Raw genomic sequence first — 55071 nt, forward strand, 5'->3', positions numbered from 1 at the left:
CGCATCCTCGCCGACAAGGGCTACCGAGGTCACAATGCGCCACCCGATTACAAGTTCAGGGTGTTCATCTCAGGCCAGAAGCGGCGCGTGACGCCCAGGATCAAACGCGAGCTGCGCCGGCGCTCGGCCGTCGAGCCGGTCATCGGCCATCTCAAATCCGAGCATCGCATGGGGCGCAACTACTTCTGGTACCGCAAGGGCGACGCCGCCAACGCCGTCCTCGCCGCCGCCGGATACAACTTCCGCCGTCTCATCCGCTGGCTGGAGCTTTTGTTGCACCAAATCCTGGTCAGGCTCATCCTCCGATTTCAGCTCGTCCCAAGCTGAAATCAGACTTCTTCACGGGCGACAAAGTACGGACCTGAACCGAGCGCCGCCTCGACGCGGGCGAATTTGGCGGTGACCGCCTGGCACTTGGCCTCCAGGGTCGCGGCATCCTTGGCAGTCTCGAGGCCCCAGAGATCGCTTAAGATCGCCGAGCCGAATTCCATCCAGGCGCGATGTTCGGCACGCGCCAGCGGATCCTGCGGATGCAGCTTGGCGCCTGATTGCGTCTCCTCGATATATTCGCAGATCACATTGCTCTCGAACAGCGCCACCTCGCCGTTATCGGTCGCAACGGTCAGCACCGGCACCTTGCCGAGCGGCGAGATCTTCAGGAACCAGTCCGGCTTGTTGGCGAGATCGATATCGATCCGTTCGAAGGGGACGCCCTTCTCGGCGAGCGCGATCACCGCGCGCTGCACATAGGGACAGAGCTTGTGGCTGATCAGTTTCAACGCGGCGGCCATGGCGCACTCCTCGCTGGTTTCATGCAGGCGCATTGATTTAAATGCATTTGCATGAAACCGTCAAGAAGGATGCAATTGCATCCACCCTTAGAGCTTCGGTTCTGATGGGATCAGAACCGAAGCTCTAGATTCTAGTTTTGACGTGTTTTCTTCACGCGAACCGGTGTCCACTTTGCTCAAAAACGCTCTTAAGGCCGCGCGATGACACCTCCGGTCATCGGGATCGGCACCCCGGTCGTGGCGGGATAGCTGAGCGGCAGGCCCTTCATCCCACGGACGGCGAGAAAACCGAAGGCCTGCGCCTCGATCGCGTCCGGCGACCAGCCGAGCGCATCGGCTGCTTCGACGGTCGCGGGCGCAACCCGCTCGCGCAGCATCCGCAGCATGGTCAGGTTGCGCGCGCCGCCGCCGGCGACGATCCAGCTCTTAGGCACCTTCGGCAGTAGCGGCACCACGCGGGCGATCGCGGCCGCAGTGAAGGCAGTCAGCGTCGCCGCGCCGTCGGCGGGCGCGACGTCACCGAGCTTCAATGCGGCGAAATCGTTACGATCAAGCGATTTCGGCGGCGGCAGCGCGAAGAACGGCAATTCCAGCGCGCGCGCAATCCAAGCTTCGTTAGCCCTGCCCTGGGCGGCGAACCGGCCGTCGGCGTCGAACGGCTGGCGCATGACGCGGAACATGTAGTCGTCGAGCAGTGCATTCCCGGGACCCGTGTCGCAGGCGATCAGCGTATCGGTGCCGTCGATATAGGTGATGTTGGAGACGCCGCCGACATTGACCACCACGGTCGGCCCTTCGCGCTGCACGGATTGCACCAGCGCCCGGTGATAGACCGGCACGAAAGGCGCGCCCTGCCCGCCAGCCTCGACATCGGCGGCGCGAAAATCATACATCACGGGAATGTGGATCACTTTCGCGAGCGCCGCGGCGTCGCCGATCTGCACCGTCAATCGGCGCTCCGGCCGGTGCAGCACGGTCTGACCGTGGAAGCCGACAATATCGATTTCCTCCGGCGTGATGCGATTCTGCGCGATGAAGGCAGCGACCGCCTCGGCATGCGCCAGCGTCACGGCGCGTTCGGCCTCGGCCAGGATCCCGGGACGGGCGTCGCGGTGCGATAGCTGGACGGCCTCGGTAAGCGCCTGGCGCAGCAGGCTGCGCTCGGCATTGGTGTAGGGCCGGTAGCCGGACGGCCCGAACGACTTGACCTGCTTTCCATCGGTTTCGATCAGTGCGACGTCGACCCCGTCGAGTGAGGTCCCGCTCATCAGACCGAGTGCGGTCAACATCATTCCTGTGCCTTCGACGCCCCTTTTGCCCTGCCCTGACGCCCAGCTTGTATCAAACAAGCACATCTTATAATGCCACAGCGTCCCCTGCGGCGGCAGCCCGTTCGGTCATAGTTCCGCAACCGGCTGCAATTACCGTAAAACAAGAATGATCAGAGTCGCCGACAAATGACTACATTTAAATCGGATTTTATGAATGAGCTGCAGTGGCGCGGCTTCGTTCATCAGGTGTCGGACGCTGCCGGCATCGACGCGCTCGCTGCCAAGGGGGAGGTCGTGGCCTATGTCGGCTACGACTGCACGGCGCCATCCCTGCATATCGGCCATCTGTTGTCGGCCATGATGCTGCACTGGCTGCAGGAAAGCGCAGGCGGCAAACCGATCACCTTGATGGGCGGCGGCACCACGCGCGTCGGCGATCCCTCCGGCAAGGACGAAACGCGCCAAATCCTCTCCATCGAACAAATCGACGCCAACAAGGAATCCATCAAGCACGTCTTCAAACGCTTCCTGAAGTTCGGGGATGGCAGGACCGATGCCGTGATGGCCGACAACGCCGAGTGGCTGACCAAGCTCAATTACATCGAAATGTTGCGGGATATCGGTCGGCATTTCTCCGTGAACCGCATGCTTTCCATGGACTCGGTCAAGCTCCGCCTCGACCGCGACCAGGAGATGAGCTTTATCGAATTCAACTACATGATCCTGCAGTCCTACGACTTTGTCGAACTGGCACGTCGGTACAGCTGCAATCTGCAGATGGGCGGTTCCGATCAATGGGGGAACATCGTCACCGGTGTGGACCTCGGCCGCCGCATGGGCACCCATCAGCTCTACGCGTTGACGACACCGCTGTTGACCACGGCGTCCGGCGCCAAGATGGGCAAGACCGCGGCCGGCGCGGTCTGGCTGAACGCCGACCAGTTCAGCCCCTACGATTACTGGCAATACTGGCGCAACACGGAAGACGCCGACGTCGGGCGATTCCTGAAACTGTTCACGACGCTTTCGATGAGCGAGATCGGGAAGCTGGAGGCGCTGCAGGGCTCCGAGATCAACGAGGCCAAGAAGGTGCTGGCGACGGAAGCGACCGCCCTGCTCCATGGCCGCGATGCCGCCATTGAGGCCGCCGAAACCGCGCGGCGCACCTTCGAGGAAGGCGCGCTGGCGGAGACCCTGCCCACGATCGAAATTCCGCGCGGCGAACTGGATGCCGGCATCGGCGTGCTGGCAGCCTATGTGAAGGCCGGCCTCGTCGCCTCCAATGGCGAGGCGCGGCGGCAGATCAAGGGCGGCGGATTGCGCGTCAACGACGTCGCCGTCACCGACGAGAAGATGGTGCTGACGCCGTCCGACCTCACCGCGGAAGGCGTGATCAAGCTGTCGCTCGGCAAGAAGCGGCACGTCCTGTTGAAGGCTGCATAGGCGCATTCGCTTTTTGCGTCTTGTGGGGAGCTGCGGAAACGCGCTCCCTCCTCTCATGGACAAGAGCACGCCCCGGGAGGAAATTGCCGCGAAACCGCCGACGCGCATCGCGCTCAACGTCCTCGCGCTGTGCTTTATGCTCGCGCTGATCGGCCGCGGTCTCGGCGAAAGTTTCACCGTCTTCCTGAAACCGATCTCGGAAAGCTTCGGCTGGGATCGCGCGCAGATTGTCTCGGTCTATTCGCTGACCTGGCTTGCCGGCGGCCTCACCGCGCCATTGATCGGGCGGCTGTTCGACCATTCGGGGCCGCGAGCCGTCTATTCGCTCGGACTGCTCCTGCTCGGCGGCTCATTCCTGGTCGCGGCGCATGCGCAATATCTCTGGCAATTGCAGTTCAGCATCGGCCTCTGCGTCGGCATCGGGATCGCCTTCATCGGCAATGTGCCGAACTCGATCCTGCTCGGCCGCTGGTTCGGCCCGCGCCTGCCGACCGCGATGGCGGTGGTCTATTCCGCGACCGGCGCCGGCGTGCTCGTGCTGCTGCCGGCCTCGCAGCTCTTGATCGATCGCGTCGGCTGGCGCGGCGCCTACCAGATCTTCGGCATTACTGCGCTGTGCCTGCTGGTGCCGCTATTGCTGCTGCCGTGGCGGCGGTTCTCGCGCGGTTCGCCGCATGTGGTGAAGAAGACCGGTCCCGATTTCGTCGACGAAGGCTGGACGCTGCTCGGCGCGATACGCCACCACGCCTTCTGGGCGCTGTTTGCCACCTTCTTCTTCACCGCGATCGGCATGTACGCGATTTCGGCGCAGATCGTGGCCTATCTGATCGACGCCGGCTTTCCGCCGCTGCAGGCCGCGACCGCCTGGGGCTTCAGCGGCGTCGTGCTGCTGTTCGGCATGCTCGGCGTTTCCGAACTCGACAGCATCATCGGACGCCGGCCCTCGGTTCTGCTCAGCTACGCAATTTCGATCCTCGGCATCATCCTGCTCTGGCTGCTGCAGTGGTATCCGAACTTCTGGGTCCTGACCGGCTTCGTTGTCACCTTCGGCAGCATGATCGGCTCGCGCGGGCCGCTGCTCACGGCCACCGCGATGAAGATCTTCCACGGCAAGCGGGTCGGCACGATCTACGGCACGATCTCGATCGGCAGCGGCCTCGGCTCCGCGTTCGGTTCCTGGGCCGGCGGCCTGATCCACGACTTCACCCACAGCTACAACCCGGTGATCGCATTCGCGCTGGTCAGCGTGATCCTGGGACTGATTCCGTTCCTGGTCGTGCCGGCGCTGCGCCGCTGATCGACGGCGTCTCAGAGGTATCCCCTTGATGGCATGCCCTATTCACCATTGGTAAGATAGTTCCTGCTATGCCTCGGGGAACGACTCCCGCAGAGGCCGCAATGAACCTTCTCAGCCGACTGACGATCCGCACCAAACTCGCCTGCATGGTGGCTCTCGCGGCCCTGACCGTTTTCGCGATCGTCGCGGGAGCGGCCTGGATCAACCGAAACCGTATGCTGGACGACCGCGTCGCACAGATGCGGACAGCGGTCGATCTGCTCTACGGCGTGACGCAATCGCTGCAGGAGGACGTTGCCGCCGGGAAGATGACGGTCGCCGAGGCGAAGGAGCTGTTTCGCCAGCGCGGCCGGAAGATGACGTTCAACAACGGCCAGGGATACCCGAACGCCTACAATGTCGCCGATACGTCGCTGCTGCTGAACAGCGCCAATCCCAAGCTCGAAGGCAAGATCAACGGCACCAAGGATGCCAACGGCGTCCTGATCGCCGATGCCCAGATCGCCGCCAGCCGCCAGAGCCCGGAAGGCGGCACCACATCCTACCTTTATCCCCGCCCCGGACAGACTGTGCCGGCGCGGAAAATGACCTATGTTCGCGCCTTCGAGCCGTGGAACATCGTCATGAGCTACGGACTCTATGTCGATGATATCGACGCCGACGTGAATGCAGTGCTGCTGCAGCTCGGCGCGATAGGCGGCGGTCTCATGCTGCTGATGGGACTGTTGTCGTGGCTCATTGCCCGCGACGTCGTGGGCGCACTCGAGCGTCAGAAGAACCGGATGCAGCGCATCGCCGAAGGCTCGCTCGACGAAGCGGTCGAGGAGACCGGCCGCCGTGACGAGATCGGTCGCATGGCGGAAACGCTGGAGGTCCTGCGGCAGACCGCAATCAGTGCCCGGGCGCTGGAAGCCGAACAGGATGCGACCAAGCAGCGGAGTGAGAAGGAAAAGCGCGACGCCCTGATCGCGCTTGCCGATCGCTTTGATGCATCGGTCGGCCAGCTTGTCGGTCTGATGGCGTCGGGCTCGAGCGAACTGGAAACCACTGCAAAATCGATGTCCGCAACCGCCGAGGGTACCAATCACCGCGCCTCGGTGGTTGGCTCGGCGGCAACGGAAGCGAGCTCCCGGGTCCAGACCGTGGCCTCGGCTGCCGAGGAATTGTCCTCCTCGATCTCCGAGATCAGCCGCCAGGTCGCCCAGTCCGCCACCATCACCGGCCGCGCCGTCGAAAGCGCGCGCCGCACCGACACCATCGTGCGGGCGCTCGCCGATGGCGCCCAGCAGATCGAGCACGTCGCCGAGCTGATCTCCAGCATTGCCGAGCAGACCAATCTGCTCGCGCTCAACGCCACCATTGAAGCCGCGCGTGCCGGTGAAGCCGGCCGTGGCTTTGCCGTGGTCGCCTCCGAGGTCAAGAGCCTGGCAAGCCAGACTGCTGAGGCCACCAAGGAGATCGGCACCCGCATCGCGCAGATCCAGGGCGCGACCAAGGAAGCCGTCGAGGCGATCGACGGCATCACCGCCACGATCGAGGAAGTCAGCACGATCGCGACATCGATTGGCTCCGCGATCGAGCAACAGGGCGCGGCAACGGCCGAGATCGCACGCAGCGTGTCACAGACGGCGGAAGCGACCAGGGAGGTCACGGCCAATATCGGCGGAGTCAGCGCTGCTGCAAACGAGACCGGCAACGCCGCAGGCCTCGTTCTCGCCGCAGCCAGCGACCTGTCCAAGCAGGCCGAACAGCTCTCCGGCGAAGTCTCGACCTTCCTCGCCGGCGTCCGCGCCGCGTGAGCCGGCGCCTTGCCGTCTGACGGCCCAAAGGAAGCTGCGCTGCACGTGTCAGCCTCGCTGACACGTCTCAGCGAAAAAACTCCTGGCGCTTGAGATGCCAGGGTGAAATGCGTGGCCGTCAAAAAGAAATCGCTCTAGTCTTCCTGACGCGCGGGTAAAAGCCCCGCGCAAGAGTGGTGAAGACGCGCCAATCGCTTCTGCTGTTGTGGCCACGGTCGGCTTTCGTTCGCGCAACCGTCACTGGGGCAATCGGACTGCAGCCCGATCTTGATACGTTGCAACGGTTGACATCGTTCCGTGAAGACCGACAGCGGCCTGTCGAGAAGAGACAGGATCGAAAATACAAAACGGGAGGAACGGCAATGCGTGATGACTTGAAAGCCGCATGTGACGGCATTCTGCAGAAAGTTGTGACTGGCAAGAGCCGCGTTCCGGGCGTGGTGGCGATGGTCACCGACCGCGCGGCCAACATCTACGAAGGCGCCGCCGGCGAACGCAGCATTGGCGGCAGTCAGGCAATGACGACGGACAGCGTCTTTGCGATTTTTTCGACCACGAAGGCAATCACAGGGACGGCGATCCTGCAATGTGTCGAGGACGGCAAGCTGGACCTGGACGCCCCGGCCAAGACCTATGTTCCCGAGATCGGCAAGCTCCAGGTGCTGGAAGGCTTCGACGCGCAAGGAAAGCCCACGCTGCGGGCGCCAAAGCGCGATGTCACCACCCGCATGCTGATGCTGCACACGGCCGGCTTCGGCTACGACTTCTTCAACGCCAATTACTTTCGTCTGGCGCAGGAACACGGCCAGCCAAGCGTGATCACCTGCTCCAGGGCATCACTGATGACGCCGCTTCTGTTCGATCCCGGCGACAAATGGGAGTACGGCAGCAACCTCGATTGGTGCGGCCAGGTGGTCGAACGCATTCGCGGCAAGCGCCTCGGAGAGGTGTTCAAGGAGCGCATTTTTGCGCCGCTCGGGATGGATGACAGCGCTTTTTCGCTGACGCCCGCGATGCGCGAGCGCCTTGCCGTCATCCACCAGCGCGAAGCAGATGGCGCACTGACCCCGCTTCCCGATCTGCAATTACCGCCCGAGCCGGAGGTCGACATGGGCGGTCACGGACTTTACGCCTCGATCGGCGATTACATGAAGTTCATCCGCATGTGGCTGAACGACGGCGCGGGGCCGCAGGGTCGTGTGCTGAAGCAAGAGACCGTGGAGACGGCCGTACGTAACGGCCTTAAGGCACACCAGACCGTGGTGATGCTCCCCGGCGTGATTGCAAGCCTATCGAACGATGCGGAGTTCTTCCCCGGACTGAAGAAATCCTGGTCCTACACCTTTATGGTCAACGACGAGGACGCGCCGACCGGCCGACCGGCGGGTTCGATCGGCTGGGCTGGGCTCGCCAACCTGTTCTATTGGATCGATCGAAAGAATGGGTTCGGAGGATATTGGGCGACGCAGATCCTTCCGTTCGGAGATCCGACATCGTTCGGCGGCTACCTGGATTTCGAGACGGCCGCTTACGCAACTGGCGAGGCACGCGCAGCAGCGTAGTGCCAAAGAAGCGAAGCGGCCTTCCTCGCGCCACCTCGCTTCCCGGATTCTGAATCTGCGTGGGGTACGACGTTTACGGCCCAAGCCGCATGCAGTCGGCCAGTCTGTTGTTCAGCAGGCTGGCCCCTGCCATACCGATTCCAAATGATGCAAGCGATCCATCGGCCGTGCGCTGAGGGCATTGCGATAACGACGAAGAAAATTTCGCCGAACTTCAGGGGGATTGCTCACAGGAGGAGAATTGTCATGACGAACGTGCAAGGCGACTCTCGCAGCGCTGGCGCGAAAGCAGACTACGATGCGATCATTATCGGTGCCGGCTTCTCCGGCATGTACATGTTGCATTCGTTGCGCGACAAGCTCGACATGAATGCCACCGTGTTCGAGGCCGGCGATGGCGTCGGCGGCACCTGGTACTGGAACCGCTATCCCGGCGCGCGCTGCGACTCGGACAGCTACATTTACTGCTACACGTTCGACAAGAACCTGCTGCAGGAATGGAACTGGTCCGAGCGCTATCCGGAGCAGGACGAGATACTGCGCTACCTCGAGCACTGCGCGGAGCGCTTCGACCTCAAGCCCGACATCCAGTTCGGCAAGCGCGTCATCGAGGTCGTCCTCGACGACGCCACCGGGCTCTGGACGGTGCGCACCGACAAAGGCGACGTCGCCACGGCGCGTTTCGTCATCACCGCGGTCGGCGCATTGTCGACAGCCAACATGCCGCCGTTCAAGGGGCTGGGCTCCTTCCAGGGCAAGTGCTACCACACCAGCCAGTGGCCGCACGACGGCGTCGACTTTACCGCAAAACGTGTAGGCGTCATCGGCACCGGCGCCACCGCGGTGCAGGCGATCCCGGAGATCGCGCAACAGGCCAAGCACCTGACCGTGTTCCAGCGCACGCCGGCCTTCTGCGTGCCGGCGCGCAACGGCAGTGTCGATCCCGAGGTCACCAGGGCGCGCAAGGCCGATTACGACGGGATCCGCAGGCGCATCAAGGACTCGTTCTTCGGCTTCGAGTTGAATTTCATCGAGAAGCCGGTGCTCGAAGCGACCCCTGAGGAGCGCGAGCGAGAGTTCGACAGGATGTGGGATGCAGGAGGCTTTGCCTTCTGGCTGGCCAACTATCAAGACATGTTCTTCTCCAAGGAGGCGAACGATATCATTGCCGACTACCTCAAGCGCAAGATCCGTTCCACCGTCAACGATCCAATCATTGCCGAGAAGCTGACACCCCAGACCTATCCTTACGGCACCAAGCGCCAGCCGCTTGACACCAACTACTTTGAGACCTTCAACAAGAAAAATGTAACTTTGGTGGATGCAAACACGGACGGCCCGATCGAGGAGATCACGCCGAATGGCGTTCGTGCCGGCGGCAAAGAATACCCGCTTGACATCATTGTTGTCGCCACTGGCTTCGATGCCCTGACCGGCCCGCTGAAGAGCCTCGGCATCAAGGGGCGTAGCGGCAGGGTGCTGGCGCAGGAGTGGGAGGACGGCCCGCTGACCTACCTTGGCCTCGCCATCGCCGGTTACCCAAACCTGTTCACGATCACCGGCCCGCAGAGCCCCTCGGTGCTTTCGAACATGCCGGTATCGATCGAGCAGCATGTCGAGTGGATCACCGAATGCATCGCCCACATGCGACGCAGCAAGCTTGCGACCATCGAGGCGAGCCCGCAGGCGCAAGAAGCGTGGGGCACACATGTCGCGGACGTGGTCAACTCCACACTGATGACCACCGCCAATTCGTGGTACATGGGAGCCAACATCGCCGGCAAGGCTCACCGCTTCCTGCCCTATCTCGGCCCCGAAGGCGTCGGCGGCTACCGCAGGAAGTGCGCTGAGGTCGCCGATAAGGGCTACGAAGGCTTCATGTTCACGAGCGAAGGCCAGGGTGGAACGGTGCATCCAATTGCGGCCGAATGAACCCAACAATCGTTGACCGGGAGCAGCGTTCGATGTCGCTACTCCCGGCGCAATAGTCGCGAAAGCCCGTGAGGCGGCGCCTTCCTGCGACCGCTCCCGCGCTGGTGAATTCCTGGGTGGATATTGCGGCCACCACCGGAAGAGCCCTGCACCGACAGGAGGCAACCATGGCCGACCCCGATCGCAACGGGATGTCCGCGCGGTTGTGGAGGATCCCCCGGCAGTTGCTGCTGGCGCTGATCAATGCGATGGCGATCCTGGTGATCGTCGCCGCGATTCTTGCGCTCGTCGCGATGGCGCGCATCAACCATTTTGCCGAACACGTCGCCGCAACGATGACTGACGCCGTGCTGGCGAAAGTCGATCTGCCGCCGAAAGCCGCGCTGGCGAATCTCCAAAACCTGACGGCGGAGGTCCGCACGCTTGGAAGCACCCTTCGTCAGATCAAGTCAGGAGAACACCCGGCGCTTCAATCGGACATCGAGCAACTGAAGGAGGCGCTGACCGCCCTGAATATCAGCGTCGACCGGCTCGGAAACGCGAGATCGCTCCTCACCGACGAGGCGATCGAGCAGTTGGGCCGGACGGTTACCGACGCGCTGATGAGGCTGAGGGATTGCTCTCCCAATGCTCGCCAGGCGACGGCCCGCGGTACAGCCGGAAACAAGACGGTCGGCGCATCGGAGGAACAAGCGCCAGTGAAATCTGGTCTATATCAACGCCGATCCGGATTCTTTTCGGCGGTCCATCTGGAATGATGTGACCTAGCCCGCTCGCTCGACAAGATGCGCACGCGAGGGCGAAGGGTCAAATCGATCGGCGAAATATTGCGTTTCGTGAGCCACCAGCCCTTCGCGGAATTCCATGATGCTCACCGCGTAAGACGGTATGCCGTCATAGCTGAGTACGAATTCAGTGACCCAGAGATCGTCGCCGCCGACAATTCGACGGACCGTAAAACGCTTCTTGTTTGGCTGGAGGAATCGGCTCTCTTGAATGTTGCGCCGACCGCGGATCCGCTCGCCCGATTGCGGATAATCAAGCACAGCATCCTCGCGATAGATGTCATGCTCGACCTCGAAATCGCCCGCGTCTGAAGCATCCCAATGGCGCTGCAGCGCAGCCCGCACGGTTCGATCATCCATCTCAATCTCCCACCTGCGAGAAGCACGTCTATTTGATCCCGGCACAACTGGCTTAAGACCTCACTCCATAGTACGCTCTCGCTGCGTGCGATCAACGCAGCATTTCTTTCCAGCTTTGCGGTCTACGTTCCTTGTCCAACAATAAGGAGTCGACCATGAAACTCACAACAATAGCATTGGCTTTGGCGTTCGCGGTCTCCGCCACTTCCGCATTTGCACAAGGTGGCAATCCCAACGGCAGTCCGGGCGGTCCCTCTTCATTGAGCGGCACAGGACCTTCCACGAGCGGAGGCGATACACCCGGAGCAGTTGGCAGTGGCCCCGCGGCAGGCGGCTCCGTGAGTGGCGCCACCACCGGAAGCGCTGCCGGCAACCAGCCCTGTGACAATCCGAACGGCTGTCCGGGCGGCCCCACGTCACTTAGCGGAACTGGCTCATCCCAGTATGGCGGTTCGTCGCCCGGTACTTCCGGCAGAAACTAACAGAACATCAAGCGAAGATCCCGTCTGTTTCGCGGGCTCTCATAAGGGCGGCCCCAGTTGCCCTCCGGCGCGCGCCGCACCGATACCATGGTGCATGGCGCTCGCCGATGGCGCCCAGCAGATCCAATGGACGTTGGAGCTCCGTCGGATTTGAGTTGGACTAATTGCCCGTCAGCAAAGTGAAGCGACGCCGTTCAATCCGCTCTCGCGCCATTAGTCCTGACGCCCTGCAAAAATCCGGCGCCTAGAGCTGGCACCGCCGCTCCCGCTTCTCGATGGCCCTGTCGATGCCATTCCGGGCGGAGCGGCAATCCGTCCCGTAAAGACCTGCTTTTCCATTCTCTCGTGACGATCGTGATCTCGTCGGATGAGAGTACCGCGCTTGGACCATTCGACGTCATTCCGTTATCCGTGTACGCGTTTCGGCGTTGAGCCCTAGCCCAAACCGGAACGTCGACGTTCGGCCAGTATGAGACCGGAGATGGTGTTGTACTGCAAGTTGTCTAACTCTCGAGCTTCCTTGCCAGTGGACGCACCATGCGAGCCGGTATCCAAGTCTGGCACCTCGTGAACCGACCGCGTCTGGCGGATGCCATTCCCATTAGTATTAAGCAAAGTAGCATATTGAAGTTCTTTGCAGTCACGTGTAGCTTCATCCGAATTCACTATATAGTTGAAGCTTTTTTTCACGTAATTTTTCGAGGCTTGGGCAATTCCTGGGGTGCGAATTTGCCCAATGTAATCAGATGTCCGTTAATCGATTTTGTCGTCTCCGTTGGGGGATCATCGGCGCTGCTTATTTGGTGTTGGTTTCGTGCGTTGCTGCGCCAGTAGAAGAGACGCGAGCATTTTCAAACGCTGCAATCGCCGTGAAATCTGCGGGTGACCTGCTTTTTGACGAGCTCTCCGCCGCCGAACGCCGCAGCTATAAAGCATCATATCGGCGCAACTTCCAAAAGGCCTATGTCTTTGAAGTGGCTGATGCCCCGTATTTTGCAACAATCGGCGAACTACCGGACGTAGCCGCTTTCCGGAACGCGCTTGATGTCATCAAAAACTATGCCGCACTACTCGTGTCGTTGGCCGAGGGGCAGGATGTAGAAAAGACAAGAAGTCAGCTGCTGGCAATCTCTTCCAATCTTGCCGCGATTGCCAAGTTTTCACAGTTTGCTCCGGCCGCGGCCGCGATAACGTCAATAATCGATCAAGCTCTTAAAGCGAACAGCATTGCTGTGGCAAGGCGCATCGTTCTCGACGGAGCCCCCGCCGTTCGAGACATAATTGCCCTCCTCAAGGATGCATCACCTTCCATTTTCAAAGCGTTGGCCGGAGATCTCTTGGCGACAGGCGCCGAAGCAAAGGCGCTGGACGCAAAGCGGGTCACGGTCGCAACTTTTGTCATGTTGCTCGACTCGCTTGCTTCGGTGTTCGACCGGTTAGTGCTCGCTTTTGAGCAGCCAAGCAGCCCCGCAAGTTTGGCGTCCCTTCTGGAATTCACTGCAAATTTAAACGCTGACGTCACGGCGGCCCGCAAAGCTTTTGCCGAGGTCAGACAGAGATAGTGGGATTTAAGATGTCAGGGACTGTTTCTCAGAGCATTTACGCAGCGCTTGCTGAAATCGATACCCGGCTTGGCACCGCCAGTGTTTCCCCCGAGGAAAAGCAAAAGCTCAATGAGGCAAAGGCGACGCTAGGACTCCAACTCGCGGAAATTGCACGCAATGAACTACTTGCAACGGCGAAGGCCGTAGGAGCCGCGGCCGCAAAGTTGCAGGCGGTCATACACTCCGCAAATTCTGCTGGCGTAACCGACTTTTCCGATTATTGGCGACGTCTGCTTGATGCCCTAGGCGGCCTTGGTCTCCGCTCTGAGAACCTCAGCGCAGACAAACCACTGGCGACATCGTCAAGTTTGACATGGGCAGCGACGAATCCTCCGACCATCGGCGCGTCATCGTCCGATCTCTTCGCTGCGGTTTCTGGCGAGCCGCTCTCGCAGAAAGGCTTTGACGAAGTTTGTGCAAGCCTAGGCGTCACGGCGGCCGACGTATGGGCAGTGATCTTCACAGAAACCGACGCACCTTATGGCGGCTACTTTCGAAACGCATGGCCACAAATTCTGTATGAGCAGCATATTTTCCATAGGCTCACGGGCGGCCGCTATGACCAATCGCACCTCGATATCAGCTCTTCCAAAAGCGGAAATTACGGCGCTGGCGGTTCGCACCAGTATGACCGATTGAGAATTGCCATGGCGCTTGACGAGGAAGCCGCTCTACAGAGCGCTTCCTGGGGCATAGGTCAAACGCTTGGTATCCACTACAAGACACTTGGATATGGCTCTGCAAAGTTGTTCGTCCAAGACATGTTCAGATCGGAAGATTTGCAGCTTATGGCCATGGCAAAGGAGATGTTGGCCACAGAGGCTGCCGTCCCCTTGAAAAATCACGATTGGAAGAACTTCGCACGAATCTACAACGGCTCAAACTATGCAATCAACAACTACGACGATCATCTGCGCGGTTGGTACGCAAAGTTCGCTTCGGGTGCTTTGCCGGACCTCCGCGTGCGCGCGGCGCAAATGTACCTGATGTTCCTTGGCTATCACCCTTCGGACTTGGACGGAATCTGGGGGCCGCGGACGCAGTCGTCACTGAATCAGTACCAGCGGGCCAGCCACATACCAGAAACAAGTATGCTGAACGATGCAACGCTTGAGAGACTTCGAAGTGAAAGCGGGCAGAAGCACTCGGAAACGTCCCGACCGATGTTGGTGGCGTGAGGGCAAGAGGAGCTAGCCATGCCAGAACAAGAAAACCCTTCGCGAGACATCAAGCCTTCCGATGATTACGTCACGCGTCTCATGAAACTGCTGCCTGCCGAGATCACAGGTGCATACCTGGCAATCCGACTGGTATCGTCTCCGGAATCCAACTCGCATGACAAATGGATCGCGCTATTTGCTGCGATAATCTTTTGTATCGCGCCGTTCTTCATGTATTTCGTCTTGAAGATGCGCCAAACCAAACAAATCATTTTCCTCACGCTCTCCTACGTAGTCTGGATCTCCAACTTCGAGATCGATCGGATTAAGCGCAGCAGCGAACAAATCGCCGAATTATCTGAAAAGTTGGTCAGGCCCTTCGGGGACGCGCTTGTTCTTATGACTGATCCAACTTTCATAAAGGGGATCGCTGTTCTCTGGCTATTGCTGCTTTCGCCATTCGTTTTCGCAAAGGAAGCGATGGCACCTGAACAGCCTCAAGCGGTCGAACCTCCAAAAGAACCGGAACAGTAGGTGTTTCATGCACAGCATCGCGCACGTCCGGATAGCGTTGTTGGGACTATTCCTATGTTACTCAGGAAGTTCCTGGGCACAGGACTGTGCCGTTGTGAGCACCGTTTTGAACAGCGATGAGTTCTTTACAAATGAATATTCTGGCCGTGTCGCCTGGCTGAGGGAGGGCGAAGGAAGCGCAACTTATTACCTGCTCAACGATTGCACCAAGTTACATGTTGATCGAGCCGAGATTCTATATTTCGTCGTCAACGCCGTCTTCAAACCACAGCCCGGCGATGGGACTGCATCGTTTGTCGCCCTGCAAGTGGCTAGACTTCAAACGCAGAGGCAAGCCGCATTAGAAGCCACCATCGAACGCAAGGGCACCTGGTGCCGAAAACCAAATCAGCAAAATGCTTGTGATGATCCTGTCGAACAAAAAGGCTTCAATCAAACGGCAATGCCGAACATAACCGCGAAGAAGTTTTTTGACTTGCACACAACAAGTCCCTTCGACGACTCGGCTATCGCTACGCGAGGGCTATATTGGCATAATACTCCAATCGGGGGAGTAGTACCGTCCAATGCGCGGCCGGAAACATACTCATGGGCTTTGGATACGTTCGCGGAGTATCCTGATCGTACCTTGCTTTCCAACAGACTATACAGGTTCGAATTCGCTCCCAATGGAGACAATGAGGTTCCTTTTGATATCCGCATTCGAGGAACACAGGCGGTGAGTTTTAGGATAAAATCTCCAATCTGGGGTGAAGAGACATACCAATACGACCTGCAAATTCGGCGAAGGTAGCACGAACATTGCACAGCAACTGACGCCACGGGATCATTAAGCGCACGTAGCACGGCGCATGCGTCTTGCCCTCGGACCTATCAGGACCCCGAAATTGGCGGAACGTGCAATCATCCGCATATGACGCGCTTATGAAGCGCGATGCTAACTCGTCTCGATTTCCTATCAACCCGAGCACATGATCCGGCATCGGCTGTTACCAGCCGAGGTGGCCGAGACGCGCCGTATCTATCTCAAGACGACTCCGGGCGGCTACCGCATTGTCGAAGCGCGCGAGAGCACGTGTGATCCGAAAGGGCTCACCTACTATGGTTGATCAGGATTCGATTCCATCCCGGAAATGGATATCAGGCGCGACCGGTTCGCCCAGGATCAGGCGTTCCGCCCTGGCCATCGATAGTGATGCGCCGGACGACGTCGCCGACATCTACAATCAGGCTGGCGACCACTACGTCTCTTATGCCGATGGTGATCCTTCGCAGCCATTTGTCTTCGACGGAGTGCATGCCTATGCGGATCGGTGCGTCTGGTCCGTGTTGGAAACAAAACTGGTGGACCTGCGGGCTTCCGGCGCGAGATCGGTCAGGTTTCTTGATGCCGGCTGCGGGCCCGGCACATGGCTGCGGCGACTGGTCATGCGCGCCCACGCGCTCGGGTTCGACAGCATCACTGCGCGCGGATTCGACATTGCGCAGGCACAGATCCAGCGCGCCCGCCTGGCGGCTCGAAATCTTACCAGCCTCCCCGGCGTCAGCCTCACATTCGACGTCGCAGACCTTTCGGACCGGTTGCCGGAACCCGATGGCTCGGTCGATGTCACCCTTTGCCTGTACAGCGCGCTCAGTCATCTGCCCGTTGAAAGGCTGACGGATATCGCGACAGAGATCGCGCGCGTGACGTCGGGACATTTCGTAACGACCGTGCGTCCGATCGGCAGCACGCCAACGGCCTTCGTGGAATCGGTAGAGAACGTCCGCCGCTTGAGACATGATCACGTCAAGGACCACTGTGAAATCGACCTTAGCGACGGTCGGCATATGGCGTTCGGCTTTCACCTGTTCACAGCGATCGAATTGCGAAGCCTTTTCGCGGGGAATTTCGAGATCGAGGATCTGCGAGGTCTCGACCTGTTTCACAGCCGGTTCATGCCAGATGCGCGGTGGAATCCAGTGTCGCAGGCGGACCATCGTCATCTCGCCGATGAACTCGACCGGCTTGAGAAGGCGCATGCCGCGAGCACCGAGTTCATGGATCGCGCCACCCATCTCCTGCTCGTGGCGCGCAGCCGGCGAACCATCGCGCGTTCGAAGTGAGCCTCAGGATGCCGAAAGGGTCCTTCGCAGGCGCGCGATTGCGCCGGCGACCCCACGCACCTTTATGATCCGACCCGTGGCGTCGTAGTTCTCCGACAGCACGTGCACGTGCCCATACACTTCGCTGAGCAGCCGCTGTTTCGCATAGGGCACCACGAATTCCTCCTCGACCATTGCAGCCTCGAAAAACGCGATGATGGTCTCGCGCAGTGCCGCCACATCTGCCGGCGACTTTGCGGAGAGGAAAATCGCGCCGGGGTGCTTGGCGCGGAGCGTGGCACGATCCGCCTCGCCCACGCGATCGATCTTGTTCAGGAGCAGGCGCGAAGGTACGACCTCCGCGCCGATCTCGCGCAGCACGTTGCGGGTCACCTCGAGTTGCGACTCGCAGGTCGGATCGGACGCATCCACGACGAACAACAACAGCGATGCTTCCAGCGCTTCGGCAAGCGTGGACCGGAACGACGCCACGAGGTCATGCGGCAACTTCTTGATGAAGCCCACTGTATCCGAGACCAGTATGCGAGGGGTCGTTTCCGGCTGCAGAGCGCGCACCGTCGTATCAAGCGTCGCGAACAGCTTGTCCGCGACCAGGACCTCGCTGCCCGTGAGGGCCTGCATGAGCGACGACTTCCCTGCGTTCGTATACCCGACCAGCGCGGCCCGAAGCTGATCGCGACGCGCGGCGCGACGTTGGTCGCTATCCCGCTGAATAGCCGCCAGTTGCTCCTTCAGCTCGGCGAGACGGTCGCGGATCTTGCGTTGCTCGACTTCGAGATCGGATTCGCCCGCGCCGTAGCCCTGCCGCCGCTCGCCACCCGTCGACGATTCCCGCAGGCGTGGCGCGATGTACTTCAACCGCGCCATCTCGACCTGCAACTTCGCCTCCCGGCTATGTGCATGGCGATGGAAAATCTCCACGATCACCCCGGTCCGATCCAGTACCTCCGCGCCGGTTGCTCGTTCAATGTTGCGCGTCTGGTTCGGCGAGATGTCGTGATCGACGATCACGTATTCCGGCTTCGGTGGCGTCGCCAAATCAGGCTCGGTTTGCCCGGCACTCGGCTTCCTCCCATCGGCATCTTCGAAGCGCTCGCGGGCCCTTGACTTCCGGGCATGAGCCATCGATCCGACAACACCGGTCCCGCCAGTCATCGCCGCGAGCTCTTCAAGTTTCCCCTTGCCCATCACTGTCGCGCCGTCGAGTTCATCGCGCTTCTGCGATATCGCGCCGACAACTTCGTAACCGAGCGTCTTCACCAGGCGGCCCAACTCCTCAAGGCTCGCGGCATGCGCGTGGTCGTCGATGCCCGGGAGCTGGACGCCGACCAGGATCGCGCTCGGGATGCGCTCTTCAGCGGAGCGGCTTTCTCCAGTCTTTGCCATTGGCTTTGTCCTGTGCGTGAGGCGCTCAGCAGACCGCTGATCGCCTGGTATCTCGCGGAAGTCGCGCCCATGCGTTGCGCGCGGACGGGTCGCTATCGCGAAGCCTGTCTGCTGGCGCTGCGTTCAAGACAATCCCGGGGAGCTGAAGATCGATGTCTGATGTGACGATCTTCACACGCCGAACCGGCGCCCCGTGCGATCGAACAGCGATCACATTGGAGCGGCATGACATGACACTGTCTCACTCGGAAAACAGACGTGGACGCAGCGTCCGCAACATAGGCGAAGCGGCATATACAAACGAGACGGACCAAAGAGCTTCAATATAATGGCCGCATGAATAAGCCCCTGCGATCGTCATCGCGCCCATGCAGGCCGAACAGCGGCCGGGCCCAATTAGCGTTAGCAGAAATGCGGAAAGATGTTACTCGCTCAACGATTGTTTAACCGCAATCAGTATTCCGGTTGCATTATTAGCCAAGACCTATTGTCGATTGCATCAAATTCGGGCAAGAGCGATTTCTCGGCCCGGAGAAGCAAATGAAGATAGGCTTGGCACTGAGGCGAGTCTTGCGCGGGATTGCTTTCCTGTCCGTGCTCTGGCCTTTCTGTTCTGCGGCGATTGCGTCCAACGCCCAGACTTACCAGACAGCCGCTGCCGTTGCCGTAAGCAAGCTGGACTTTGAGCGAGCCATTCAAATTTACTCCAAAGGGCTCGAACAGCAATTCGGTCTCAAAGACCAGGCGGAGCTGCTGCGAATGAGGGGTGTTACCGCTCAGCTGGCAAAAAGGTGGGATCAAGCCGAAGCGGATTTCACCGCGGTCGTTGAAATGGTCGGCTCTACCGATCGACGCGCTTACAGCGAGCGCGGCTTTTTCTATCACAACCAAAGTCGCTTTGAGCTTGCATTGGCCGACTACACCGCCGGGGCAAAGCTGTTTCCTGATGACGGGACTTTCCCCAATGGCCAGGGACTGGCGCTAATGGAACAGGGCCAATTCGAGGAAGCAATCCGTCGGTTTGACGAAGCGATAAAGCTTGATCCGACATCAGGCGTATTCATGCTTGGACGCGCCGAGGCCTATAATCGTTCGGACCAACCGCAAGCCGCGCTGGAGGATTACGATAAGGCGCTGGCACTCGGGCATCTCACGCGAAACGATACGTATCGACTTCGGGTTGGCGTTGGAGCCGCACATCTCAAACTGAAGAATGAGAAGGCCGCGATCGAAAGCTTGGACAAGGCTGTCGAACTCGTCCCCAACTCCCCTACTGCCTTGAGGTATCGAGGGCTGGCCCATGAACGCGCAGGCGAGATTGATGGTGCGTATCGCGACTATGAAGCGGTCTTAAGACTGAAGCCCGGCGACGAATTCGCCGTGAAGCGGCTGCAAAAGCTGCGCGCGAAGTAGGAATCAACGACGTCTCATCTGCAACTTGCCGCAGCAAGTTACTTGGATGCGGCCGCCCGAGCGATGTGAGAACTCGGGGCCGGCCCCGGACGTCAGTACCTCCGCAAGACTTGGTCTCCTCCAGATAGCGGCGTCACTCAGCCTTTGGCGGGCTTCCTGCGCACCACAATGATTGGAACATGCGGCGTGGTGCTGATCACGATCTGGGGTTCACCGTCGGATGCGTGGCTTCTTAGCGTCTCCAACACCAGAAAAAACTTCTCGGCAAGCATAGCGTAAACCTCGCTGACCTTTGTATTTCCGGATTTCAACGAGTCGAAATTGGCAAGGCAATTCAATCACTCGCCTCTGACCGCGGCAAATGGATTCGCGCAGCAGCGTCAGGCTTTTGGGGGTTTTCCTCGCTTTGCAGTCTGTGCCGCCGAGCGCTGCGAGCTGGATCCAGCAGGATCCGGCGGTTGCAGCCTCGACTTTGCCAATGCATCTTCCTGGACGCACTGATCGGTCGGCTTCCGCGAAAGGACCGGATTGAAACCTTCCAGGGGCGAGGCGACGGCCTGACTTGGCTCATCCAAACGGATGAGCTCTCCGCTAGATTGATGTCGTTCTTCCTTTCGGATCGCGTTGCTCTATGTTATCGGATCGTCATCCAACTGTCACACAATCGTACATGCCAGAAGCCGACACGCCTAAGCCCACCCGGGAAAGCGCACGCGCCGTGCACGGGGTCGATGGTGCCCCTCCCCCACAGGACAACAAAAGACCGGAAGACGCTGTTGCCTCCAGGCAACACGGCGTCGCGGAACTCCGCTCGCAAGAACCGCCTGTGCTTCCTGAGGCTCAGCTTCATGAGGCGCAGCATCAAGGCGATGAGGTCACAGCAGAAATCCCTGCGCAAAACGGTGCCACGCCTCCCGGCAGCGAGATCGAACTCAAGCTTCTTGTTGACGCCGATCGCATGGCGGATTTCAACGCCGCTCCAATCATCGCGACGAATGCACGCAACAAGGGCACGCGAAAGCACCTCAAGTCCGTCTACTACGATACACCCGAGCGGACGCTGAGACGAAACGGATTGAGCTTGCGGGTTCGCCAGACCGGCGCGCGATTCGTACAGACCGTGAAAGCCGAATTCACAGACGATCCGCTGCGGCGTGGCGAGTGGGAGGCGAACGTCCCATCGATTTTGCCCGATGTCGACCTGGCGATGCCCTTCATCGCGCCCAAGCTTCGCGCGGACCTTAAACGTCATCAGCTCGAGGCGGTCTTCACCGCCGATATCCACCGGCACGCGCGAATCGTTGAGCTTCCATCCGGAACGATCGAGGTCGCTTTCGACCAGGGATCGCTGAAGTCAGGCGATCAATCGATGCCTGTGAGCGAGATCGAGTTGGAGCTCAAGGCTGGAAGCGCCAGCGCAATTTACGATCTCGCGCTTCGGCTCGCGGACTATGGGTCCGTGCGACCGACAATCCGCAGCAAGTCGGCGCGCGGCTTCGAGCTTGCCGCCAACGCGTCCCCGGCCCTGCGGAAACCGCGAAAACTTCGCCTCGACCCGTCCATATCCCTCGATGAAGCCTTCGCGAAGATCCTGCGCTCCTGCCTCCACCATCTCCTTGGATCTCTGGCGGCGGCCGAGGACGGTCGTGATCCCGAGGGGGTTCATCAGCTTCGGGTGTCGCTGCGTCGCCTTCGCGCGGCCCTGGACTTAATGCGATCCGTTGGGCCGTTGAGCAATCTCGACTCGTTCCGGTCGGAAGCAAGATGGCTGGCACGAAACCTTTCCGCTGCCCGTGATTGGGACATGTTTCAGCGGGGGACGCTGCCAACCATCGCGCAGGCCTGTCCCTCGGTCGCCGGCTTTGATGTCCTTGAACAGGTCGCAGAGAAGCGCCGGTCAGCCGCCTACCAGAAGGTCCGTCTCGCGCTGGCTGACCGCCGATGTTCAGCTTTCCTGATCGGCCTCGGCGGCTGGATTGAGGCCAGGGGGTGGCGCAGCGACGTCGCTCCCGAAGATCTCGGACGGCTGGTCGAGCCCGCCATTAACTTCGCCGGACGCATCCTGTCGGACCAGTATGCGAGAGTGCTCAAACGCGGCCGCCGCTTCAAGTCGCTTCCGGCGGAAAAGCTGCACCGATTGAGGCTCGCTGCGAAGCGACTGCGCTACGTCGCCGACTTCCTGTTACCGCTGTATGGAGAGCGAAAGTCCGTCAGGCGGTTCTCTCGCAAGCTGGCCGACCTGCAGGAGGAACTTGGGTCCTTCAACGACATGGCGATCACAGACGGGCTTTTCGCCGAGCTCGGTGGCGAGCCCTCACAGAGCGGCACAGCGACGGCAGCGATCGCCGGCTGGCAGGCACATGCATCGATCGGCGTTGAGGCGCGCCTGCGAAACACGTGGCAGGACTTCAGGAAAACCAAGGCACCGTGGTTGAGGGCAGCTGAGGCGTGATCGGCGAGAGCCTTTTCGGTTCTGATGGAATCAGAACCGAAGCTCTAGATTCTTGTTTTGACGCGTTTTCTTCACGCGAACCGGTGTCCACTTCGCTCGAAAACGCTCTAAGCCGCCCCGCTCAATTGTTCGGCGGGAAATCGATCGAGTTGTTCTGCTTGCCGGTGTTGAACTCCATGATCTTCCGCGTCACGCCGGGAAAGATCGCCGAGATCGGATTGACGCGCAGCACCGGCTGCGCAGGCGTGCCCACGACCTCGTAAGTGACGCCGATCAGGCCCTCATTACTTCCGCCGCCGAGGACCAGGCCGATCACCGGCAGCTGGCCGAACATGTTGTTCAGGCCGTACATCGGCACAAAGGTGCCGCTCATGCGCACCTGGTTGGCGATGTTATCGATACTGCCTTCGATGGTCGCGCCGATCGCCGGCCCCTTCACGACGCCGTCGCGGATCGTGAGGATTCCACTCTGCCGCGTGAACTCGGCGCGCAGGGCGCTGAACGCGACGCCGCCCGACGAGCCGGGTGGGCCGCCGGCTGCGATGCGTTCGAGCTCGGGCTGACCTTTGACGGAGAAGTCGCGGATGTTGATCAGCCCTTCCTTGGGGCTCGGCTCCGCCGACGGCGGCTCCATTGCCAGCGTGAGCTGACCGCCCACGATCTTGGAATAGAAATCGGTGAAGCGGAAGAACGCGCCGGCGTCGTTGGTTTGCAGATAGGCCACCTCGCGGCCCTGCTGGCGGCCGCGCAGCTCGGCGGTGACAGGCGTGTCGCGCCCGATCTTGCCCGCCAGAGCAAGACTCTTGATGGCACCGTTGCGCTTGGACACCTTCGCATCGACGCTGCGCAGCGCTTCGCCATTGAAGCCGGCAACCGCACCGAGCTTGAGGTCGATGTCGTAATCGATGTTCTTGATCTTGTTCTTGGGATCATCGCGGCCCGAGATCGCCGTGCGCAGGAAGCCGCGGCCATCGAACACGTCACCGCGCATGGAGACCTTCAAGACGCCGTCGGGACTGCGGTCCGCGCGCAGCGTCGTCTTGTCGCCTTCCGAGGGCGAATAGGTCGGGAAGTTGGCATTCATGAGATCGCCGTTCTGGTCGACTTCCACCGATCCCTTGATCGAGGCGCCGGCGCCGTCGACGACGATGTCCTCAAAGCGCGTCGATTGCGGCTTCTGCACCACGTTGAAGGTGAGCTTGCCCGACTTGCCTGATGATTTGACCCAGCCGGGCAGGATGTTGTCGATCCTGAGCGGGGTGAGATCGGCCTCGACGCCGAGCTTGCTGTCGTGATCGCTGCTGCTCGCGATCTTGCCGACCACCTTGACGGGGATCGCGCCGCTCACCTGGGATCCGAGATCGAGCCCGAGCCGCGCGCGGCCAGCATCGTCGAGCGTCGACTGCAGTCTGATGTCGGCGTCGCCCTCGCTTGGCTTGCGGTAATCCAGCGAGGCCGGGTGCCCGCCGATCTTGACGTCACCCTTGACCTGATAGCCCGCGTTGTTGGCGACGACCTTCAGCGCGCTGGCCTCGAGCTTCTGGTTCATCACCAGTTTGTCGATCGCGACGCCGCCGAGATCGGCGGTGACGGCGTAGGTCGTGTCCTCCTTGGTCAGCGCGCCCTTGACCGGCAGGCCAAGGTTGATCGTGGCCGAGACCGTCCCCTTGCTCACATTGGGATCGACAAACGTCGTCCCCGAGACATCGCTGAGGCGGTCGGAGGCAAGGATTTCGGCGGCGGCCGGGAGCGGACAATCGACGCGGAATTTGATCTTCGCCGGCGAGGGTTTTGGCACCAGGTCGGGGACTTCGAAGGAGAAGTCCGACAGCGTGATCTTGCGGCCGCCCGGCGTGTCGGCGATGCCCTGGGCGATGTTGACGGTGGCGGTGCGGCCGGTCACCCGCGCCCGCAAATCCGCGTCATGCACCACGGGCATCTCGTCCACCGGACGCACTGTCACGCCGCTCGCGATGATGTTGACGGCAAGCCCTTCATCCGGGATCGGAGGCCCCTTGCGCGACAGGTTGCGCACCGGCGAGTTGACGCCGACCTCGATGCGCTGGAGCGTGCCGCGCTCGATCCGCTCGATCACCCATTCGCGCAGCTCGGGCACAACCAGGGCCGGCCAGATCCGCTTCAGCGCCGAGGCTGACATCGGCGTTCCCGCAAAACCGAGCTGCAGCCGCGGCTCGCCGGAATAGTCGATGCTCCCGGTGCCGGCGATGCCGATCTCGCCATTGCTGATATCGGCCTGCGTCAGCACCACGCGCTTCTTGTCGGTGTCGAAACGGAAGCCGACCGCGATGCGGTTGAAGATCAGCGGCTGCTCGTTGTCGATGCCTGCGAGCAGGATGGTGCCGCCGCTCAGGCCGAGCTGCCAGTCGTTGATATCGTCGTTCGGCGGTTCGAGATGGGCGAGCAGCGTGACCCGGTTGGCACCGGAAACAATCTTGAACGGCGCCAGCAGCACGCGGCGTCCGGCGTCCCATTCGAGACTCACTTCCGCCGAATCGATCGCCATCGGATAGTCGGGTGTATCGGTGTCGATCAGATTGCCGGCGCCAGCCGTGATCTTGCCACGGAAATAGGTCGGCAGGCCGTCGCGGCCCAGTTCACCCTTCAGTTCGGCGGATATCGGCAGCTCCGCATTGTAGGTGAGGTCCTTCACCCTGAGCGCGAGCAGGATGTTGGCGGATGGCAGCTTGTCGGCGCGGAAGTCGACCGAGCGCACGCCATCCATGAGCGGGCCGACCGCAACGCGCAGCGACCACGGATGGGCACCCTCTTCACCGACGCTCAGCGCCACGCCGCCGCCGCTCGGGCGCCGCAGGCTCAGGCTGATATTCTCGAAGGTCCATTTGCTGCCGCGCTGCTGATCGTCGACGATCAGGTTGCCGTTCTTCAGGCCGATCTCGTTCAGGTTCTGCCCGTCAAGGCCGGTCATGCTGAGGCTGTCGAGCCAATCGAGGCCGGCGAGCAAGCCGCTCTGCGTGCTCTCAGCCGGCGCCGGGATGCTGACGGACGGCGACGAAGGCGGTGATAGCGGAGGCGGCGGCGGGGTCACCGGCCGCGGAAATGTCGGCGGCAGGCCCGCCTCATGCTTGGAAGCGACGCCGGTCGCCAGCGGCTTGGCGGTATCACCGGCGGAAACGGTCACATAGCCGTCCGGCGTGATCCGGATCGCGAGCTCGGCATCGACGAGGTTGAGGCTTTCGGCCCGGAGCTGGCCCATCAGGAGCGCAGTGCCGGACAGCTTCACCTCGGCCTTCGGCGCGCTCGCAACGATCGCATGGTCGCGGTCGCGCACGATGATGTCGCGGATGCGCACGGCGATTCGAATCCGGCCGGCGCGCTCGATCTGGGTGCCGCCGACCTCGACCGTGTTGCCGTGGCCGATATTGTCCTCGATCGCAGTCGCGAGCCACGGCGTCGCCATGTCGAGATTGATCGGCCCTGCCCCGAGCCGCCACCACAAGGCGCCAAAGCAGCCGATGAAGATCACCGCCAGCACGCCCAGCACCAGGCCGATGCGCTTGACCCAGCGCCCGCCGCGCGCCCATCGCCGCGTGGCGCCGACGAAATCGCCGATCCGGTGCATGCCGGAATCCGAGCCGGACAACAGCCGCCGCGCGCGATGGCCGGCCGCCTCGTCATGCTCATCCCAGCCGATCTCGTCCCAATCGCAGTCAGGGGCGTCGGCACGCGGATTCGGGCTGTGGCCTTGGAGCGATCCTTGGGAGCGCGATCCTTTGGACGACGTATTCCTTGCCATTGCCTCTCGGTGCAGGCGTTGAGGGTGATCTCCGCCCAAGGCGCGCCCATCGATCTGTATCGAGCGCTCCTGTGCCGGCATCGCTGCCAATCCTCGTTTAATACTGTTAGTCGCCGTCAGCCCCAAGTGAACATTCGGTAGAACATTCGAGCAAACTTTCGAAGGCCGATGCGGCGAGCGGACTGATGACGCGTCGAAATCCTTGTGACCATACTCCGCCGCCATCACACTTGCCCAGCAGGCGGCGCGAATACGATCGCCGGGGACAAGACCCGCACTAATACAATTGTTGAGCCGCGGAAAGCGACGAAAGGAAGGCGTATGTCCAAGAAAACGCGCAAGAAATCCTCCAAGACCCCGGCCAAATCGTCACCGGCCAAATCGACTCGGGCCAAGGCGGTCCGCAGCAAGGCCGTCGCGTCGGTCAAGCCGCCCGCGGCAAAGGCGCGCAAGGCGGTCGCAAAGAAATCCAGCAAGGCGGCTAAGGCTAAAGCCGCAGCCACCAAACCCTCCCACAAGGCCGCATCGAAATCGTTAAAATCCGCTGTATCGGCCGCGACCAAATCGACCACGCTGGTCGAGGGCGCCAAGGCGCCGGACTTCCGCCTGCCCCGCGACGGAGGAAGTGAGGTCTCACTCACCGATTTCGCAGGCAAGAAGCTGGTGCTGTTCTTCTACCCGCGGGCCGACACGCCGGGCTGCACCAAAGAGGCGATCGATTTCACCCGGCTGAAGGATGCCTTTGCCGAGAGCGGCACTGAGATTCTCGGCGTCTCCGGCGACACGGTGAAGGCGCAGGAATCGTTCAGGAGCAAGCATCAGCTCAGCGTTCCCTTAGGTTCGGATGAGCAGCACGAGATGCTGGAGGCCTATGGCGCCTGGGGTGAGAAGTCCATGTATGGCAGGACTTTCCTTGGCATTCTTCGCACCACGGTTTTGGTCGATGCCCACGGCCGGATCGCAAGGATCTGGCGCAACGTGCGGGTCGACGGCCATGCCGACGAGGTCCTGGCCGCCACCCGGTCGCTCTGACCCATCGGGTTCCGTTTCCGGAAAATTAACCATGACCGGCTCAAATCGACCGCGAATTGAGGCCGTACGGAACTTGATCCGACCGGCGCGGGAGTGCCGATGTCCTATCGTTCCGGTCACCATTTCGACCCTCACCAGCAGCACCATCATCCACGAGAGCACGGGCGGACCTCTCCTCGCCGCCCCACCTCCCATGGGGCGGCAGCACGGGCGCAGGCGGCGGACGGCTATACCCTCGTCCATGCGGGCAAGCAGGTCCGCATTGGCCCTGTCCTGTTCTGGGCTGCGGTCGGCTCGGTGGTCCTGCTCGGCATATGGTCGGCGGCAACCGCGACCTATTTTGCGTTCCGCGACGACGTCCTGACCCGGCTGCTTGCCCGCCAGGCCGAGATGCAATTCGCCTATGAGGACCGGATCACCGATTTACGCGCCAAGGTCGACCGCACCACCAGCCGGCAGCTCCTGGACCAGGAGCAGTTCGACCAGAAGCTCGAGCAGATCATGCGACGGCAGACCGCGCTCGAAGCCCGCGCCACCGCGTTGGCCTCGATGCCGGATGTCGCAACGACCGGCTCGATCCGCCCGCCCGCGCGCAACGCCGCGCCCGAGTCGACCGCGACGCCAAAGCCGTCGCCGATCAGCGACACCGTGATCTTCGTGGCGCCGCCGGATCGTGAGGCGCGACTGGAATCCCGCGCCCCGATCAAGGCGGCGGCTCCGGTGAACCAGTTCGCCAAGCTGCAAGGTTTCGACAATGTCCTGGTCCGCCTGCAGACCTCGCTCGACCAGGTCGAGCGGCGCCAGATAGCGGCGCTGAGCTCAGCCGAGGAGACCATGGAATCGCGCGTGCGCCGGATGCGCGGCGTGATCACCGACCTCGGCCTCGACATGTCGCAGCTCGAAGCCGCGACCCCGCGCGCGGCGATCGGCGGTCCCTTCGTGCCCGTCAAGCTGCCCGCCGACGCAGGCCCGTTCGAGCGGCAGCTCAACCGCATCAACATCACCCGCGCGCAGATGCAGCGCCTGAACGCGACGCTGGCACTGGTGCCCTACCGCAAGCCCGTGATCGGCGAAGTCGAGTTCACCTCGGGATTCGGCGTCCGCACCGACCCCTTCCTCGGCCGCCCTGCGATGCATACCGGCCTCGATTTCCGTGCCGCGATGGGCGATCCCGTCCGCGCCACCGCCAACGGCAAGGTGGTGTCATCAGGCTGGGCCGGCGGCTACGGCCGCATGGTCGAGATCGATCACGGCAACGGCCTCTCCACCCGCTACGGCCACCTGTCGGAGATCAACGTCAAGGTCGGTGAGACCATCAAGATCGGCCAGGTGATCGGCGCCGTCGGCTCGACCGGTCGTTCGACCGGCCCGCATCTCCACTACGAAACGCGCATCGACGGCGACGCAGTTGACCCGCAAAAATTCCTCCGCGCCGGCGTGCGCTTAAGCGCGGGCTGAGCGTTCATCGCGAGGCATTGTGGCCGACCTCGCCTGTGATCACATCACCGAACAGCTCCCAGGACTCACCGTTGAATCTCATCAGTTGCATCTGCTCGATCGGGAAATAGTCGTCCTGGGCAGTGTTGACCATGATGCCGGGCAGCATCAGGTCGGAGTGGAAATTCTTCAGGTTCGCAGCCTGCCTCATGACGTTTTCGCGCGTGAGGTTGTCACCGCATTGCTTTAAAACCTGGACCATCGCCTGCGCCTGCACGTAGCCATAAACGTTGTTCGCATTGGTCTTGTCGCCGTCAGGATAGTACCTGTCCATGAATGCCTGCCAGGTTTTCACGCCGGGATCGTCCTTCCACGTCGGATCGGTTGGATCCTTCAGATAGACCGTGGAGATGATATCTTTCGCGTATTGCAGGCCGGCCGGCTTCAACACGGATGCAACCGAGGTCGCGGTGTTGGCCAGGAAGAATTTCGGTTTCCAGCCGAGTTCGCCGACCTTGCGGATCGCCTGCGCCGAGCCCTTTGGTGCGGCCCAAGAGAAAAAGATGTCGGCACCCGAATCGTGCAATGCGACGATCTGGGAATCGACACTGGGATCGCTCACTTCATAGGATTTGTCAGCGATAATCATGCTCGCCTTGTCGCCGAGCCCATCCTTCAAGCCCTTGAACTGATCCTTGCCGGCGTCGTCGTTTTGCCAGAACACGGCGATCTTGCTGTTTGGAAAATGCTCGAGGATGTACTTGGCGTAGATCCTGCCTTCGCTCTGGTAGTTGGGCTGAAAGCCCATGGTCCATGGAAAATTCTTGGCGTCCCCGAATTTGGTGCCGCCGGACGCGACGAAAAGCTGCGGCACCTTCTTGGCATTCATGTATTTCATAATGGCCGAATTGGAGGGCGTGCCCAGCGGCTGGAAGATCAGGAGCACTTCGTCGCTTTCCACCAGCTTACGCGCCTGCTCGATCGCCTTTGGCGGACTATAGGCGTCGTCGTAGGAGATAAAATCGATCTTGCGTCCGTTGATGCCGCCCTCGGCATTGATCATCTTGAAATAGGCCGCTTCGGTCCTCCCGATCACGCCATAGGATGACGCAGGCCCGCTATAAGGCATGATGTTGCCGACCTTGATCTCCGTGTCACTGGCGCCGGGATCATATTTCTTCTCGGCGTTGGCCGCGGTCACGAGGATCATCGCGACAGCGAACACTGTCGGCGCCACAAGCTTCTGCATGCGAAGCAGCATTGTTTTCTCCCTTTTCAATCTTGTTTTTGTGCGAGTGTTGCAAGGCTTCGGCCACGCTGCAAGCACGCACTTATTCCGCGCGACGAAACAGCATTGTTGTGCAGCGCCAATTGTGGTTGATGCGGGCAATCGCACTGACAGAGGCGCTGCACTTGGAACCGAACACGCGAATTGGTCCGCGACATCGCCGGCTCGCCGCTACAGGTTTTCGCGCCGCGCGATGGCTGGCGGCGAAGACGATGGGAGCGGCCGGTTTCCATCAGCTCGGCTCCGAGTTTGCACAAGCGCGGATTGCCGCTGTGCGCGACAAGCTCGCGCGCGGCGAGACCGTTTATCTTGCAGGCCTCGGTGCTCCCGGCACGCACAATTCAGGCATCGCACTGGTCGAGGTGACCCAGCGTGACGGCCCGCGCCTGATCGTCAACAACGAGGAAGAACGCTTCTCCGGCAACAAGCACACCACGGAATATCCGGAAAAATCGATCGACGCCGTTGTCGCGACGCTACGAGGCATGGGACGAGATATCGGCGCGATCGACGCCTGGCTGACAGGCTGGGACTATCCGACGCTGGCCGGCACGCTGGCGCGTTCGGTGCTGGAAGAGCTGCCGCAAAGCCTGAAATTGCTTCGTGCCACAGAGGCCGCCGGCTTCGAGAGCCGCCGCCTCGAGCAGATGACGCGGACGCCAAAGATCCTCGCTCGCCAGCTCAAGCTTTCCGAGCGCGTGCCTTTGATCTGCCTCCCGCACCACGACAACCATGCCTGGTTCTCGTTTGCGGCTTCTCCGTTCAGAGATGACGACGAGCCAGTCGCCATCGCCGTGCTCGACGGCACCGGCGATCTCGGCTCGGTCTCGCTCTATGTCGTCGAGAAAGGCGCGATGCGCCAGCTCTACTGCAACGAGAGCATGTTCGATTCACTCGGTGCCTTCTACAGCGTGATCTCTTCGACGCAGGGCGGCTGGACCTGGCTGTCCTGCGAGGGACGCTACATGGGCGCAGCCGCCTGGGGCGACATGAGCCGATCGGGCAATCCCTATTATCGGCGGCTCCGTAAGGTGCTGCATCTCGGCGCTGACGGCGAAGTCTGGCTCAATCGCGCGATGGCGAACTGGTACGCCGACCCGTTCGAGAATCCCTACAAGGCCGCATTGACCGACATCCTCGGCGAACCGCTCAAGCCGGCTCAACTTTGGAATCCCGATGCGGTGCTGCGCGTCGAGGATATCAAGCACCGCCCCGACACGCAGGATCGACTCGACAAGGCCGCGGCGACTCAGCTCGTGTTCGAGGATGCGATGATCCACGTTGTGGATCATCTGTTGCGCCTGACCGGCGCCCGCCAGCTGGTGCTGACCGGCGGCGTTGCGCTCAACGCCGTCGGCAACATGCGGCTGGTCGAGCATTTCGACGAAAGCTGGTTTGCCAATGCGCAGGGCCGTCGCGCGCAGTTGCACCTGTGGGTGCCGCCGGTGCCCGGCGATCCCGGCGTCACCATCGGCGCCGCGTGGCTGTTCGCGCATCTCGCCGGCGCGCCGCGCGGTGCGCCGATGACGCATGCGTTCTATTGCGGCACGCCTGCGACCTCTGACGACATTGCGACCGCGCTGAAAGCGGACGACATCGCTTCAGAGCGGATCGGCGACATCTCGACGCCTGAGGGACGCGATGCCATCGCCGACCTGATGGCGTTCATGGTGGCGCAGAACGGCGTCATTGCGATCTATCAGGGCGCAGCCGAGACCGGTCCACGCGCGCTCGGCCATCGCTCGATCCTTGCCAACCCCTGCGATCCCGATACGCGAGAGCGATTGAATGAACGCGTGAAATATCGCGAGGCGATCCGCCCGCTGGCGCCGATGGCGACGCTGGAGGCCGCGCAACACTATTTCGAGCTGCTGCCCGGCGCCTCCGACGACGACTACAACGCCTATAACTACATGGTGCTCACGGCACGGTCGAAGCCGCACGCGCGCGACAAGATCCCCGCAGTCATCCACGCCGACGGCACCGGCCGCATCCAGATCGTGCGCGAAACGGACGATCCCCTCACCTACGCCTATCTCAAGGCGCTCGGCCTCCGTATCGGTGTCGAGCTGTCCGTCAACACGTCGTTCAATGTCGCAGGCCCGATCGCGCAGACGCCGAGCCAGGCCATCGACACGCTGCGCCGCTCCAAAGGGCTGGACGCCGTGATCATGGTCGCAAGCGATGGCACCGTATACGCCGCATGGCACGGCGGCGAACGCGATAGCGGACGGTTCACGGGATGGCTGTCGGAGTGGAAGAGCGCGCAGCCGGTTGCATGAGCAAGCCTAAACGGCGCTTCCTTTATTTAATCGACGTCCTCGATCGCGCCAGTCGTCGTGCCGAATGCCTTTTGCGCCAACGTGGCCGCCATGAACTCATCGAGGTCGCCGTCGAGCACGCCGGCGGTATCGGAGGTCTGCACGCCCGTGCGCAGGTCCTTCACCATCTGGTAGGGCTGCAGCACGTAGGAACGGATCTGGTGGCCCCAGCCGATATCGGTCTTGGCGGCCTGATCGGCGGCCGCCTGCTCCTCGCGCTTCTTCAATTCGATCTCGTAGAGCCGGGCGCGCAGCATGTCCCACGCCTGCGCGCGGTTCTTGTGCTGTGAGCGGCCGGCCTGACAGACCACGGCGATGCCGGTCGGGATATGGGTCAGGCGCACCGCGGATTCGGTCTTGTTGACGTGCTGGCCGCCGGCGCCGCCGGAGCGCATGGTGTCGGTGCGAACATCCGACTCCTTGATGTCGACCTTGATGCTGTCGTCGACCACCGGGAAGATCTGCACGCTCGAGAACGAGGTGTGGCGGCGCGCATTGGAATCGAACGGCGAGATCCGGACCAGGCGGTGCACGCCCGCTTCGGTCTTCAGCCAGCCATAGGCGTTATGGCCGCTGATCTGGATGGTGGCCGACTTGATGCCCGCTTCTTCGCCCTGGGATTCCTCGAGAAACTCGACCTTGAAGCCATGCTTCTCCGCCCAGCGCGTGTACATGCGAAGCAGCATCTGCGCCCAGTCCTGGCTCTCGGTGCCGCCAGCGCCGGCATGGACTTCGAGATAGGAGTCGAACTTGTCGGCCTCGCCCGACAGCAGCGCTTCCAGTTCGCGCCGGGCGACTTCCTTCTTGAGGTCCTTGAGCGCCTTCTCGGCTTCCGCGACGACGCCCTCATCGTTCTCGGCCTCGCCGAGCTCGATCATGCCGACATTGTCGTCGAGCTCGCGCTCGACCTTGCTGATGCCGGACAGCGCATCCTCCAGCGAGGTGCGCTCCTGCATCAGTTTCTGGGCTTTCTGGGGATCGTTCCAGAGATCAGGATCTTCGGCGAGCTTGTTCAGCTCGGCCAGCCGTGCCGTCGATTTCTCGACGTCAAAGATGCCTCCTCAGCAGCCCGACCGACTGCTTGATCTCTTCAACAAGGCGTTCGACTTCCGCGCGCATGATCTTTCTGGTCTGAATTATGAATGTCTGGTGGGGATGTAGCGGCCGAAGCGCTGAAGCGCAATCGGCCGCGGGCCCATTTCCCGATGATTTGGCGCTTCAGCTCGCTAATACAATCCGCCGGGACGCATGATCGCACCCGCGTCGGGCGCGACCGCCGGCGGCAACCGGCCCTCGGCATCGGCCACACCGATGGCGGAGTAGCTATCCGGCGGCGCCGTGCCCGGCTTGAAGGCTTCCAGGATGGTGCGTCCACCCTCGCCCGGGCCAGCGCGCATGCCGCTCTTGGAGTCGACGCGGACCAGCTTGATGCCGGCCGGGATCTTGAACGGCGTTGCCGGCTTCTCCGCCAGCGCAAGCTTGAGGAAATCGCGCGCGACCGGCGCAGCCAACGCGCCGCCGGTGGCTTTGCGACCGAGATTGCGCGGCTTGTCGTAACCCAGATAGACGCCGACCACGAGATCCGGCGAGAAGCCGATGAACCAGACGTCCTTCTCGTCATTGGTGGTCCCGGTCTTGCCGGCAATCGGCTTGCCGACTTCCTTCACCGCGGTGGCGGTTCCGTACTGGACCACGCCCTCCATCATCGATGTGATCTGGTAGGCCGTCATCGGATCGAGCACCTGCTCGCGGCGATCGATAAGCTGCGGCTCAGCCTGATTCTTCCAGCCTCCGGGGGCGTCACAGCCGCGACATTCGCGCTGGTCGTGCCTGTAGATGGTGTGCCCGTAACGGTCCTGGATACGGTCGATCAACGTCGGCTTCACGCGGCGGCCGCCATTGGCAAACATCGAATAGGCCGTGACCATCCGCATCACCGTGGTCTCACCGGCACCGAGCGCGTAGGAGAGATAGTTCGGCAGTTCGTCATAGACGCCGAAGCGCTTGGCGTATTCGCCGATCAGGGGCATGCCGATGTCCTGCGCCAGCCGCACCGTCACGGTGTTCAGCGAGCGCGCCAGCGCGTTGCGTAGCGTGGTCGGACCGTAATACTTGCCGGTCGAATAATTCTCCGGACGCCAGACGCCCGCGCCCTGCCCCTGGTCGATTTCGATGGGCGCGTCGACCACCACGGTGGACGGCGTGTACCCGTTATCGAGCGCGGTCGAATAGACGATCGGCTTGAACGACGAACCCGGCTGCCGATAGGCCTGGGTGGCGCGGTTGAACTGGCTCTGGTCGAACGAGAAGCCGCCAACCATCGCCAGCACACGGCCGGTCCAGGGATCCATCGCGACCATGGCGCCGGAGATCTCCGGCAATTGCCGCAGCCGGTACTGGCCCTCCACTGCCGTCCCCTCCTTGGTCACCAAGGGGTCCGCATAAATGACGTCACCGGGCGAGAGCACCTGTGACACCGCCGTTGGCGTCCGCCCCCGTGCCGCGCCGGAAGTCGGCCTTGCCCAGCGCATGCCATCGAGCGTGATGAGGCCGGTCTGCCGCTGCTTGCTGACGGCGCCGCCGAGTTCGCGGCCAGGCTGGAATCCGATGCGTGCCGACTGGTCGCTGGTCTCGAGCACCACCGCCAGTCGCCACGGCGAGATGTCGGAGAGCGATTTGACCTCGGCGAGCTTCACGCCCCAATCGCCGGAAACATCGAGCTTGGTGATCGGGCCGCGCCAGCCCTGCCCTTCGTCGTAGTTGACGAGGCCGGCGGCCATGGTCTTGCGCGCCATCACCTGGATCTTCGGATCAAGCGTGGTGCGCACCGAGAGGCCGCCCTCGTAAAGCTTCTTCTCGCCGTAGCGCTCGAAAATGTCGCGGCGGACTTCCTCGGCAAAATATTCGCCGGCAAAGGTGTGCGAGCCATTGCTGCGATTGGTGACGATCAGCGGATCCTTGCGCGCCTTGTCGGCGTCGGCCTGCTTGATCCAGCCATTTTCGAGCAGGCGGTCGATCACGTAGTTGCGGCGCTCGATCGCGCGATCGCGGTTGCGCACCGGATGCAGCGCCGCCGGCGCCTTCGGCAGCGAGGCCAGATAGGCGGCTTCGGCGACGGTCAGTTCATTCACCGACTTGTCAAAATAGACCAGCGAGGCGGCGGCTACGCCATAGGCACCAAGGCCGAGATAGATTTCATTCAGATAGAGTTCGAGGATGCGATCCTTGGAGTAAGCGCGCTCGATGCGCATCGCGAGCAGCGCCTCCTTGATCTTGCGCGCGAACGAGACCTCGTTGGTGAGCAGGAAGTTCTTGGCGACCTGCTGGGTGATCGTCGATGCACCCTGTGGCCGGCGGCCCGAGCCGTAGTTCTGGGCGTAGAGAATCGCCGCGCGCGCCATGCCGGAGAAGTCGATGCCACCGTGCTCGTAGAAATTCTTGTCTTCGGCCGCGAGGAACGCGTTGATGACGAGCTTGGGCACCGCCTGGATCGGCAGATAGAGCCGCCGCTCCTTGGAATATTCACCGAGTAGCGAACCGTCGGACGCATGCACGCGCGTCATTACCGGCGGCTCATAGTCCTGAAGCTGCGAATAGTCCGGCAGGTCCTTGGAGAAATGCCAGATCGCGCCCGCGACGCCGGCTACGCCAACCAGGAACACGACGGTCCCCGCGGCGAACAAGAAACCCATGAACCGCACCAGCAAGCGCATTATCGAAGTTCCGTTCCAACCCTAACGCGCCGGCCAGCCGGCGACAGTTCCTCGTTGCGAATGCCGGCCCTAACTAGCTGCCGGTGCTTGAGGCGAACAATACAGCGCTCCGCAGACAAAATCGGCCGATTCCGCGAGGCCCCCAGACAACTGTCGTATACCGTTGCCGCTGTGGCCAAACTAGGGCCTCCCGGTTCCGAGCGGCGCCTTTTCCCGACACCTGTCACTTGTCCGGCGTGGTCGTCGCGAGTCGCTTGGCGAAAAAGGTGTCAATGGCCTGCAGCATCGAGTCGACCGTCTTGTTGCGCCAGTTCTCAGATACCAGGTGTTCCAGATCGCCCTTGTTGGAGACATAGCCGAGTTCGACCAGGACCGAGGGCACGTCGGGCGCCTTCAGGACCCGAAAGCCCGCCGATTTCAGCGGATGCTTGTGCATCCGCGCCGCCGTCTTCATCTCGGACACCAACAGCCGCGCAAAGCGGTTGGAGAATGTCTTGGTCTCGCGACGGGTAAGATCGATCAGGATATCGGCGACCTCGGTCGGCTCATCCGACAGGTTCACCCCGGCGATGGCGTCCGCCTTGTTTTCGGCTTCCGCCAGCCGCTCCGCTTCGGCATCGGAGGCCTTGTCCGAAAGCGTGTAGATGGTCGCCCCCTGCGCGTCGCCTTCCCGGCGCGGCAGCGCGTCGGCATGGATCGAGACGAACAGCGCCGCCGACTGGTTGCGGGCGACTTTGACCCGGTCGTTCAGGGGGATGAAAGTGTCGTCAGTGCGGGTCATGACGACCCGGTATTTGCCCGACTTCTCGATCCGGTCGCGCAATGCGAGCCCGAATCCGAGCACGAGGTTCTTCTCCAGCTCGCCGTTCGACTGGGTGCCGTTGTCGATGCCGCCATGACCGGGATCGATCACGATCAGGGGCCGCGAATCCGTCGGCTCGCCCGGTTTTGCGCTGGGCGTTCCCTCCGCCGGCATCGCCGCCTTGGCCTCCGCAACGGCCGGCTTCAGCTCCGGCCGGTCTTCCCGCGCAAGCTGCTGGGTGAAGGCGTTGCGATCGACCTGCTCCAGTTCCAGGATCAGGCGCGGCGGCTGGCCGTTGGCCGCGTCGAGCACGTAGGAATTGGCGATCTTCGCCGGCCCCGTCAGATCAAAGACGATTCGCGACCCGCCCGGCATCACCAGGCCGTAGCGGAATGCCTTCACCAGCCCGCGCCCGGTATTGCCGGTTCCAGGGGGAAGCTGGAATGTCACCTGGGGAATGTCCACGACCACCCGATAGGGATCGGCGAGCGTGAAGGCGCGGTACTGGATCTTCTTGTCGAGGTCGACGATGAACCGGGTCTGCTTGGCGTCTCCGGCCAACCGGGCTTCAGAAACGACCGGAAAATCTGTGCTTGCAGAAGGGCTTGGCGGGGTTACTTCAGCTGCGCTGGGAACAATGATCGGGCCGCACAGCAACGCTGCGGCGCACAATAGCCCGCATCCCAGTAAAACCCGTCGATTTGCGCGGTCCGCCACGATTCGGCGCCCTCCGAGCCGTCGTCATACCGCATTAGAACCACAGGGTTAACGAGACCCTAATACCGCAGGGGCGAAATGGTTCGACTGTTGCCCCGCCGCGACGCTCCCTTGCGCGTGACGATCAATCCACGTATGTACGGAGTGCTGACGGCTAATACTCCCGGTTGTGTCGCGTTCAGCCTCCCGGTGCAGCGGTGGAACCTTCAAGCCCGAAGGAGCCAGCGTTTTTTCCCGGTCCCTCCCCAGCCAGCGCTGCGCGCGGCTGACATGGAGTGGCGGGTTTGAGCCCGAGCGGCGTCCGGCCCCAGACACATTCTGTGTGGCACGGGGCGGTTTGAGACACGGCAGGACTGATTATTCGGCCCTAAAGCATGATCCGGAGAACCGGCTACCGGTTTTTCGAAACGATCATGGTCAAACAAGGGGCCAGATATGCGATTGGCCGGCGAGCGCATTCGCGCCGCGCCGGGCCTTCAGCGAAGGATGCGGCGGTATTCTTGCCGCCAAAATATGTTCAGACGGGCCAACCGCTTAATGCGCCAGACTGTGTTGCCGACCAACACCCCCCAGACAATCGCGACTACGCGAGGCGAAAGCTCTGCACGCCGCTTTGTTCCGGTGGGAGGGGGCTTCGCACGGCGCTCCGATTTGCGTTTTGGCCTTCCCCTCACCCCCGAATCAGGTGGACCGTCGCGTCACCGGGCGGCGCAATTTGCGCGCGCCATGCACCGCGCCCGCCGCCTTCAAGAGCTCCAAAATGCCCAACAAGATGTTGATCGATGCCACCCACCCGGAAGAGACCCGGGTCGTCGTGGTCCGCGGCAATCGCGTCGAAGAATTTGATTTCGAGACTGCCCAACGCAAGCAACTGCGCGGCAATATTTACCTCGCCAAGGTAACGCGCGTAGAGCCGTCACTGCAGGCGGCCTTCATCGAGTATGGCGGCAACCGCCATGGCTTCCTTGCCTTCAGCGAAATCCATCCCGACTATTACCAGATCCCGGTCGCCGACCGTCAGGCGCTGATCGAGGCCGAAGAACGCGCTCATCGCGAGGCCGAGGAGGAGAGCGAAAGCCGGCCGCACCGCCGCCGCTCCCGCCACCGCAATGCCCGCCGCCGCGGCCATGGCGAACGCGTGCAGAGCGAGGTCGTCGAGGGCGCCGAGCGGCTCGATCCACAAGCCGATGAGGAACACGCGCTTCATGCGGAGGTCGAGCATCACGACCTCGAAGCCGAAGCGCATGAACACCACGAGCACGAAGCACACGAGCATCCTGACGATCACGTGCATGCTGACGAGCACGATCATCGCGATGAGCATGATCATGACGGGCGCGAGCACGGCGAACACGTACATGCTCATGACGACCCTCGTGCTCATGACGACCGTGATGATGCGCCCGCGCCGAGTGAAACCGCCGCAACCGAAGCGCAGCCCGACCCGGTTGTTGCCGCGGTAGAGGCATCGGTCGCCACTGCGGCTCCCGATGCCGGCGCCGAGGTCGAGGTGAACCACGAGCCTGAGCGCGCCCGCGAGGAGCAGGTCGAGGAAAACGCCGCCCATGCCGAGGACGCGGAACGAACCGCGGAACCGAGCGAGGAGCATCCGGCGTCCGAGGAGCGTACCCCCGCGGAACTCGTCGCTGAGGCTGCGCCGCACGACGAGCATGGCGCCGAGCCGCTCGGCGACGACGCGCATGACGATGAGGACGACGAAGAAGGCGAAGACGGCGAAGACGGCGAAGAAGAAGAAGAGGAAGTCGTCGAATCCGTCGGCGGCGACGACGTGCTCGAGGAGGTGCCGGAGCGCACCTTCCGTCCGCGCCGCCAGTACAAGATCCAGGAAGTCATCAAGCGCCGGCAGGTGATGCTGGTGCAGGTCGTCAAGGAAGAACGCGGCAACAAGGGCGCGGCGCTGACGACGTATCTTTCGCTCGCAGGCCGCTACGCAGTGCTGATGCCCAACACCGCGCGCGGTGGCGGCATCAGCCGCAAGATCACCTCGGCCCAGGACCGCTCGCGGCTGAAGGAAGTGGTGCAGGATCTCGACGTGCCCGAGGGCATGGGCATCATCCTGCGCACCGCCGGCGCCGCGCGTTCGAAGCAGGAGATCAAGCGCGACTTCGAATATCTGATCCGCATGTGGGAAACCGTGCGCGACCTGACCCTGAAGTCGCAGGCCCCCACCCTCGTCTACGAGGAAGGGTCGCTGATCAAGCGCTCGCTGCGCGACCTCTACAACAAGGAGATCGACGAGATCATGGTTGCTGGTGAAGCCGGCTACCGCGAAGCGCGCGACTTCATGAAGATGCTGATGCCGGAGAACGTGCGCGCGGTGAAACAGTACCGCGACGGCCAGCCTTTGTTCTCGCGGATGGGCGTCGAGAGTCAGCTCGACGCGATGTTCTCCCCGACCGTGCAGCTACGCTCCGGCGGCTACATCGTCATCAACCAGACCGAGGCGCTGGTCTCGATCGACGTCAACTCCGGCCGCGCCACGCGCGAGCATCACATCGAGGACACCGCGCTCAAGACCAATCTCGAAGCGGCGGAGGAAGTCGCGCGGCAGCTGCGCTTGCGCGACCTCGCGGGCCTGATCGTCATCGACTTCATCGACATGGACGAGAAGCGCAACAACCGCGCGGTCGAGCGCAAGCTCTCTGACTGCTTGCGGCAGGATCGCGCGCGCATCCAGGTCGGGCGCATCTCGCATTTCGGCCTGCTCGAGATGTCGCGCCAGCGTATCCGCGCCAGCGTGCTCGAAAGCTCGACCGAGCCCTGCCCGCATTGCGGCGGCTCCGGCCATGTCCGCTCGGTCTCATCGGTGGCGCTGCAGCTTCTGCGCGGCATCGAGGAAATCCTGATGAAGGGCGCGACGCACAATCTCGTGGTGCGCACCCGCACCGACGTCGCGCTCTACGTCCTCAACCACAAGCGCGGCCATCTGCGCGATCTCGAAACCGCCTTCAAGGTCCAGATCTCGGTGGCGGCGGATGCGACCGTGAGCGGCCAGCAGTCCTACGTCATCGACCGCGGCGAGCAGGTGCACACGCTCGAAGCCGCCAAGGCGCTGCTTGCAGCGCAAGCCGCGTCCGCGCCGCAGCAGCTCGAAGAGTCCTATGACGACGAGGAGCCGTTCGACATCGAGGCGGAGATCGAGACCGAGGAGACGGAAGGCCTGGGCGACGAAACGGGCGCCGGCGAAGACGCCGATGGTCGGCGCCGCCGGCGGCGCCGACGGCGGCGCGGCCGCAGTGGCGAAGCCCGCGAGGCCGGCGTGCCGCGCGAGGATGGCGAGGCGTTGCCGCTTGCGCCCGAGACCGACGACGGCATTGCTGCCGAGGAAGTCGAGACCGACGAGGACGAGAGCGAGGAGCAGTCGGCTTTCGCTCGTGGTGAAGGCCAGAACGGCGAACGCCGTCCGCGGCGGCGTGGACGTCGCGGCGGACGCCGTCGCCGTGGCGGTGCTCATGGCGCCGATGAGGGTCTTGCCGCCTCTATTGCCGATGAGCTCGGCCCGCGCGCGGAGCCGGAAGCAGCGGAGGCTGTCGCCGATTTCGACGGCGGTTCGCCCGAGCCCGCACAGACACTGGTACAGCTCGAAGAACCAGTCGCAGAGCCCGAGCTGGTCGCGGAGATCGAGCCGGTCGCAGCAGAGATCGAGCCACAGCTGGCCGAGAGCCGGCAGCCGGAGCCGGTGGGCGTCTCCGCTCCGGATGAGACCACGCCGGAGAACGATCGCGCGACACGTCGCCGCTCGACCGTGCGCGAGAAAGTGAGCTTCGGCTCTCAGCCCGAGCCCACGCCCGTCGTGGTGGAGAGCGAGCCCCAGCCGATTCCGCCGGCAGAGCCTGCTCCCGCGGCGATCGCAGAGCCCGCCCCTGCAGCAACGACCGAAGCCTCGCCGCGCAAGGCCGGCTGGTGGTCGCGCCGCTTTGGTGGCGGTTAGAGCGTTTTCGAGCGAAGTGGATACCGGTTCGCGTGAAGAAAACGCGTCAAAACAAGAATCTAGAGCTTCGGTTCTGATTTAATCGGAACCGGAGCTCTGGAAGAGCGCGTAGCCCGGGTGAAGCGTCAGCGGAACCCGGGACTGCTCGCAAATACCAGACACAGGTGCCCCGGGTTACGCGTTCCGCTTCACCCGGGCTACGCAAGCTCCTCACCCCGTGGTGATCGCCGTCTCGACGTCTGACGGATCGATCTGCTTGTTCAGGTTGGCGTGCAGCTTCTTGTGGTTGAGCTCGCCCTCCCACCATGAGACGAACACCGCGGCGATGCCGTTGCCGGTGATGTTGGTCAGCGCTCGCACCTCGCTCATGAACTTGTCGATCGAGAATACGATAGCCATGCCCGGCACCAGAGCCGGATTGACCACGGTCAGCGTCGCCGCGAGCGTGATGAAGCCCGCGCCGGTGACGCCGCTCGCGCCCTTCGAGGTCAGCATCGCCACGACCAGGATGGTCAGTTGCTGGCCGAAGGTGAGATCGACACCCAGCGCCTGCGCGATGAACAGCGTCGCCAGCGTCATGTAGATGTTGGTGCCGTCGAGATTGAAGGAATAGCCGGTCGGCACCACCAGCCCGACCACCGGCTTGGAGCAGCCGAGCCGCTCCAGTTTCTCCATCAATTGCGGCAGCGCGCTCTCGGACGAACTGGTGCCAAGCACGATCAATAGCTCATCCTTGATGTAGGCGATGAACTTGAAGATGCTGAAGCCCATCACCCGCGCGATCAGGCCGAGCACGAGGACCACGAACAGGGCGGCAGTGGCGTAGAACAGCCCGATCAGGCCAATCAGGTTACCGAGCGCTGCGGGACCGAACTTGCCGATGGTGAAGGCCATCGCGCCGAACGCGCCGACCGGCGCCGCCTTCATGACGATGCTGATCACGCCAAACACCGCATGCGCGCCATCGTCGATGATGTCGCGCAGCCGCTCGCCGCGCTTGCCCATCGCCATCAGCGCGAAGCCGAACAGGATCGCGAACAGCAGCACCTGCAGGATGTCGCCGCGCGCGAACGCGCCGAACACGCTGTCGGGGATGATGTTGAGGACGAAATCGACGCTCTTCTGCGCTTCCGCCTGCTTGACGTAGCTGGCGACCGCTGCGGCGTCCGGCTTGGCGGCGAGCCCATGGCCGATCTGGAACAGGTTGCCCATGATCAGGCCGAGGATCAGCGCGAAGGTGGAGACGATCTCGAAATAAACCAGTGCCTTGACGCCGACGCGGCCGACCTTGCTGGCGTCCTGGATATGGGAGATGCCCGAGACCACCGTGCAGAAGATGATCGGAGCGATCACCATCTTGATCAGCTTGATGAAGCCGTCACCAAGCGCCTTGATCCAGTCGTTGGTGGCAAGGCTCGGCCACAGCCAGCCGACCACGATGCCCAGCACGATCGCGATCAGCACCTGGACATAGAGGATTCGGTACCACGGTTTTGATGTGCTGGCCTCAGCAGGCCCGCTCGTCGCAATCGTTGCCATGACTCTCACTCCTACTCGAAGATGCGGAAGGCCGATCCGCCGGGCTATGCGGGGATGACCGTCTCAAAAATCAGATTGATCGATGATGGGCTGGGCCCAGGCCCTGTTACGTGCGGCGCTCGGCGAGCCGGCGCGCGGTCTGCAGGACGGGCCCGCTCAACAGTCCGGAGAATTCATCCGACCGGTTCGGCCACAGCACCGAAGCAAGGGGAAAATGCCTGGTGGCGGCGGAATCCGATACCGATCTGACTGACAAGGCCAACTCCGGGGTGTGACAAACTGGCGCGCTATTTAAGCCAACCAGCGATCCGCGCAACCGCTTCCTGCATCTCCTCTGCGGACCGCGCATAGGAAAAACGGATGAAGGCGCGGCCATGAATCGGATCGAAATCGACGCCCGGCGTCGCCGCGACATGGGCCTTTTCCAGCATGTCGCGGGCAAATTCGAAGCTGTCGGCCGTAAAGTCCGACACATCGGCATAGAGGTAGAATGCACCATCCGCGGGCAGGAACTTGGTCAGCCCCGCCTTCGGCAGCCCCTCGATCAGGATGCGCCGGTTTTCCTGATAGCCGCGCTTGATCGCTTCCATCTCTTCGCGGCCATCGAACGCGGCTTCGGCTGCGATTTGCGACAGCGTTGGCACCGATATCGAGAGATTCTGCTGTAACCGCTCGATCGGGCGCACCAGCGGCTCGGGCACGACTATCCAGCCGACCCGCCAACCGGTCATGCAGAAATATTTCGAGAACGAATTGATCACGAGGGCGTGTGGGGACAGTTCGGCTGCCGTCACCGCCGGAAACGCGTAGTCGAGCCCGTGATAGATCTCATCCGAGATGAAGCGGATGCCGGCGCTCTCGGCTGCCGCCATCAGGCTTGCGAGCGCATCGCGCGACATCATCGTGCCGGTCGGATTGGCGGGGCTGCCCACCAGAACGCCCTTGAGCGGCGCCTTGCGATGCGCATCCAGCAACGCCTCGCCGGTCAGCGCATGCCGCGTCTCGTTCGTCGTCTCGATCAGCACCGGCTCGCAGCCGAGCGCGGTCAGGATATGCCGGTATGGCGGATAGCCGGGCACCGTGACCGCTACGCGATCGCCCGGCTCGAACATCGCGAGAAACGCCAGGATGAAACCACCCGACGAACCCGTCGTGACCACGATGCGCTCGGCATCGACCTCGCATCCATACGTCTCGCGATAATGCCGCGCGATGCGCGCGCGCAGCGAGGGAATGCCGAGCGCGGAGGTATAGTCGATCCGTCCATCATCGAGCGCCGCGCGGGCGGCCGCAATCGCCACCTGCGGCGCCGGCGCCGCAGGCTGGCCGACCTCCATATGGATCACATGGCCGCCCGCCGCCTCGATTCGTGCGGCCGCCGCCATCACGTCCATCACCATGAAGGGCGGAACCTCGCTCCGTCCCGAGGCGGTCAAAAGGTGATTCACGCGGTCTCTAAGTGTCGCTTCGAGCATGGATATCTGCTATTTGGGCCGGCGTCGCCGGTTTCGGGTTCCGTAACGACCGGTTGCGCCCCAGACTGGCCGCATTCGGCGGTTTGTTAGGGCATATAGTGTCTGTGGCCCGTCGCCAATCGCTAAGACCGCTCCATGCTGCTCCGTTTAGCGCTTCGCAGGAAGACCCTGAAATTGACTGCGCTCGCCACCGCAATCGCGCTGGCGGTTGCGCCGACGATGGCGCTGGCGCAGCAGAACAAGGGTCCGCCGATCCTGCGCGACACCGAGGCCGAGCAATTGCTCCGCGACTACACCAGGCCGATCCTGCGCAGCGCGGGACTGGAGAAGCAGAATATCCAGATGGTCATCATCAACGACAGCAGCTTCAACGCTTTCGTTGCTGACGGCCGGCGCATCTTCGTCAATTACGGCGCGCTCATGCAGTCGGAGACGCCGAACCAGATCATCGGCGTGCTCGCGCACGAAACAGGACATCTCGCCGGCGGCCATCTCGCAAAGCTCCGCGAGCAACTGGCGCAGGCGCAGACCCAGATGATCATTGCCATGCTGCTCGGCGCCGGCGCGATGGTCGCAGGCGCACGCAGCGGCGGTGGCAACAACGGCCTCGCCAATGCCGGTGCGGCAGCGGTGGCTGCGCCGCAGGAAGTGGTCCGCCGAACGCTGCTCTCCTATCAGCGCCAGCAGGAAGAGAACGCCGACCGCGCCGGCGTGAAATTCCTGACCGCGACCGGCCAGTCCGCCAAGGGCATGTACGATACGTTCAAGCGCTTCACCGACGAGAGCCTGTTTGCGGCGCGCGGCGCCGATCCCTATCTCATGTCGCACCCGATGCCCGCTGACCGCGTGGCGGCGCTGGCGGAAATCGCACGATCCAGCCCCTATTGGGACAAGAAGGACGATCCGGCGCTGCAAATGCGCCACGACATGGTGCGCGCCAAGATCTCCGCCTTCATGGAGCGGCCGGACACCGTCTATCGCCGCTATCCCTCCTCCAACAACAGCCTACCCGCCCGCTACGCACGAGCGATCTCGACCTATCTGCACGGCGATCTCCGTAGCGCGCTTGCCCAGATCGACGGCCTGATCCAGGCGCAGCCCAACAACGCCTATTTCTACGAACTGCGCGGCCAGGCGCTGCTCGAGGGCGGCAGGCCGGCTGAGGCGATCGCGCCATTGCGCAGGGCGGTGCAGCTCTCCAGCAACGCACCCCTGATCGAGATGCTGCTCGGCCAGGCGCTGGTCGCGACCAACAACAACGCCTACACCGATGAAGCCATCAACATCCTGCGCGCCGCGGTGGCGCGCGAGAGCGAGGCGCCGATCGGCTATATGCAGCTCGCCATGGCCTATGGCCGCAAGGGCGATTACGCGCAGGCCGACCTCGCCTCCGCGCAGGCCGCTTATCTGCGCGGCGATAGCAAGACCGCGCGCGAACTGGCCTCGCGCGCCAAGACGCGCTTTGCCATCGGAACCCCCGGTTGGGTCAAGGCTGACGATATTGTGAGCGCCCGGCCGCTGCCGGGTCAGAAAAACAACTAACCATCAACGTAAATCGTCTACAACGATTGCCAAACTGCATAAGGATTTGCCCATGCGCCCGCTCCGTTTTCTCGCTTCCGCCCTGCTCGCCGCAGCGCTCGCAGGCGCCTCGTTGCCCGCATCCGCGCAGGGCTTCTCCGATACGCAACGCAGCGACATCGAGAGCATCGTGCGTAATTACCTGATCACGCATCCCGAGGTGCTCGAGGAGGCGATGACCGAGCTGACCAAGCGCCAGGCCGCGGCCGAGGCAGAGAAGCATCAGGCGAGCATCGAGCAGAACGCGAATGTAATCTTCAACTCGCCGCGCGGCGTGACGCTGGGCAACAAGGACGGCGACGTCACCTTCGTTGAATTCTTCGATTACAACTGCGGTTACTGCAAACGCGCGATGACCGACATGCTCGACCTCATGAAGGCCGATCCCAAGCTGAAAGTCGTGCTGAAGGAATTTCCGGTGCTGAGCCAGGGCTCGGTGGAAGCCGCGCAAGTTGCTGTCGCCGTGCGCATGCAGGATCCGACGGGGAAGAAATATCTCGACTTCCATCAGAAGCTGCTCGGCGGCCGCGGCGCCGCCGACAAGGCACGTGCGATGGCCGTCGCCAAGGAAGTCGGCCTCGATATGGCCAGGCTCGAGAAGGACATGGCGGGCCCGGAAGCGAAGGCGACCATCGAAGAGAACTTCAAGCTCGCGGAAGCCATGGGCATGAACGGCACGCCGAGCTACGTGATCGGCAAGCAGGTCGTGATCGGCGCGGTCGGGCTGGAGAATCTGAAGGAAAAGATCGGCATCGCCCGCTGCGGCAAGGCGACGTGCTGACGTAACAGCAAAGCAATATCATCGGATGCAAAAGGCCGGCTCTGCAGCCGGCCTTTTTGTTTGTGCAGTTCTGCACACTTGAGTTCATCGCGCATTCACAAAACAAACCGCGCGGAACCGATATCGGTTCGGAACATCGCTCTCCTCCTTTCGTTGTCGGCGCGGGCAATGCAGGACTTCTTGAGGAGGAATCGAAATGACGAACCGCTTGTTGATTTCGGTCGCGACAGCGGCCTTGATCGCGGGAACCGGCTTTGCGAATGCGCAGGGCACCGGCACGAGCCGCGAGTCGCCGTCGTCCGGCGGCGGCGCTACGACGCAGCACAGCTCGCCATCAGGTGGCGGCGCGTCTTCAGGCACGATGAATCGCGATAGCGGTGGCACCACCGGTACGAGTGGCGCTGAGCAATCCGGCAAAGGCTCGAGTTCTTCGGGCATGAGGTCGGATTCCGACAGAGGTGGTGCGGCCGACAGGAACGCGCAGGACACCACGCCCGGCCAGAAGTCGAAGAGCATGAGCTCTGAGAACGAGAAGGCCAAGGGCGAGAAGGACCGCAGCAACACGAAGGCTGAAGGCCGCGAAGGTCGTGATCGTGACCGCATGAATGCCGAGACTCGCGACAAGAGCGGCGGTACCGCCGCCGAGAGCCGCGACAAGACCGGCACGGAAACGCAGCGCGGCGCGACCGACACCAGCCGTTCGCAGAGCACGACCGGCAACGCCGCGACCTCGGCAACTGCGGCTCCGCCGGCCGAGAAGCGGACCCAGATCACCTCCGCAATCAGGTCGGAGCGTGTCGAGGAGGTCAAGAACGTGAACTTCAACGTATCGGTCGGCGCCACCGTGCCTACGACCGTGCGTTTCCACCCGCTTCCGTCCCGGATCGTCGAAATCTATCCGGAATGGCGCGGTTATGACTTCATCCTGGTCAATGGCCGCTATGTGATCCTGCGTCCCGAGACGCATGAGATCGTCTACATCATCGAGGGCTAACGACAGGTCCAACAGCGAGGGCGGTCCCAAGCCGCCCTCGCTTTATCTTGTCCGCCGGTCACGGCGGAACGGCGGGCCACCGCCCACCACCGCCCGTGGGCTTTTCCACAGAAGTTGGTTAATTAGCGTTTTCCGTGAGTTAGCCGGGTTATCTGACAGCTTGAACAAGCCGTTTGAACCGGTTTCCGACAAACCTAAAGCTTTCCCTCGGGTCCGTTGTTACCTATAAACCCGCGACCTGGAGCAGGATCCGGAACCCCCGGTTTCCGAAAGGATCCTGCCCGAAACGCTTTAGCGCTATTTCTTGGAATTCCGGATGGCCCAGGCTCCTGCCGCGACGATCTACGTGCTCAACGGCCCGAACCTCAATCTGCTCGGGACGCGTGAGCCCGAGACCTATGGCCATGCCACGCTCGCCGATGTCGAGAAGCTCTGCAGGGATACCGCGGCCCAGTTTGGCTTCACCGCGGACTGCCGGCAGTCCAATCGCGAGGGCGAACTGATCGACTTCATCCATGAGGCGCAGGCGAAGCAGGCGGTCGGCATCATCATCAATGCGGGGGCCTATTCCCATACCTCGATCGCGCTGCATGACGCGCTGGTCGGGGTGAAAATTCCGACCGTCGAAGTGCATATCAGCAACATTTATGCCCGCGAGAGCTTCCGGCATCATTCCTTCACTGCTAAAGCCGCCTTTGCGTCGCTTTGCGGCTTCGGCATCGATGGCTATCGCCTCGCGATATCAGGCCTCGCCGCCAGGATCGGCGCCAAGGCGAGAGCCTGACGCATTCCCCGTCATCAGACAGAGAGTTTCGGACCAAGATCATGGCGCGCCAGCCTGAGGACAAATCCGCCGCAAAGCCCGGCAAAGAGAACGACAAGGATGACGCCGCGCTCATCCGCGAACTCGCGCTCCTGCTCGACGAGACCAATCTGACCGAGATCGAGATCGAGCGCGCGGGCGTCCGGCTTCGCGTCGCGCGCAACATCAGCATTGCTGCAGCCGTGCCGGCCGCCGTCGCGCCGGCCATGCCGGTGGCCGCCCCCGTGGGCGCCGCTGCCGCAGCCGCAACCGATCTCGCCAAACATCCGGGCGCAGTGCCCTCGCCCATGGTCGGCACCGCCTATTGGGCGCCGGAGCCGGGCGCAAAACCCTTCATCGAGGTCGGCAGCAAGGTGACCGCCGGACAGACGCTGCTGATCATCGAAGCGATGAAGACGATGAACCAGATTCCGTCGCCGCGCGCGGGCACCGTGACGCAGATCCTTGTCGAGGACGGCCAGCCGGTCGAATTCGGCGAGCCGCTGGTAATTATCGAATAGCGAATGGTGAGTGGCGAGTAGCGAGTGGTAAAGAATGCCCCATTCGCTATTCGCCATTCGCCACTCGCCTCCTGAGGCGCCATGTTCGACAAGATCCTGATAGCCAACCGCGGTGAAATCGCGCTGCGCGTGCTGCGCGCCTGCAAGGAGCTCGGCATTTCGACGGTGGCCGTGCATTCGACCGCGGATGCGGACGCTATGCATGTGCGGCTCGCTGACGAGAGCGTCTGCATCGGGCCGCCGCCGTCGAAGGACTCCTATCTCAACATTCCCGCGCTGCTCGCGGCCTGCGAGATCACGGGCGCCGAAGCGGTGCATCCCGGCTACGGCTTCCTCTCCGAAAATGCCCGCTTCGCCGAGATCCTGGCCGAGCACAATCTGCATTTCATCGGACCGAAGGCCGAGCACATCCGCCTGATGGGCGACAAGATCGAGGCCAAGAAGACCGCGAAGCGACTCGGCATTCCCGTCGTTCCCGGCTCCGACGGCGCCGTAAGCTCCGATGACGATGCAATGGCGATCGCCAGCTCGATCGGCTTCCCGGTGCTGGTGAAGGCCGCCGCCGGCGGCGGCGGGCGCGGCATGAAAGTCGCGCACAGCGAAGCCGATCTGGCGCTGGCGCTTTCGACGGCCGCCGCCGAAGCGCGATCCGCTTTCGGCGACGCCTCGGTGTATCTCGAGAAATACCTGCAGAAGCCGCGCCACATCGAGATCCAGGTGCTCGGCGACGGCCGCGGCGGCGCCATTCATCTCGGCGAGCGCGACTGCTCGCTGCAGCGGCGCCACCAGAAGGTCTGGGAAGAAGGCCCCTCGCCGGTCCTCTCGGCCGCCCAGCGCGCCAAGATCGGCGAGACCTGCGCGAAGGCGATGCGGGACCTGAAATATCTCGGCGCCGGCACGATCGAATTCCTCTACGAGGACGGCGAGTTCTATTTCATCGAGATGAACACCCGCATCCAGGTCGAGCATCCCGTCACCGAGAGCATCACCGATATCGATCTCGTGCTCGAGCAGATCCGGATTGCCGCCGGCGGCGACCTGCCGGCGAAGCAGGACGAGGTCGCGATCATCGGCCACGCCATCGAATGCCGCATCAATGCGGAGAACCCGCAGACCTTCCGCCCTTCGCCTGGACGCATCTCGCAGTACCACCCGCCCGGCGGCCTGGGTGTGCGGATCGATTCCGCGGTGTACCAGGGCTACGTTATCCCGCCCTATTACGACTCGCTCGTCGGCAAGCTGATCGTGCACGGCAAGACGCGTGGCGAATGCCTGATGCGGCTGCGCCGGGCGCTGGACGAGATGGTGGTCGACGGCATCGAGACCACGCTGCCGCTGTTCCGCGCGCTGGTGCGCGAGCCGTCCATCATCGATGGCGACTATCACATCCACTGGCTGGAGCAGTATCTCGCCGGGCAGCCAAACGTGGGCTGACAGCCAATCAGTTCCATCCCGGATGGAACAAAGCGCGGAACCGTGCGTTTGCAGGGACCGGGATTTCCCACCCCAAGGACCGCTTGCACTCCACTGGATCCATGACACGAGGCACCCGTGACGTCTGACGCCAAGCGCCGACGCGCATTGGGGCAAATCCTGCTGCTCGCGGCGGGGCTTTTGGTGCTGGTCGTGATCAGCGCCGCCTCCGTCCTGCTAGTGAACAAGGCGCGCCAGGACAGCGCCCTGGTGGTCCACACCGTCGAGGTGGAAAACCAGATCAATGCCCTCCTGCTCGAGCTCCGCCGTGCCGAAAGCGCGGCCCGCGCCTATCTGCTGACCCGCTGGCCGGAATTCCTCACCGATCACGAGCAGGCCGTGGCCAACATCGTCCCCTATGCGGACAAGCTGGCGCGGTTCGCAGCCGACAATCCGTATCAGGTCGATAACGTGAAAAAGATGCGCGCGGCGATCGACATCCGGCTCGATCAGTTCAGGCGCGAAATGGAGTTCATCAAGCGCGACGAACCGGCCAGTGCCGCAGCGCTCGTCCGTGAAGCGGCCGCCGGCAACACCAATGCCATCATTCGCGACATCACGGACAAGATGCACGCCGAGGAAGGGCGGCTGTTCGATCTGCGGACGGCCAATGCCGACCGCACGCAGATACTGGCGTCCTCCGTCACCATCGCGGGGTCGTGCATCGTGATCGCGCTTGGCGCGATCGCGGCGTTCCAGGTGCGCCGTTCTACGCGCGTCCGCGATGAGGCCGAGACCAAGCTGCGAGACCTCAACGTCACGCTTGAGACCAGTGTCCAGGAGCGCACCGCCGATCTGCGCGAAGCCAATGACGAGATCCAGCGCTTCGCCTATATCGTCAGTCACGACCTGCGCTCGCCGCTCGTCAACATCATGGGCTTCACCAGCGAGCTCGACGAGCTGCGCGGCGACATCTTCAAGCGGATCGCCGCCCTGAGCCACATCGGCTCGGAAGCTGCGGCACTCCCGGAGAACGCCACCGACAGCGCCGAGCCTGCGCTCGAGGGCGCCGACAAGCAGCTCTCCGACGATTTCTCCGAGGCGCTCGGCTTCATCAAATCCTCGATCGCCAAGATGGACCGCCTGATCAGCGCGATCCTCAATCTCACGCGCGAGGGCCGGCGCGAATTTCGTCCGGATCGGATCAACACCCGTGAGTTGATCGAGGGCATCGCCGCCACCGTGGCGCATCAGGCCGCCGAAGCGAATGCACAAATCCGCGTCGAGCCATTGCCTGATATCATCAGCGACCGTCTTGCGCTGGAGCAGATATTCTCCAATCTAATCGACAACGCGCTCAAATATCTGAGGGACGGTGTTCCCGGCGACATCGCGATCCGCGGGCGCACCAAGCTCGGCTTTGCGATCTTCGAAATCAGCGACAACGGCCGCGGCATCGATCCCAAGGATCACCAGCGCATCTTCGACCTGTTCCGCCGGGCGGGAACCCAGGACAAGCCCGGCCAGGGCATTGGCCTCGCGCATGTGCGAACGCTGGTGCGGCGTCTCGGGGGAACCATGTCGGTCGCCTCAGAACTTCACAAGGGCAGCACATTCACGATAACACTTCCAGTCAACTGGGCCGCCAACCGGAAGGCAGATTCATGAGCAATCCAGTCACCATCATCATGATCGAGGACGATGAAGGCCACGCGCGGCTGATTGAGCGGAATATTCGCCGATCCGGTGTCAACAATGAGATCATGCCGTTCACGAACGGTACAGACGCGGTCAGCTATCTCTTCGGCCCGGATGGAAGCGGCATAGACCAAAAGGGTCAGGCGCTGCTCATCCTGCTTGATCTCAACCTGCCTGACATGACCGGCATCGATATCCTGAGGCGGGTCAAGGAGAACAAGCACCTGAAGTCGACCCCTGTGGTGGTGCTGACCACCACGGACGATTCGCAGGAGATCAAGCGATGCTACGAGCTCGGCTGCAACGTCTACATCACGAAGCCGGTGAACTACGAGAGCTTTGCCAACGCGATTCGCCAGCTCGGACTGTTCTTCTCGGTCATCCAGGTTCCGCCAGCCATAGCATGAGCACCACGAGCACCACGAGCCCCACCCTGCTCTATATCGACGATGACGAGGCGCTGGCGCGGCTCGTCGACCGCGGCCTGACGCGGCTCGGGCTCAAGGTGGTGCATGCGGCGAGCGGTCAGGAGGGACTGGACCGCATCGCCAAGGGCGGCATCGACGTGGTCGCGCTCGACCAGTACATGCCGGGCCTCGACGGGCTCGAGACGCTCGAACAGATCCTGAAAATTCCTGACGCGCCGCCGGTCGTGTTCGTCACCGCTTCACAGGATTCCGCGATCGCCGTCACCGCGCTGAAGGCCGGCGCGGCGGACTATCTCGTCAAGGACATCCACGGCGAGTTCATTCCGCTGCTCCAGGTCGCCGTCAACGGCGCGCTGCGCCAGGCGGAATTGCAGCGGGCGCGCGACGAAGCGGAAGCTGAAATCCATGCCTCGCGCGACCGCTTCGCCGCGCTCGCCGCCGAGCGCGAGGTATTGCTCCGCGAGGTCAATCACCGCGTCGGCAACTCGCTGCAGATCATCGCCTCCCTCCTGCATCTGCAGGCGAGTTCGGCGACACAGGACGACGTCAAGGCCGCGCTCACCAACGCAATGGGCCGCGTCGCCGCCGTTGCCCAGGTGCACCGCCGCCTCTACACCTCCCACGACCTGAAGAGCGTGCTGTTGAACCAGTATCTGGAATCGCTCTTGGAAGATCTCCGCCGCTCGGCCGAAGGCAACCGGATGTCGCGGCTGACCTTGAAGGCCGAACCGATCGAAATCGATCCGGATCGCGCGGTCGGGATCGGCATCATCGTCAACGAGCTGGTGATGAATGCGGTGAAATACGCCTATCCCGAAGGCGCCGGCCCGATCCATGTCGAGCTCAAGGCCGAGGGCGACGATCTGGTGCTGACGATTTCCGATGACGGCGTCGGCCTCAACGTCAAGGCCGATCCGCGTTCCACAGGCCTCGGCCAGCGCATCGTCAGCGCCATGGCCTCCAAGCTCGAGGCCAGCGTCGAGCGCGATCCCGACCACAGCGGCACGCGGATCCTGGTGCGCTTTCCCCGCGCCAGTGCCGCAACGGCGAAATCCGCCAGCGCCGCCGCGAGCTAGAGCGTTTTCGAGCGAAGTGGATACCGGTTCGCGTGAAGAAAACGCGTCAAAACAAGAATCTAGAGCTTCGGTTCTGATTCAATCAGAACCGAAAATGCTCTAGCCTTTAAATCGTGGTCCGATTGGACGAAATCGGATCGTGATCTCATCCCGTTGTTTGAGCATGATCTTTTCGAAAAGCCGGCTTCCGCTTTTCCGGGCCATGCTCTTGCATCAGCCCCTATCGCGCCGCCCGCGCTCGCCTGCTATCCTGCAATCATGACATCGCGCGACTCTGCCGCATCCGAGATCACGCCCGACGTGCTGCTCCGTGCCTATGCCTGCGGCATCTTTCCGATGGCCGAGAGCGCCGACGACCCCACCCTGTTCTGGGTCGAGCCCGAAATGCGCGGCGTGATCCCGCTCAACGGCTTTCGCATCACCTCGCGGCTGGCGCGCACCGTGCGTTCGGATGTGTTCACCGTGACGGTCAACACCGCTTTCAAGGCCGTCATCGCCGGCTGCGCGGCGCCGGCCGAAGGACGCGAGGACACCTGGATCAACAACCGCATCCGCGAACTCTATGTCGGGCTGCATAAGCTCGGCCACTGCCACAGCGTCGAGGCCTGGCAGGACGGCGAGCTGGTGGGTGGTCTCTATGGCGTCAGCCTGGGACGCGCGTTCTTCGGCGAGAGCATGTTCCATACGGCCCGCGACGCCTCCAAAGTCGCCCTGGTGCATCTGGTGGCGCGGCTGATCGCCGGCGGCTTCGAGTTGCTCGATACGCAATATGTCACCGAGCATCTGCGCACCTTCGGTGCGCTCGAAATCCCGCGCCGCCGCTATCGCGCGCTGCTCGACCATGCAATCGCAGGCACACCCGCTGATTTCCTGAAGTTACCGACCGATCCGCCAATCAAGGGCGCCGATGCGCTCGCGATCATCGCGGAGCGCGCGTAAGTGTCGCCCGGATAAGGCGTGCGCAGACAAGCAACGCAATCAGCGCGCCGCTGTTTGCACTTCCGCAGACGCCTAGGTCGTGTGGACAATTACCTTAGCCAGAGCAGTGTTGCGGCGATAGCGACGACGGCGAAGTAATTTCGTGCCGTTTTTTCGTAGCGCGTAGCAACGCGCCTGAAACGCTTCAGTTTCGAGAAGCAGCATTCGATCAGATGACGCTCGGCATAGAGGGGTTTGTTGAGCGGATATTTGATTGCCCGTGAGGGATTGTTCGGAATGACGGCTTGAGCGCCTTTTGCGGCGATCGCGGATCGCAACGCATCGGAATCGTAGGCCGCATCGCCCATCACGACCTCCGCTGGGAGCCCCTCGATGAGCGGCTGGGCCTGAGGCGCATCGCCGGCTTGACC

General features: G+C 62.4%; 42 protein-coding genes and 2 pseudogenes. 27 read left to right on the forward strand and 17 right to left on the reverse strand.

Annotated features, from left to right (window positions below; all coding sequences use genetic code 11):
- A pseudogene (locus K288_RS0130155) lies at positions 1-327 on the forward strand (IS5/IS1182 family transposase); the annotation flags it as partial.
- A 23-nt stretch (positions 328-350) separates the two neighbouring features.
- Here K288_RS0130155 and K288_RS46970 read toward each other — a convergent pair.
- Together K288_RS46970 and K288_RS0130165 are read right to left on the reverse strand one after the other, a co-directional pair.
- Positions 351-791: pseudogene (locus K288_RS46970) on the reverse strand (glutathione S-transferase family protein); the annotation flags it as partial.
- 188 nt (positions 792-979) lie between these two features.
- Positions 980-2083: an anhydro-N-acetylmuramic acid kinase gene (locus tag K288_RS0130165; RefSeq protein ID WP_027582910.1), complete on the reverse strand. Its 1104-nt coding sequence runs from the start codon at positions 2081-2083 to the stop codon at positions 980-982.
- A gap of 165 nt (positions 2084-2248) precedes the next feature.
- Here K288_RS0130165 and tyrS point away from each other — a divergent pair, with 165 nt between their 5' ends.
- From tyrS to K288_RS0130195, 6 genes are all read left to right on the forward strand, one after another.
- Entirely contained in the window at positions 2249-3505 is a 1257-nt protein-coding gene (gene tyrS, locus K288_RS0130170) for a tyrosine--tRNA ligase (protein ID WP_027582911.1), read from the forward strand.
- A gap of 55 nt (positions 3506-3560) precedes the next feature.
- The gene (locus tag K288_RS0130175; protein WP_027582912.1) at positions 3561-4802 is read left to right on the forward strand and encodes an MFS transporter; all 1242 of its coding nucleotides are present in this window, start codon (positions 3561-3563) and stop codon (positions 4800-4802) included.
- Between the two features lie 101 nt (positions 4803-4903).
- Positions 4904-6601, forward strand: coding sequence for a methyl-accepting chemotaxis protein (locus K288_RS0130180; RefSeq protein ID WP_027582913.1), 1698 nt, complete (start codon positions 4904-4906; stop codon positions 6599-6601).
- A gap of 362 nt (positions 6602-6963) precedes the next feature.
- Positions 6964-8163, forward strand: a complete 1200-nt coding sequence (locus K288_RS0130185) for a serine hydrolase domain-containing protein (protein ID WP_027582914.1) — start codon at positions 6964-6966, stop codon at positions 8161-8163.
- Between the two features lie 246 nt (positions 8164-8409).
- Positions 8410-10095, forward strand: a complete 1686-nt coding sequence (locus K288_RS0130190) for an NAD(P)/FAD-dependent oxidoreductase (protein WP_027582915.1) — start codon at positions 8410-8412, stop codon at positions 10093-10095.
- 167 nt (positions 10096-10262) lie between these two features.
- Positions 10263-10853 (forward strand): hypothetical protein, encoded by a 591-nt coding sequence (locus K288_RS0130195; protein WP_152535744.1) that lies wholly within the window; start codon positions 10263-10265, stop codon positions 10851-10853.
- A gap of 6 nt (positions 10854-10859) precedes the next feature.
- Here the strand turns inward: K288_RS0130195 and K288_RS0130200 are convergent, their stop codons facing one another.
- Both K288_RS0130200 and K288_RS52750 read right to left on the reverse strand, forming a co-directional pair.
- The gene (locus K288_RS0130200; RefSeq protein ID WP_027582917.1) at positions 10860-11240 is read right to left on the reverse strand and encodes a nuclear transport factor 2 family protein; all 381 of its coding nucleotides are present in this window, start codon (positions 11238-11240) and stop codon (positions 10860-10862) included.
- 91 nt (positions 11241-11331) lie between these two features.
- A complete protein-coding gene (locus tag K288_RS52750; RefSeq protein WP_152535745.1) occupies positions 11332-11511 on the reverse strand; it encodes a hypothetical protein in 180 nt (59 codons plus the stop codon).
- 957 nt (positions 11512-12468) lie between these two features.
- Between K288_RS52750 and K288_RS0130205 the strand changes: the two genes are divergently transcribed.
- The 4 genes from K288_RS0130205 to K288_RS52760 all read left to right on the forward strand — a co-directional run bounded on the left by K288_RS0130205 (position 12469) and on the right by K288_RS52760 (position 15813).
- Entirely contained in the window at positions 12469-13284 is an 816-nt protein-coding gene (locus K288_RS0130205) for a hypothetical protein (protein ID WP_152535746.1), read from the forward strand.
- A gap of 11 nt (positions 13285-13295) precedes the next feature.
- Positions 13296-14504, forward strand: coding sequence for an N-acetylmuramidase domain-containing protein (locus tag K288_RS46975; RefSeq protein WP_051334818.1), 1209 nt, complete (start codon positions 13296-13298; stop codon positions 14502-14504).
- Positions 14505-14522: 18 nt separating this feature from the next.
- Complete coding sequence (locus tag K288_RS0130215; RefSeq protein ID WP_152535747.1) at positions 14523-15020, forward strand: hypothetical protein; 498 nt, start codon at positions 14523-14525, stop codon at positions 15018-15020.
- Positions 15021-15114: 94 nt separating this feature from the next.
- Positions 15115-15813, forward strand: coding sequence for a hypothetical protein (locus K288_RS52760; protein ID WP_152535748.1), 699 nt, complete (start codon positions 15115-15117; stop codon positions 15811-15813).
- Positions 15814-16160: 347 nt separating this feature from the next.
- On the opposite strand, the gene K288_RS54940 is transcribed toward K288_RS52760, so the two are convergent.
- Both K288_RS54940 and hflX read right to left on the reverse strand, forming a co-directional pair.
- Complete coding sequence (locus K288_RS54940; RefSeq protein ID WP_244443305.1) at positions 16161-17078, reverse strand: hypothetical protein; 918 nt, start codon at positions 17076-17078, stop codon at positions 16161-16163.
- 51 nt (positions 17079-17129) lie between these two features.
- On the reverse strand, positions 17130-18512 hold the full coding sequence (hflX, locus tag K288_RS0130235; protein WP_027582920.1) for a GTPase HflX: 1383 nt from the start codon (positions 18510-18512) through the stop codon (positions 17130-17132).
- 540 nt (positions 18513-19052) lie between these two features.
- Between hflX and K288_RS0130240 the strand changes: the two genes are divergently transcribed.
- Positions 19053-19925 carry a tetratricopeptide repeat protein gene (locus K288_RS0130240; RefSeq protein WP_027582921.1) on the forward strand — a complete coding sequence of 291 codons (873 nt, stop codon included), beginning with the start codon at positions 19053-19055 and terminating at the stop codon, positions 19923-19925.
- Positions 19926-20062: 137 nt separating this feature from the next.
- Here K288_RS0130240 and K288_RS0130245 read toward each other — a convergent pair whose 3' ends face one another.
- Complete coding sequence (locus tag K288_RS0130245) at positions 20063-20263, reverse strand: hypothetical protein (protein ID WP_027582922.1); 201 nt, start codon at positions 20261-20263, stop codon at positions 20063-20065.
- A gap of 332 nt (positions 20264-20595) precedes the next feature.
- Here K288_RS0130245 and K288_RS0130250 point away from each other — a divergent pair, with 332 nt between their 5' ends.
- Positions 20596-22377, forward strand: a complete 1782-nt coding sequence (locus tag K288_RS0130250; RefSeq protein ID WP_027582923.1) for a CYTH and CHAD domain-containing protein — start codon at positions 20596-20598, stop codon at positions 22375-22377.
- Positions 22378-22498: 121 nt separating this feature from the next.
- Here K288_RS0130250 and K288_RS46985 read toward each other — a convergent pair whose 3' ends face one another.
- Complete coding sequence (locus K288_RS46985) at positions 22499-26233, reverse strand: AsmA-like C-terminal region-containing protein (protein WP_043161124.1); 3735 nt, start codon at positions 26231-26233, stop codon at positions 22499-22501.
- A 240-nt stretch (positions 26234-26473) separates the two neighbouring features.
- Between K288_RS46985 and K288_RS50975 the strand changes: the two genes are divergently transcribed.
- A complete protein-coding gene (locus K288_RS50975) occupies positions 26474-27184 on the forward strand; it encodes a peroxiredoxin (protein ID WP_084799789.1) in 711 nt (236 codons plus the stop codon).
- A gap of 99 nt (positions 27185-27283) precedes the next feature.
- Positions 27284-28642: a M23 family metallopeptidase gene (locus K288_RS0130265; protein WP_027582925.1), complete on the forward strand. Its 1359-nt coding sequence runs from the start codon at positions 27284-27286 to the stop codon at positions 28640-28642.
- 4 nt (positions 28643-28646) lie between these two features.
- On the opposite strand, the gene K288_RS0130270 is transcribed toward K288_RS0130265, so the two are convergent.
- Complete coding sequence (locus K288_RS0130270) at positions 28647-29831, reverse strand: ABC transporter substrate-binding protein (RefSeq protein WP_244443306.1); 1185 nt, start codon at positions 29829-29831, stop codon at positions 28647-28649.
- A gap of 290 nt (positions 29832-30121) precedes the next feature.
- On the opposite strand from K288_RS0130270, the gene K288_RS0130275 reads away from it, so the two are divergent.
- Positions 30122-32191, forward strand: a complete 2070-nt coding sequence (locus K288_RS0130275; protein ID WP_084799795.1) for a carbamoyltransferase C-terminal domain-containing protein — start codon at positions 30122-30124, stop codon at positions 32189-32191.
- Positions 32192-32217: 26 nt separating this feature from the next.
- On the opposite strand, the gene prfB is transcribed toward K288_RS0130275, so the two are convergent.
- The 4 genes from prfB to K288_RS54945 form a co-directional block, all read right to left on the reverse strand.
- A protein-coding gene (gene prfB / locus K288_RS0130280; protein ID WP_152535749.1) for a peptide chain release factor 2 occupies positions 32218-33349 on the reverse strand; the annotation gives its coding sequence in 2 pieces (ribosomal slippage) (positions 32218-33279 and positions 33281-33349; 1131 coding nt in all).
- Positions 33350-33456: 107 nt separating this feature from the next.
- Entirely contained in the window at positions 33457-35943 is a 2487-nt protein-coding gene (locus K288_RS0130290) for a penicillin-binding protein 1A (protein ID WP_027582929.1), read from the reverse strand.
- 223 nt (positions 35944-36166) lie between these two features.
- Positions 36167-37462, reverse strand: a complete 1296-nt coding sequence (locus K288_RS0130295) for an N-acetylmuramoyl-L-alanine amidase (RefSeq protein ID WP_027582930.1) — start codon at positions 37460-37462, stop codon at positions 36167-36169.
- A gap of 670 nt (positions 37463-38132) precedes the next feature.
- Entirely contained in the window at positions 38133-38324 is a 192-nt protein-coding gene (locus K288_RS54945; protein WP_244443309.1) for a hypothetical protein, read from the reverse strand.
- Here K288_RS54945 and K288_RS0130300 point away from each other — a divergent pair.
- Positions 38235-41414 carry a ribonuclease E/G gene (locus K288_RS0130300; RefSeq protein WP_244443307.1) on the forward strand — a complete coding sequence of 1060 codons (3180 nt, stop codon included), beginning with the start codon at positions 38235-38237 and terminating at the stop codon, positions 41412-41414. The two genes, K288_RS54945 and K288_RS0130300, sit on opposite strands and share 90 nt — an antisense overlap.
- 210 nt (positions 41415-41624) lie before the next feature.
- Here K288_RS0130300 and dctA read toward each other — a convergent pair whose 3' ends face one another.
- The 3 genes from dctA to K288_RS0130315 all read right to left on the reverse strand — a co-directional run bounded on the left by dctA (position 41625) and on the right by K288_RS0130315 (position 44428).
- Positions 41625-42953, reverse strand: coding sequence for a C4-dicarboxylate transporter DctA (gene dctA / locus K288_RS0130305; RefSeq protein WP_027582932.1), 1329 nt, complete (start codon positions 42951-42953; stop codon positions 41625-41627).
- A gap of 106 nt (positions 42954-43059) precedes the next feature.
- Positions 43060-43209, reverse strand: a complete 150-nt coding sequence (locus K288_RS53745) for a hypothetical protein (protein WP_160169022.1) — start codon at positions 43207-43209, stop codon at positions 43060-43062.
- Between the two features lie 31 nt (positions 43210-43240).
- Positions 43241-44428: an aminotransferase class I/II-fold pyridoxal phosphate-dependent enzyme gene (locus tag K288_RS0130315; RefSeq protein WP_027582933.1), complete on the reverse strand. Its 1188-nt coding sequence runs from the start codon at positions 44426-44428 to the stop codon at positions 43241-43243.
- A 135-nt stretch (positions 44429-44563) separates the two neighbouring features.
- On the opposite strand from K288_RS0130315, the gene K288_RS0130320 reads away from it, so the two are divergent.
- The 10 genes from K288_RS0130320 to aat all read left to right on the forward strand — a co-directional run bounded on the left by K288_RS0130320 (position 44564) and on the right by aat (position 54661).
- On the forward strand, positions 44564-45970 hold the full coding sequence (locus tag K288_RS0130320) for a M48 family metalloprotease (RefSeq protein ID WP_027582934.1): 1407 nt from the start codon (positions 44564-44566) through the stop codon (positions 45968-45970).
- Between the two features lie 52 nt (positions 45971-46022).
- Positions 46023-46790: a DsbA family protein gene (locus K288_RS0130325; protein WP_027582935.1), complete on the forward strand. Its 768-nt coding sequence runs from the start codon at positions 46023-46025 to the stop codon at positions 46788-46790.
- A gap of 196 nt (positions 46791-46986) precedes the next feature.
- Positions 46987-47784, forward strand: a complete 798-nt coding sequence (locus K288_RS0130330; protein ID WP_027582936.1) for a DUF1236 domain-containing protein — start codon at positions 46987-46989, stop codon at positions 47782-47784.
- A gap of 316 nt (positions 47785-48100) precedes the next feature.
- Complete coding sequence (gene aroQ / locus K288_RS0130335) at positions 48101-48568, forward strand: type II 3-dehydroquinate dehydratase (RefSeq protein WP_027582937.1); 468 nt, start codon at positions 48101-48103, stop codon at positions 48566-48568.
- A gap of 41 nt (positions 48569-48609) precedes the next feature.
- A complete protein-coding gene (gene accB / locus K288_RS0130340) occupies positions 48610-49107 on the forward strand; it encodes an acetyl-CoA carboxylase biotin carboxyl carrier protein (RefSeq protein ID WP_027582938.1) in 498 nt (165 codons plus the stop codon).
- 81 nt (positions 49108-49188) lie between these two features.
- Positions 49189-50541 (forward strand): acetyl-CoA carboxylase biotin carboxylase subunit, encoded by a 1353-nt coding sequence (accC, locus tag K288_RS0130345; RefSeq protein WP_027582939.1) that lies wholly within the window; start codon positions 49189-49191, stop codon positions 50539-50541.
- A 117-nt stretch (positions 50542-50658) separates the two neighbouring features.
- Complete coding sequence (locus K288_RS0130350; protein ID WP_027582940.1) at positions 50659-52188, forward strand: CHASE3 domain-containing protein; 1530 nt, start codon at positions 50659-50661, stop codon at positions 52186-52188.
- Positions 52185-52625: a response regulator gene (locus K288_RS0130355; protein WP_027582941.1), complete on the forward strand. Its 441-nt coding sequence runs from the start codon at positions 52185-52187 to the stop codon at positions 52623-52625. The genes K288_RS0130350 and K288_RS0130355 overlap by 4 nt, the downstream gene beginning before the upstream one ends.
- Positions 52622-53722 (forward strand): response regulator, encoded by a 1101-nt coding sequence (locus K288_RS0130360; RefSeq protein ID WP_027582942.1) that lies wholly within the window; start codon positions 52622-52624, stop codon positions 53720-53722. The genes K288_RS0130355 and K288_RS0130360 overlap by 4 nt, the downstream gene beginning before the upstream one ends.
- A gap of 258 nt (positions 53723-53980) precedes the next feature.
- Positions 53981-54661: a leucyl/phenylalanyl-tRNA--protein transferase gene (gene aat / locus K288_RS0130365; protein WP_027582943.1), complete on the forward strand. Its 681-nt coding sequence runs from the start codon at positions 53981-53983 to the stop codon at positions 54659-54661.
- A gap of 89 nt (positions 54662-54750) precedes the next feature.
- Here aat and K288_RS0130370 read toward each other — a convergent pair.
- Positions 54751-55071: IS5/IS1182 family transposase (locus K288_RS0130370; protein ID WP_027582944.1), on the reverse strand; the 321-nt coding region annotated here is incomplete at its 5' end.

Source organism: Bradyrhizobium sp. Ai1a-2, assembly GCF_000426245.1.
Classification (GTDB): domain Bacteria; phylum Pseudomonadota; class Alphaproteobacteria; order Rhizobiales; family Xanthobacteraceae; genus Bradyrhizobium.

What these genes read in the sequence shown, in the direction of transcription:
- K288_RS0130185 (WP_027582914.1), top strand. Translation starts at nt 6,964, where the DNA reads ATGCGTGATGACTTGAAAGCCGCATGTGACGGCATTCTGCAGAAAGTT.
- K288_RS0130215 (WP_152535747.1), top strand. Translation starts at nt 14,523, where the DNA reads ATGCCAGAACAAGAAAACCCTTCGCGAGACATCAAGCCTTCCGATGAT.
- K288_RS0130320 (WP_027582934.1), top strand. Translation starts at nt 44,564, where the DNA reads ATGCTGCTCCGTTTAGCGCTTCGCAGGAAGACCCTGAAATTGACTGCG.
- K288_RS0130325 (WP_027582935.1), top strand. Translation starts at nt 46,023, where the DNA reads ATGCGCCCGCTCCGTTTTCTCGCTTCCGCCCTGCTCGCCGCAGCGCTC.
- hflX (WP_027582920.1), bottom strand. Translation starts at nt 18,512, where the DNA reads ATGGCAAAGACTGGAGAAAGCCGCTCCGCTGAAGAGCGCATCCCGAGC.
- K288_RS0130250 (WP_027582923.1), top strand. Translation starts at nt 20,596, where the DNA reads ATGCCAGAAGCCGACACGCCTAAGCCCACCCGGGAAAGCGCACGCGCC.
- K288_RS50975 (WP_084799789.1), top strand. Translation starts at nt 26,474, where the DNA reads ATGTCCAAGAAAACGCGCAAGAAATCCTCCAAGACCCCGGCCAAATCG.
- aat (WP_027582943.1), top strand. Translation starts at nt 53,981, where the DNA reads ATGACATCGCGCGACTCTGCCGCATCCGAGATCACGCCCGACGTGCTG.
- K288_RS0130265 (WP_027582925.1), top strand. Translation starts at nt 27,284, where the DNA reads ATGTCCTATCGTTCCGGTCACCATTTCGACCCTCACCAGCAGCACCAT.
- K288_RS0130195 (WP_152535744.1), top strand. Translation starts at nt 10,263, where the DNA reads ATGGCCGACCCCGATCGCAACGGGATGTCCGCGCGGTTGTGGAGGATC.
- accB (WP_027582938.1), top strand. Translation starts at nt 48,610, where the DNA reads ATGGCGCGCCAGCCTGAGGACAAATCCGCCGCAAAGCCCGGCAAAGAG.
- aroQ (WP_027582937.1), top strand. Translation starts at nt 48,101, where the DNA reads ATGGCCCAGGCTCCTGCCGCGACGATCTACGTGCTCAACGGCCCGAAC.
- K288_RS0130175 (WP_027582912.1), top strand. Translation starts at nt 3,561, where the DNA reads ATGGACAAGAGCACGCCCCGGGAGGAAATTGCCGCGAAACCGCCGACG.
- K288_RS0130300 (WP_244443307.1), top strand. Translation starts at nt 38,235, where the DNA reads ATGTTGATCGATGCCACCCACCCGGAAGAGACCCGGGTCGTCGTGGTC.
- K288_RS0130360 (WP_027582942.1), top strand. Translation starts at nt 52,622, where the DNA reads ATGAGCACCACGAGCACCACGAGCCCCACCCTGCTCTATATCGACGAT.
- K288_RS0130355 (WP_027582941.1), top strand. Translation starts at nt 52,185, where the DNA reads ATGAGCAATCCAGTCACCATCATCATGATCGAGGACGATGAAGGCCAC.
- K288_RS0130240 (WP_027582921.1), top strand. Translation starts at nt 19,053, where the DNA reads ATGAAGATAGGCTTGGCACTGAGGCGAGTCTTGCGCGGGATTGCTTTC.
- K288_RS0130290 (WP_027582929.1), bottom strand. Translation starts at nt 35,943, where the DNA reads ATGCGCTTGCTGGTGCGGTTCATGGGTTTCTTGTTCGCCGCGGGGACC.
- K288_RS0130180 (WP_027582913.1), top strand. Translation starts at nt 4,904, where the DNA reads ATGAACCTTCTCAGCCGACTGACGATCCGCACCAAACTCGCCTGCATG.
- K288_RS54940 (WP_244443305.1), bottom strand. Translation starts at nt 17,078, where the DNA reads ATGGGTGGCGCGATCCATGAACTCGGTGCTCGCGGCATGCGCCTTCTC.
- K288_RS0130205 (WP_152535746.1), top strand. Translation starts at nt 12,469, where the DNA reads ATGTCCGTTAATCGATTTTGTCGTCTCCGTTGGGGGATCATCGGCGCT.
- K288_RS0130200 (WP_027582917.1), bottom strand. Translation starts at nt 11,240, where the DNA reads ATGGATGATCGAACCGTGCGGGCTGCGCTGCAGCGCCATTGGGATGCT.
- K288_RS0130165 (WP_027582910.1), bottom strand. Translation starts at nt 2,083, where the DNA reads ATGATGTTGACCGCACTCGGTCTGATGAGCGGGACCTCACTCGACGGG.
- dctA (WP_027582932.1), bottom strand. Translation starts at nt 42,953, where the DNA reads ATGGCAACGATTGCGACGAGCGGGCCTGCTGAGGCCAGCACATCAAAA.
- K288_RS0130270 (WP_244443306.1), bottom strand. Translation starts at nt 29,831, where the DNA reads ATGATCCTCGTGACCGCGGCCAACGCCGAGAAGAAATATGATCCCGGC.
- K288_RS46985 (WP_043161124.1), bottom strand. Translation starts at nt 26,233, where the DNA reads ATGCCGGCACAGGAGCGCTCGATACAGATCGATGGGCGCGCCTTGGGC.
- K288_RS0130190 (WP_027582915.1), top strand. Translation starts at nt 8,410, where the DNA reads ATGACGAACGTGCAAGGCGACTCTCGCAGCGCTGGCGCGAAAGCAGAC.
- tyrS (WP_027582911.1), top strand. Translation starts at nt 2,249, where the DNA reads ATGACTACATTTAAATCGGATTTTATGAATGAGCTGCAGTGGCGCGGC.
- K288_RS0130330 (WP_027582936.1), top strand. Translation starts at nt 46,987, where the DNA reads ATGACGAACCGCTTGTTGATTTCGGTCGCGACAGCGGCCTTGATCGCG.
- K288_RS46975 (WP_051334818.1), top strand. Translation starts at nt 13,296, where the DNA reads ATGTCAGGGACTGTTTCTCAGAGCATTTACGCAGCGCTTGCTGAAATC.
- K288_RS0130275 (WP_084799795.1), top strand. Translation starts at nt 30,122, where the DNA reads ATGGGAGCGGCCGGTTTCCATCAGCTCGGCTCCGAGTTTGCACAAGCG.
- accC (WP_027582939.1), top strand. Translation starts at nt 49,189, where the DNA reads ATGTTCGACAAGATCCTGATAGCCAACCGCGGTGAAATCGCGCTGCGC.
- K288_RS0130315 (WP_027582933.1), bottom strand. Translation starts at nt 44,428, where the DNA reads ATGCTCGAAGCGACACTTAGAGACCGCGTGAATCACCTTTTGACCGCC.